General features: G+C 32.0%; 51 protein-coding genes and 6 pseudogenes (2 of these 57 running past the window's edge). 33 read left to right on the top strand and 24 right to left on the bottom strand.

Going from position 1 to position 57,671, the window contains the following annotated elements:
• Nucleotides 1-1,158, top strand: the 3' portion of a protein-coding gene (recQ, locus tag ACZZZT_RS15130) for a DNA helicase RecQ (RefSeq protein WP_463461004.1). The gene continues 951 nt to the left of window position 1, outside the view; only the last 1,158 of its 2,109 coding nucleotides appear in the window; the start codon falls outside the window, past its left edge; the stop codon is at nt 1,156-1,158.
• 94 nt (nt 1,159-1,252) lie between these two features.
• Here the strand turns inward: recQ and ACZZZT_RS15125 are convergent, their stop codons facing one another.
• The 4 genes from ACZZZT_RS15125 to ACZZZT_RS15110 form a co-directional block, all read right to left on the bottom strand.
• Nucleotides 1,253-1,768, bottom strand: a complete 516-nt coding sequence (locus ACZZZT_RS15125; protein ID WP_463461003.1) for a DinB family protein — start codon at nt 1,766-1,768, stop codon at nt 1,253-1,255.
• A 41-nt stretch (nt 1,769-1,809) separates the two neighbouring features.
• Nucleotides 1,810-4,395: a phosphoenolpyruvate carboxylase gene (locus tag ACZZZT_RS15120; protein ID WP_073398258.1), complete on the bottom strand. Its 2,586-nt coding sequence runs from the start codon at nt 4,393-4,395 to the stop codon at nt 1,810-1,812.
• Between the two features lie 90 nt (nt 4,396-4,485).
• Nucleotides 4,486-4,965, bottom strand: coding sequence for an Lrp/AsnC family transcriptional regulator (locus tag ACZZZT_RS15115; RefSeq protein ID WP_007805990.1), 480 nt, complete (start codon nt 4,963-4,965; stop codon nt 4,486-4,488).
• 77 nt (nt 4,966-5,042) lie between these two features.
• The gene (locus tag ACZZZT_RS15110; RefSeq protein ID WP_463461002.1) at nt 5,043-6,197 is read right to left on the bottom strand and encodes a M14 family metallopeptidase; all 1,155 of its coding nucleotides are present in this window, start codon (nt 6,195-6,197) and stop codon (nt 5,043-5,045) included.
• A 312-nt stretch (nt 6,198-6,509) separates the two neighbouring features.
• On the opposite strand from ACZZZT_RS15110, the gene ACZZZT_RS15105 reads away from it, so the two are divergent.
• Nucleotides 6,510-6,983: a helix-turn-helix transcriptional regulator gene (locus tag ACZZZT_RS15105; protein WP_042566944.1), complete on the top strand. Its 474-nt coding sequence runs from the start codon at nt 6,510-6,512 to the stop codon at nt 6,981-6,983.
• A gap of 82 nt (nt 6,984-7,065) precedes the next feature.
• Here the strand turns inward: ACZZZT_RS15105 and ACZZZT_RS15100 are convergent, their stop codons facing one another.
• Nucleotides 7,066-7,638: a 1-acyl-sn-glycerol-3-phosphate acyltransferase gene (locus ACZZZT_RS15100; protein WP_463461001.1), complete on the bottom strand. Its 573-nt coding sequence runs from the start codon at nt 7,636-7,638 to the stop codon at nt 7,066-7,068.
• A gap of 43 nt (nt 7,639-7,681) precedes the next feature.
• Here ACZZZT_RS15100 and ACZZZT_RS15095 point away from each other — a divergent pair.
• From ACZZZT_RS15095 to ACZZZT_RS15075, 5 genes and pseudogenes are all read left to right on the top strand, one after another.
• Nucleotides 7,682-8,345: pseudogene (locus ACZZZT_RS15095) on the top strand (spermidine synthase).
• A gap of 11 nt (nt 8,346-8,356) precedes the next feature.
• Complete coding sequence (locus ACZZZT_RS15090; protein WP_463461000.1) at nt 8,357-9,034, top strand: peptidoglycan DD-metalloendopeptidase family protein; 678 nt, start codon at nt 8,357-8,359, stop codon at nt 9,032-9,034.
• 6 nt (nt 9,035-9,040) lie between these two features.
• The gene (locus ACZZZT_RS15085) at nt 9,041-9,514 is read left to right on the top strand and encodes a hypothetical protein (RefSeq protein ID WP_463460999.1); all 474 of its coding nucleotides are present in this window, start codon (nt 9,041-9,043) and stop codon (nt 9,512-9,514) included.
• A gap of 10 nt (nt 9,515-9,524) precedes the next feature.
• Nucleotides 9,525-10,049, top strand: coding sequence for a hypothetical protein (locus ACZZZT_RS15080; RefSeq protein WP_463460998.1), 525 nt, complete (start codon nt 9,525-9,527; stop codon nt 10,047-10,049).
• A 48-nt stretch (nt 10,050-10,097) separates the two neighbouring features.
• Nucleotides 10,098-10,568 carry a nuclear transport factor 2 family protein gene (locus ACZZZT_RS15075; protein ID WP_463460997.1) on the top strand — a complete coding sequence of 157 codons (471 nt, stop codon included), beginning with the start codon at nt 10,098-10,100 and terminating at the stop codon, nt 10,566-10,568.
• A 395-nt stretch (nt 10,569-10,963) separates the two neighbouring features.
• Here the strand turns inward: ACZZZT_RS15075 and ACZZZT_RS15070 are convergent.
• Nucleotides 10,964-12,450 (bottom strand): annotated as a pseudogene (locus tag ACZZZT_RS15070) (aminotransferase class V-fold PLP-dependent enzyme).
• Nucleotides 12,451-12,631: 181 nt separating this feature from the next.
• On the opposite strand from ACZZZT_RS15070, the gene msrA reads away from it, so the two are divergent.
• Both msrA and ACZZZT_RS15060 read left to right on the top strand, forming a co-directional pair.
• Entirely contained in the window at nt 12,632-13,156 is a 525-nt protein-coding gene (msrA, locus tag ACZZZT_RS15065; protein WP_463460996.1) for a peptide-methionine (S)-S-oxide reductase MsrA, read from the top strand.
• Nucleotides 13,157-13,289: 133 nt separating this feature from the next.
• Nucleotides 13,290-14,857, top strand: a pseudogene (locus ACZZZT_RS15060) (protein adenylyltransferase SelO).
• A 144-nt stretch (nt 14,858-15,001) separates the two neighbouring features.
• Here the strand turns inward: ACZZZT_RS15060 and ACZZZT_RS15055 are convergent.
• Together ACZZZT_RS15055 and ACZZZT_RS15050 are read right to left on the bottom strand one after the other, a co-directional pair.
• A pseudogene (locus ACZZZT_RS15055) lies at nt 15,002-15,966 on the bottom strand (YpdA family putative bacillithiol disulfide reductase).
• A gap of 7 nt (nt 15,967-15,973) precedes the next feature.
• Nucleotides 15,974-16,447: a CYTH domain-containing protein gene (locus ACZZZT_RS15050; protein ID WP_073398249.1), complete on the bottom strand. Its 474-nt coding sequence runs from the start codon at nt 16,445-16,447 to the stop codon at nt 15,974-15,976.
• A 195-nt stretch (nt 16,448-16,642) separates the two neighbouring features.
• Between ACZZZT_RS15050 and ACZZZT_RS15045 the strand changes: the two genes are divergently transcribed.
• Together ACZZZT_RS15045 and ACZZZT_RS15040 are read left to right on the top strand one after the other, a co-directional pair.
• The gene (locus ACZZZT_RS15045; RefSeq protein WP_463460995.1) at nt 16,643-17,551 is read left to right on the top strand and encodes an OmpA family protein; all 909 of its coding nucleotides are present in this window, start codon (nt 16,643-16,645) and stop codon (nt 17,549-17,551) included.
• 19 nt (nt 17,552-17,570) lie between these two features.
• Complete coding sequence (locus tag ACZZZT_RS15040) at nt 17,571-18,122, top strand: hypothetical protein (RefSeq protein ID WP_463460994.1); 552 nt, start codon at nt 17,571-17,573, stop codon at nt 18,120-18,122.
• 49 nt (nt 18,123-18,171) lie between these two features.
• On the opposite strand, the gene ACZZZT_RS15035 is transcribed toward ACZZZT_RS15040, so the two are convergent.
• From ACZZZT_RS15035 to menD, 9 genes are all read right to left on the bottom strand, one after another.
• Nucleotides 18,172-19,218: an o-succinylbenzoate synthase gene (locus ACZZZT_RS15035; RefSeq protein WP_463460993.1), complete on the bottom strand. Its 1,047-nt coding sequence runs from the start codon at nt 19,216-19,218 to the stop codon at nt 18,172-18,174.
• 101 nt (nt 19,219-19,319) lie between these two features.
• A complete protein-coding gene (locus ACZZZT_RS15030) occupies nt 19,320-20,522 on the bottom strand; it encodes a tetratricopeptide repeat protein (protein ID WP_463460992.1) in 1,203 nt (400 codons plus the stop codon).
• A gap of 41 nt (nt 20,523-20,563) precedes the next feature.
• The gene (locus tag ACZZZT_RS15025; protein WP_463460991.1) at nt 20,564-21,073 is read right to left on the bottom strand and encodes a DUF2199 domain-containing protein; all 510 of its coding nucleotides are present in this window, start codon (nt 21,071-21,073) and stop codon (nt 20,564-20,566) included.
• Nucleotides 21,074-21,188: 115 nt separating this feature from the next.
• Nucleotides 21,189-21,866: a metal-dependent hydrolase gene (locus ACZZZT_RS15020; protein ID WP_073398244.1), complete on the bottom strand. Its 678-nt coding sequence runs from the start codon at nt 21,864-21,866 to the stop codon at nt 21,189-21,191.
• Between the two features lie 29 nt (nt 21,867-21,895).
• A complete protein-coding gene (gene menA, locus ACZZZT_RS15015; RefSeq protein WP_463460990.1) occupies nt 21,896-22,858 on the bottom strand; it encodes a 1,4-dihydroxy-2-naphthoate octaprenyltransferase in 963 nt (320 codons plus the stop codon).
• A gap of 97 nt (nt 22,859-22,955) precedes the next feature.
• On the bottom strand, nt 22,956-23,789 hold the full coding sequence (locus ACZZZT_RS15010; RefSeq protein WP_035681238.1) for a 1,4-dihydroxy-2-naphthoyl-CoA synthase: 834 nt from the start codon (nt 23,787-23,789) through the stop codon (nt 22,956-22,958).
• 906 nt (nt 23,790-24,695) lie between these two features.
• Nucleotides 24,696-25,553, bottom strand: a complete 858-nt coding sequence (locus ACZZZT_RS15005; protein ID WP_463460989.1) for a CvfB family protein — start codon at nt 25,551-25,553, stop codon at nt 24,696-24,698.
• A gap of 127 nt (nt 25,554-25,680) precedes the next feature.
• A complete protein-coding gene (locus tag ACZZZT_RS15000; RefSeq protein WP_463460988.1) occupies nt 25,681-26,076 on the bottom strand; it encodes a DUF2853 family protein in 396 nt (131 codons plus the stop codon).
• A gap of 97 nt (nt 26,077-26,173) precedes the next feature.
• The gene (menD, locus tag ACZZZT_RS14995) at nt 26,174-27,835 is read right to left on the bottom strand and encodes a 2-succinyl-5-enolpyruvyl-6-hydroxy-3-cyclohexene-1-carboxylic-acid synthase (protein ID WP_463460987.1); all 1,662 of its coding nucleotides are present in this window, start codon (nt 27,833-27,835) and stop codon (nt 26,174-26,176) included.
• A gap of 173 nt (nt 27,836-28,008) precedes the next feature.
• Between menD and ACZZZT_RS14990 the strand changes: the two genes are divergently transcribed.
• Together ACZZZT_RS14990 and ACZZZT_RS14985 are read left to right on the top strand one after the other, a co-directional pair.
• The gene (locus ACZZZT_RS14990; RefSeq protein ID WP_463460986.1) at nt 28,009-29,184 is read left to right on the top strand and encodes a thioredoxin family protein; all 1,176 of its coding nucleotides are present in this window, start codon (nt 28,009-28,011) and stop codon (nt 29,182-29,184) included.
• Nucleotides 29,185-29,224: 40 nt separating this feature from the next.
• Entirely contained in the window at nt 29,225-29,722 is a 498-nt protein-coding gene (locus tag ACZZZT_RS14985) for an N-acetyltransferase family protein (protein WP_463460985.1), read from the top strand.
• 420 nt (nt 29,723-30,142) lie between these two features.
• On the opposite strand, the gene ACZZZT_RS14980 is transcribed toward ACZZZT_RS14985, so the two are convergent.
• Complete coding sequence (locus tag ACZZZT_RS14980; RefSeq protein ID WP_463460984.1) at nt 30,143-30,730, bottom strand: glutathione peroxidase; 588 nt, start codon at nt 30,728-30,730, stop codon at nt 30,143-30,145.
• 866 nt (nt 30,731-31,596) lie between these two features.
• Here ACZZZT_RS14980 and ACZZZT_RS14975 point away from each other — a divergent pair.
• The 4 genes from ACZZZT_RS14975 (at nt 31,597) to ACZZZT_RS14960 (ending at nt 34,142) form a co-directional block, all read left to right on the top strand.
• Nucleotides 31,597-32,127 (top strand): RNA polymerase sigma factor, encoded by a 531-nt coding sequence (locus ACZZZT_RS14975; RefSeq protein ID WP_042566920.1) that lies wholly within the window; start codon nt 31,597-31,599, stop codon nt 32,125-32,127.
• Nucleotides 32,127-32,915: an anti-sigma factor gene (locus ACZZZT_RS14970; RefSeq protein WP_463460983.1), complete on the top strand. Its 789-nt coding sequence runs from the start codon at nt 32,127-32,129 to the stop codon at nt 32,913-32,915. The genes ACZZZT_RS14975 and ACZZZT_RS14970 overlap by 1 nt, the downstream gene beginning before the upstream one ends.
• A 94-nt stretch (nt 32,916-33,009) precedes the next feature.
• A complete protein-coding gene (locus tag ACZZZT_RS14965; RefSeq protein WP_463460982.1) occupies nt 33,010-33,387 on the top strand; it encodes a DoxX family protein in 378 nt (125 codons plus the stop codon).
• A gap of 20 nt (nt 33,388-33,407) precedes the next feature.
• On the top strand, nt 33,408-34,142 hold the full coding sequence (locus tag ACZZZT_RS14960) for a DUF3667 domain-containing protein (RefSeq protein WP_463460981.1): 735 nt from the start codon (nt 33,408-33,410) through the stop codon (nt 34,140-34,142).
• Nucleotides 34,143-34,359: 217 nt separating this feature from the next.
• Here ACZZZT_RS14960 and ACZZZT_RS14955 read toward each other — a convergent pair.
• Nucleotides 34,360-37,574 (bottom strand): annotated as a pseudogene (locus ACZZZT_RS14955) (cytochrome c biogenesis protein).
• Nucleotides 37,575-37,884: 310 nt separating this feature from the next.
• Between ACZZZT_RS14955 and ACZZZT_RS14950 the strand changes: the two are divergent.
• Nucleotides 37,885-39,573 (top strand): glycoside hydrolase family 28 protein, encoded by a 1,689-nt coding sequence (locus ACZZZT_RS14950; RefSeq protein ID WP_463460980.1) that lies wholly within the window; start codon nt 37,885-37,887, stop codon nt 39,571-39,573.
• 62 nt (nt 39,574-39,635) lie between these two features.
• Here ACZZZT_RS14950 and ACZZZT_RS14945 read toward each other — a convergent pair whose 3' ends face one another.
• Nucleotides 39,636-40,667, bottom strand: a complete 1,032-nt coding sequence (locus ACZZZT_RS14945) for a hypothetical protein (protein WP_463460979.1) — start codon at nt 40,665-40,667, stop codon at nt 39,636-39,638.
• 9 nt (nt 40,668-40,676) lie between these two features.
• Nucleotides 40,677-41,639: a hypothetical protein gene (locus ACZZZT_RS14940; RefSeq protein WP_463460978.1), complete on the bottom strand. Its 963-nt coding sequence runs from the start codon at nt 41,637-41,639 to the stop codon at nt 40,677-40,679.
• Between the two features lie 169 nt (nt 41,640-41,808).
• Between ACZZZT_RS14940 and ACZZZT_RS14935 the strand changes: the two are divergent.
• The 15 genes and pseudogenes from ACZZZT_RS14935 to ACZZZT_RS14865 all read left to right on the top strand — a co-directional run bounded on the left by ACZZZT_RS14935 (nt 41,809) and on the right by ACZZZT_RS14865 (nt 56,474).
• Nucleotides 41,809-42,569 (top strand): annotated as a pseudogene (locus tag ACZZZT_RS14935) (Rossmann-like and DUF2520 domain-containing protein).
• On the top strand, nt 42,553-43,080 hold the full coding sequence (locus tag ACZZZT_RS14930) for a KdsC family phosphatase (RefSeq protein WP_042566914.1): 528 nt from the start codon (nt 42,553-42,555) through the stop codon (nt 43,078-43,080). Before ACZZZT_RS14935 ends, ACZZZT_RS14930 begins: the two are co-directional and overlap by 17 nt.
• Nucleotides 43,081-43,163: 83 nt before the next feature.
• Nucleotides 43,164-44,090: a geranylgeranylglycerol-phosphate geranylgeranyltransferase gene (locus tag ACZZZT_RS14925; RefSeq protein ID WP_073398230.1), complete on the top strand. Its 927-nt coding sequence runs from the start codon at nt 43,164-43,166 to the stop codon at nt 44,088-44,090.
• The gene (locus tag ACZZZT_RS14920) at nt 44,083-44,667 is read left to right on the top strand and encodes a Maf-like protein (RefSeq protein WP_463460977.1); all 585 of its coding nucleotides are present in this window, start codon (nt 44,083-44,085) and stop codon (nt 44,665-44,667) included. The genes ACZZZT_RS14925 and ACZZZT_RS14920 overlap by 8 nt, the downstream gene beginning before the upstream one ends.
• A 10-nt stretch (nt 44,668-44,677) precedes the next feature.
• A complete protein-coding gene (locus ACZZZT_RS14915; protein WP_042566912.1) occupies nt 44,678-45,208 on the top strand; it encodes a mechanosensitive ion channel family protein in 531 nt (176 codons plus the stop codon).
• Nucleotides 45,209-45,324: 116 nt separating this feature from the next.
• Nucleotides 45,325-45,789, top strand: a complete 465-nt coding sequence (locus tag ACZZZT_RS14910) for an AI-2E family transporter (RefSeq protein ID WP_463460976.1) — start codon at nt 45,325-45,327, stop codon at nt 45,787-45,789.
• On the top strand, nt 45,753-46,427 hold the full coding sequence (locus ACZZZT_RS14905; RefSeq protein ID WP_463460975.1) for an AI-2E family transporter: 675 nt from the start codon (nt 45,753-45,755) through the stop codon (nt 46,425-46,427). Before ACZZZT_RS14910 ends, ACZZZT_RS14905 begins: the two co-directional genes overlap by 37 nt.
• A gap of 195 nt (nt 46,428-46,622) precedes the next feature.
• Nucleotides 46,623-48,344: a hypothetical protein gene (locus ACZZZT_RS14900; protein ID WP_371198254.1), complete on the top strand. Its 1,722-nt coding sequence runs from the start codon at nt 46,623-46,625 to the stop codon at nt 48,342-48,344.
• A gap of 218 nt (nt 48,345-48,562) precedes the next feature.
• A complete protein-coding gene (locus ACZZZT_RS14895; RefSeq protein ID WP_073398226.1) occupies nt 48,563-49,084 on the top strand; it encodes a hypothetical protein in 522 nt (173 codons plus the stop codon).
• Nucleotides 49,085-49,269: 185 nt separating this feature from the next.
• Entirely contained in the window at nt 49,270-51,801 is a 2,532-nt protein-coding gene (locus ACZZZT_RS14890; protein WP_463460974.1) for a PIG-L family deacetylase, read from the top strand.
• A gap of 124 nt (nt 51,802-51,925) precedes the next feature.
• Nucleotides 51,926-53,650 carry a sodium:solute symporter family protein gene (locus ACZZZT_RS14885; protein ID WP_463460973.1) on the top strand — a complete coding sequence of 575 codons (1,725 nt, stop codon included), beginning with the start codon at nt 51,926-51,928 and terminating at the stop codon, nt 53,648-53,650.
• 48 nt (nt 53,651-53,698) lie between these two features.
• Entirely contained in the window at nt 53,699-54,193 is a 495-nt protein-coding gene (locus tag ACZZZT_RS14880; protein WP_302096221.1) for a hypothetical protein, read from the top strand.
• A 95-nt stretch (nt 54,194-54,288) separates the two neighbouring features.
• Nucleotides 54,289-55,020: an alpha/beta hydrolase gene (locus tag ACZZZT_RS14875; protein ID WP_463460972.1), complete on the top strand. Its 732-nt coding sequence runs from the start codon at nt 54,289-54,291 to the stop codon at nt 55,018-55,020.
• 132 nt (nt 55,021-55,152) lie between these two features.
• Nucleotides 55,153-55,770 carry a hypothetical protein gene (locus ACZZZT_RS14870; protein ID WP_302096223.1) on the top strand — a complete coding sequence of 206 codons (618 nt, stop codon included), beginning with the start codon at nt 55,153-55,155 and terminating at the stop codon, nt 55,768-55,770.
• 74 nt (nt 55,771-55,844) lie between these two features.
• Nucleotides 55,845-56,474, top strand: a complete 630-nt coding sequence (locus ACZZZT_RS14865) for an MCP four helix bundle domain-containing protein (RefSeq protein WP_042566903.1) — start codon at nt 55,845-55,847, stop codon at nt 56,472-56,474.
• A 4-nt stretch (nt 56,475-56,478) separates the two neighbouring features.
• Here the strand turns inward: ACZZZT_RS14865 and ACZZZT_RS14860 are convergent, their stop codons facing one another.
• The 3 genes from ACZZZT_RS14860 to ACZZZT_RS14850 all read right to left on the bottom strand — a co-directional run.
• Nucleotides 56,479-56,892, bottom strand: a complete 414-nt coding sequence (locus tag ACZZZT_RS14860; protein WP_463460971.1) for a DUF1348 family protein — start codon at nt 56,890-56,892, stop codon at nt 56,479-56,481.
• A 2-nt stretch (nt 56,893-56,894) separates the two neighbouring features.
• Nucleotides 56,895-57,419: a TetR/AcrR family transcriptional regulator gene (locus ACZZZT_RS14855; RefSeq protein ID WP_463460970.1), complete on the bottom strand. Its 525-nt coding sequence runs from the start codon at nt 57,417-57,419 to the stop codon at nt 56,895-56,897.
• A gap of 221 nt (nt 57,420-57,640) precedes the next feature.
• Nucleotides 57,641-57,671, bottom strand: partial view of a DUF2911 domain-containing protein gene (locus ACZZZT_RS14850; protein ID WP_042566900.1) — the 3' end only. 812 nt of this gene lie beyond the right edge of the window; 31 of the gene's 843 nt are visible here — the last part of the coding sequence; its start codon lies beyond the right edge, outside the window; its stop codon occupies nt 57,641-57,643.

Here is a 57,671-nt window from a genome sequence, read left to right as displayed (position 1 = left end):
GCCGGTCGTGACGGACTGCCGGCAGAAACAGTTTTATTTGAAAGTTATGCCGATGTAATCCAACTTCAGAAATTTGCTTCAGAAGGATTAAATTCTGATGTTCAGCTGGCAAAACTGGAGAGAATGAAACAATATGCAGATGCTTTAAGCTGCAGAAGAAAAATTTTACTTTCCTATTTTGGTGAATTGGTTAATGAAAATTGTGGTAATTGTGACATTTGTAAAAAACCACCCGTATTTTTTGACGGGACTATTTTGGCTCAAAAAGCATTATCGGCCATTACTCGTTTGCAGGAATCTGAGCCTTTGGCAGTAATTGTAGACTTTTTAAGAGGCTCGAAAAACGCATATATCTACGAAAAAAATTATCAGAGCTTAAAAACGTACGGAATTGGCGCTGACATTTCGTGGTATGACTGGAATCAGTACCTTATTCAGTTGATTAATCTGGGATACCTTGAAATTGCCTTTCATCAGCACAATAAAATTTTGCTTACTCCTTTTGCCAAAAAAGTTTTATTTGAAGGTGAAAAAGTAAAATTGACGACGGTTGTTAAAAAAGTAATTGATAAAAACGAAATCAAAGAAACAAAAGCTAAAACTGCTAAAAATTCACTTTTTGAAATACTTCGAAAATTACGCTACGAAATTGCAAAGGACGAAGAAGTTCCTGCTTATGTAATTTTTAGTGATGCTGTATTAAGACAAATGGAAATTTTGCGCCCAATGAGCGATGAAGAATTTCTTGCCATTGATGGTGTTGGTAAGGCTAAACTTGAAAAATATGGTCAGGAATTTATAGATGCAATTGTTTATTATGAAAAAGTAAAAAAAGCAAACACTAAAGCTAAAAAAGAAGGCAACACTTATAAAACAACTTTAGAACTTTTCAAAAACGGAAACAGCGTTGAAGAAATTGCAGGAAAACGAAATTTAGGGCAAACAACGATTGTGTCGCATTTGGCAAAACTATATGTAGATGGAGAAGATATAGATTTAAGTTCATTTGTTACAGATAGCGAAGTTCAGCAATTACACAAGGCACAAGTTGAACTTGAATATCCAACAGCATTAAAGCCATATTATGATCACTTTGAAGAAAAATTATCTTATGATAAAATTCGTTTTGGTCTCGCTATTGTTGAAAGGAATAAATAATTGCGGGTAAAAGTCCTTGCGAGGAAATTCTAAAAAAACAAAAAATCCTGTGAAGTTTATTTCACAGGATTTTTTTATGCTAAATATTTGAACATTACAAATACCTTTCTTCAAAAACTTTTTGATGATGTTTTTGATGACCAATAATTACAAAACCTAAAGCACGCACTGAAATCTGAATGTTAGAAGCAGTTCCAATACGTTTAAGTTGTTCTTCAGATAAACTTTTGTAAAATAATAAATTTGAATGCCTTAGCGCAGATAATTCTGTTAGTAAATCCTGAATACTTCTCCCATTTGCATTGGTATTGTTTGCATAATCATCTTCTTCAAAACTTGCCAAAGCAGTTTTGTCATTTCTTGAAAAACGTAAAGCACGATAGGCAAAAATACGCTCGCAATCTATTAGATGCTGAATAATATCTTTAATTGTCCATTTTCCTTCTGCGTAGCGATAATCAAATTTATCCATTGGGATATTTTGAACAAACCGGATAAAATCATGCAGAGAAATCTCTAATTCTTCTATTAGGTTTACCTCTCCGGCTTCACGAATATATGTTGCAAATCCGCCTGAATATTCATTTTCTAATAATTGGTTTGAATTCATTTCTATTACTTTTTGTTATAAAATAAATTAAAATTCTAGTCTTAGGCTGAGTTTCTACTCGCGTTTGTATTTCCGAAAAGAGATCTTGTTACGATTTTTTCGTAAACTTTAATCAACTCTTCATTATTGCCATTTTCTTTGTTTAGCTCATTAATTCTCAACAAAGCATATTGCTGTATTGTCAACAATGGCATAACGATACGTTCTCTTATTTGAATAGAAGCTATACCATCAGGATAATTTTCCATCAATGTTTTATGACCTGCAATTTTAAGCAAAAGACGTTTTGTTTCTAGAAACTCGTCGTAAATAATTTGCCAGAATTCACCAAATTCAGGGTCTTTTTTCATGTAAGCTGTTAGAGGAAAAAATGATTTTGCCAATGACATCATACTATTTTCAAGCAATGTTCTAAAGAATAATGAATTATGATACAAATCACTTACTTTATCCCATTGATTATTGTCTTCAAAATATTTCAACGCAGTTCCTACTCCAAAAAATCCCGGTACATTTTGTTTCAATTGACTCCAAGAACCTACAAAAGGAATTGCTCTTAAATCAGCAAAATCCAATTGTTCAGATTTACTTCTTTTAGAAGGACGGCTTCCAATATTTGTTTTAGAATAATACTTTAACGTACTCATCTTTTCTAAATACGGAATAAACTTTGGATGATTTTTAAAACTTAGGTATTTATCATATCCTAAACCAGCCAATTGAGTTAAAATCTCAGTTTCTGTAGCAGTTAACTCGTTTTTCTCTTTGCTAAAAACCTGATTCGTTACACCGGCACTCAATAAGTTTTCGATGTTATAACGACAAGAATCCAGAGTTCCGAAATTTGAACTAATCGTTTGTCCCTGAACTGTAATCTGAATTTCGTTATTTTCAATTTTTGGCCCTAAAGACGCATAAAATTTATGTGTTTTTCCACCACCACGAGCAGGAGGTCCACCACGGCCATCAAAAAAAATAGCTTTAATGCCATATTTTCTTGAAATTTCCGTCAATGCAATTTTAGCCTGGTAAATACTCCAGTTTGCCATTAAATAACCACCATCTTTAGTTCCGTCAGAGAAACCAAGCATAATAGTTTGTTTATTGCCTCTCGCTTGTAGATGTTTAGAATATTCAGGATTTGTATACAACTGCTCCATTATTTCATGTGCATTCTGTAAATCATCAACTGATTCAAAAAGCGGAATAATATCAACGGTAGGATTTTCCCAATTGTTCAAACGAATCATGGCAAAAGTTTCCATAACATTCAGCGCACTTTCGTTATTACTAATAATATAACGGTTAGCACCAAATTCTCCATTATTTTGCTGAATCGTTTTTATAGCCTGAACAGATTCTAAAGTAGATCTGGTAATTTCATCTTCAAAATGTTCAGGATTCAATTCTCCTTTTACTTTTGATAAAACAACCAGTTTTTCTTCTTCGGATAATTCATAATAGTTTTCAGGGAAAATTTTCGAACCTGAATTCAAATAATAATTTACAACATCTTTGAAAACGGCGTTGTGAATTTTACTATTCTGGCGAATATCCAAAGTCGCAAAATGGAATCCGAATAAATTAATTTTTACTAAAAAGGCATCCAATTCATCTAAATACAATGATTGGTGTTTTTCAATAATAATGTTTCGAATTGCATTAAGCTGAGATAATAATTCGTCTAAAGTAATATAGATTTCTCCTTTTGAATAAAAAACAGAACGATAAAGTTTTTGTTCAAGATCTGATACTAAAGTATCTACCCCTGAGAAAGTTAGCTTTCTTTTTAAACTTCTCATTTCAACATAATAACACTTCAAAATCGAAGTACGCAAACGTTCAGCAACTTTCAAAGTAATTTCAGTTGTCACAAAAGGATTTCCGTCACGGTCTCCTCCCGGCCAAAAACCAAGCTTGATTAATTGGTTTTGAATAGCATTTCCGTGAAGGATATTTTTTTGCAGATAATGTACAATTTCTCCGGATGTTGCATAGAAAACATTCTCCAGATACCAAATCAAACTTACCGCTTCATCGTAAGGATTTGGTTTTTCATTTTGAATAAATGGAGTTTTACCCAGCTGAGCCAGTAATTGTTTAATCTGCAATAGATTATTCAATCGAATTGCTTCGGTTAAATCATTTATAATTCCAAGTACCGGACCTGGATAAAATTGAGTAGGATGCGCCGTTAATACCGTTCTTACATTGAAATTTTCAAGAAATTCAATAAGATCGTCGTCTTTTTCCTTTGCATCTGATTTTTCTTTGATATCACGAAGAGAACCACGCCCTTCCATATTGTTTACAACCGGAAAAGCAGCATCTTCAATGGCATCAAATAACACAATCTGACGTTCTATGTATTGAATAAATCGAAACATTAAATCGATTTTTTCAGTTTCAGTTGCGTTATTTAAAAATTTATTAGAAAAGAAATCAAAAATTTCTTTTGGTGTTTCCTGTTTTTTAAAGCCCGTTTCGCAAGTTTCTGTAAATAAAGGAAGTAAAACTCCCGTATTATCTATAGAATCAAAAGGTAATGTTATAAAAACACTATTATAAATGTGGTATTTTGAGAGAACATCTTGATTAAAGCGCTCAATTTTGGGTAACGTATACATAATCGTGTTATAGTTGGTTGGTTAATTGGTCATAAAAAAACCCCAAGAATAAACTTGAGGTTATATTTTAATATAGCATTCAAGAAAATATTACATATTTTTAAATATAGTATGCATCAAACGCTTCTTATCGTTTATACTTTCTTCTAATGAAATCATTGTTTCTGTTCTGTAAACGCCTTCGATATCGTCGATCATGAAAATAACTTCCTTCGCGTGTTTCGTATCTTTCGCTCTGATTTTACAGAAAATATTGAATTTCCCGGTAGTTACAGAAGCCACAGTTACGAAAGGAATTTGGTTTATTCGCTCTAATACAAATTTAGTTTGAGAGGTATTATTAAGAAACACACCTACATAAGCAATAAATGAATACCCTAATTTATCGTAATCTAAGGCTAATGAAGATCCCATTATAATTCCTGCGTCTTCCATTTTTTTTACTCTAACATGTACTGTTCCAGCAGATATCAATAATTTTTTTGCAATGTCAGTAAACGGAACTCTCGTATTGTCTATTAACATATCTAAAATCTGGTGATCTACTTCATCTAAACGAAATTTACTCATAATTCTTTAATTAATATTACTAATTGCTATAACAAAGTATAAAAATATGTATAAAAAATAACAAATTCACATAAAAATTAACTTTTTGTCAATCCGTTAACAAATTTAACATTTTTATTTAAATAAAAATTTGCTTTTTGATTCAATTTCGGAATGTTATTAAAGTCATCTGTATAATCTGCACCTTGAGCATCATATTCATAATGACCAAAATAATTTTCCAAGTCGCCTACTTCAACTATGTAAGCGTTAAACTGAATCTTATTTTCAATCAATTCTTCTTTGTATTGTGCGACAAAATTCGTAATAATTTCGATACCATCATAATTTATTTTGATGTTTTTATACATAAAATCATAAAAAACGACTTTATTTTGTGAAATATTCAAATAATCATTAATTCGATTGTCAACTAAATCGTTTTCGGAAAGAAGTTTAAAACTCGAAATTAGTGAGAAAAATAGGATTTTTCGGGTAATTTCTCTTTGATAATCGTTCGGAAAATGACCAGCTTCAAATAAAATAGTTGGAACTCCTAAGAACTGAAAGGTATCTCCAATACAATTAATATTGAATGAATCATCAAAACGTCCCACCTGTCCCGGAATATACTCCTGTAATACATCATTAAGGCCTGCAATAAGGTTTATGGCTTTTAATCTGTTATCATTTATATCACGAGCTTCATTATAAGATGGTGCCAAAAAAGAAACAGTTGCCGGTTTACCGCTATCTCCCGCGCCAAAAATTGTGCGCTGATCATGAAGATTAAAACAATAATGAGGTTTAAAATCTTCAAATACTTTCCTTAAAATAATACTCTCTGGCTGAGTCAGATTCTGCGAATCTCGGTTTAAGTCAATTTTATTGGCATTTTCACGAGTATAAAGCGCCGCCCCGTCAGGATTTAGAATTGGAATAGTGTAAAAAGTAAACGTTTTTAGCATTTTATCTGCAAAATCCGACTTGCCGTTTAATACATTAATAAAATCAAAAAGCGCTTTGGTTGTAGTGCTTTCATTTCCGTGCATTTGAGACCATAAATAAATACGAGATTCTCCTGTACCAATTTCATAACTATATATAGGTTTGTTTAAAACCGAATGTCCAATAATTTTTACCTGATTATTAGTATTTAGTTTATCTAATAATGGCTGAATATGATCTAAAGTTAGATAACGTCCCGCAATAGATTGCTCTTTGTATTGATTAAATAATTCTTCTAAATTCATTGTAATTTGATTAGTTTACAAAAGTAAACATCTTTATTTTTACAATTGTAAACATCGGGAATTTGAAATTATTTAGAAATGTAAACAGTTTTTAAGCTCTGAGAATTGTTTTTTAAGACTTCGTTGTTAACATTTGTTACTTCTGTTAATAAAACGTATTATATTATTGAATTTCAATTAATTAAATACTATTACTTACAGTAAAATCGAATGTTTTTTGATCTTAACTATCTGATTTACTATTGTAAAATTGCTTATTTCATTTATTATGATTACATTTGTAAACATTACTTTTTAAATATAGAATTTACAATGGTAAACATCGATGATTTTGTAAAAAGGCTCGAAATAATACTTGATTATTATGCTTTAAACGCCTCTTCTTTTGCTGATAAAATTGGTGTGCAGCGATCTAGTATGTCTCACCTGCTTTCTGGTAGAAACAAACCAAGTCTTGATTTTGTTCTTAAAATTTTGGATGTTTTTCCAGATGTAGACTTGTATTGGATTTTAAATGGCAAAGGAAGTTTTCCTAAAAATGAGGAAGAAACTGTAAATTCTAAAATTGAAAATACCGTTGAAACAGAAAAACCTTCTGCCCCTATTCCATATAATGAAAATGAAGTTTCGAAAGATTTATTTTCAGGAATGAATAAAAAAGAGGAAAGTCAGGAAAAAAGATATTTTTCAGAATCTAAAAACTCAAATCTAAATTTAGAAGAAGGTGAAATCGAAAAAATTGTATTTTTTTATAAAAACGGAACATTTAAGGTATATAACCCATAATCTAAATTTTCGCGTATTTTAAAAATTTTTAATTTTTTTTCAAATAAGGGATTCTCACGGAATCAAAAAAACAAACTAAAATTTAGATTTGAACACCATTCTCCGGAATTTTTCCTAAGACTCCTGTAAAATGTAATTTCAAAATTTCAAGATCGGCTTCATAATTCCCAGTTGGCTGAAGAGGTTTTCCAAAATTCACTTCTTTCTTTCCCCAGTTAAAAGTTACCGGAACAATGGGTACATTTGCTTTAAGAGCAATATAGTAAAATCCGGTTTTAATTTCCTTCACTCCTTTTCGGGTTCCCTCTGGAGCAACAGCAAGACGAAAAACTTCTTTTCTGTTAAAAATAGCAGCAATAGAATCCACCTTATTTAAACCACCGGTGCGATCTAAAGGTTCTCCACCCATATATTTAAAATAATAACCAAACGGAAAAGTAAACAATTCCTTCTTTCCTACCCAGTTCATTTGCAGTCCGGAGATTCCGCGGGTTAAAACTCCCAAATAAAAATCATGATTGCTTGTATGAGGCATAACCATCAAGACACATTTTTTTACTTCAGCATTTTCGATACCCACTATTTTCCAGCCCATTAGCTTAAAAAAAGGAATTTGTATAATTTTTTCTTCATTAAAGTCAATTATTTCGTGCAAATTAAAAGATTTTAATGGTAAATTTGAGTTAAAGCGCAATAAAATGATTCAAAAAATATTCAGTTATCTTATCCCTATAAAAATATTCAAAAAAATCAGCCAGAAGCAAAGTGATCGAAGTTACCTGGGCAAATGGCGAATTAGTTTTAGATTCTGAAAACACCAATTATTCTTATGGAAGTCTGCAGCGTATATTAAGGTACGGATTACGAAATATTGGTTATGAAACCATTCTTAAGATGGAACATATTTTGCTGTTGGGCGTTGCCGGCGGAAGTGTTATAAAAACTCTCGTAGACGAAGTTGAATATAAAGGTAAAATTACCGGAGTCGAAATTGACCCTGATATGATTCAGATCGCCAATCAATATTTTAATCTTGACCAAATCAAACAACTCGAAATTATTATCGACGATGCTTTTGAATTTGTTTTAAAAACCAAAGACAAATATGACTTGATTATTATTGATGTTTTTGAAGATATAAAAATGCCCAATTTTTTATTTGAAAGTTTTTTTGCAAACCGTGTTTTTTCATTATTAAAAAACAAAGGAGTTGTCCTTTTTAACACCATGATTTTGGATGAAGCACATAATGTTAGAAATAGAAAGTATATTTCAGAAATAAATAGTAAATTGTTTTCCTCAAAAATGTTGCCTCGTGTGGAGGTTCATAACGAATTAATTATCATCGAAAAAGTCGCCTAATTTGCTATTTTATGAAGACCTTAGTTTCTATTTTAAAATCCTTGCCGCCTACTAAAGTTATTGATTCAAGTATAGATTTCTCAAAATATGTAGCATTAGATTTATCAGTTACCAACAAAGGACTAGTCGAAAGTAAACCTTTGACTGCCGCTGATTTTGAAAATTTTATAACCAATTATTTAAAAAAGAATAATGCCGAAATAGCTTTTGGCGGTTATATTGAAGGACGGAACTTATATCAAAGAAGTACTATTTTTAAAAATGAAAATCTTCCCGAACGTAATATCCATATAGGTTTGGATTTATGGGGGAAAGTTGGAACATCCATTCTGGCTCCGCTTGATGGTAAAATTCACAGTTTTAAAAATAATGAAGGTTTTGGTGATTATGGCCCCACTATTATTTTGGAACATGAAATTGAAAATGAAAAATTTTATACTTTATATGGACATTTATCGTTAGAAAGTATAGAAAACATTACCGTTGGGACAGTTTTTAAAAAAGGAGATCGTTTGGCAACCTTTGGAAATTCTACAGTTAATGGAGATTATGCACCTCATTTGCATTTTCAGATTATAAATAATATTGAAAATTATTACGGTGATTATCCAGGAGTTTGTAATATAAACGACTTAAACTTTTATATTGAAAACTGTCCCGACCCTAACTTATTATTAAAAATAACATAAATAGTTATGAAGAAAGCAGGATTGATTATATGTTTGTTATTGCTAATTGGTTGTAAATCGAAAACCATAAGCAGAGACACCGAAGATTTAAAAATTAAAAAAGTTGTTTCGGCTGAAATTAGTTCGGCACAGCAACAAAAAGCGTATGATTTGGGTAAACGGGTTTTAGAAACCTGCAACACATCAAAATTTAAACCTTTTAACGAAACCGAAGTCACACAATCTGTAATGGAAAACACGACAGAAGAACGTTTGACAAAAACCTGCCAAAAGTTTCGACAATATTATGGCAGTTTTATTGATTTGAAATTGGATGGTGTTTACAAAACAAAACAAGAAACAATTTATCGCTATCATGCATTATACACCAAAAAAGTGGCAAACAAAGAATTGCGTGTTTTTGTAAATGAAGATAATTTAGTTTCTGCTATAAAATCAATGGATTGGGATGAAAAATTCGAATCTCAAATAACAGACTAAAAATTAACTTATGAATTTAAAATTCCCTCTTTTTGTGTTATTGTTTCTTTCGACTTTGGTCAATGCTCAGGAAACCATGATTGTAAATGGCTCTAAACCTTTTTCGGCAACACAAAATTATACTTTTATCTGCGAAAAATACGCCTACACCGGAGAAGCCAATGTTCAGATTGCAAAAACAGAAAAAGGAGGAATTTTAAAATTAACAATTGCTACAGCAAACGACAAGGCCCGAATTGCCGGAGGAGTTTATGTAGATTTGGCAAACGCCGATGTAATAGCCTGTGTTGACAAAAATGTAAAAGAATATGCCGATGGCAAAACGATTTCCTATTATTATTTTACACCGGCAGAAATGAACAAGCTTAAAAATACTGATATAAAAGGAATTAGGTTTATCATTACCGGAAACTCAAATACCTTTGGCAATCAAACCGGATATTTTACAGCGGTAAACAAAACCAATTATTTTTCTACAGCTTTCGACCAATCAAAAAAAACATTCAATACAGCAAAAGAAATTAGCGTTTTATAAAGATTTTTTCTTCTAATAAATCTTATATTTATGCCCTAAATGAATTTTATGAACCCAAACGAAAACTTAATCACCAAATTCTACACAGCTTTTGCCAACGCCGATTATAAAACAATGAGTGAATGCTATCATCCAAAAATTCATTTCATTGACCCCGCTTTTGGCTTACTAAAAGAAGAGCAGGTTTCTTCCATGTGGCAAATGTTACTTTTAAAAAGTAAAGGCAATTTAAAAATTGAGTTCTCAAATGTTAAGGCTGATGATTTTACAGGATCGGCAAATTGGGTTGCAACTTACAATTTTAGTAAAACCAACCGAAATGTTATTAATAAAATTTCTGCCGAATTTATTTTTCAAGATGGTTTGATTATTAAACACACAGATAATTTTGATGTTTGGAAATGGTCAAAACAAGCTTTCGGAATTAAAGGACTTTTACTGGGCTGGACAGGTTTTTTTCAGGATAAAGTAAAAGAGCAAGCCTTATTATCACTCAAAAAATTTCAGCAGGCAAAATAATTTTGATAATATTATTTAATATAAAAACCCGACTTGTTTTGAAAAACTTGTCGGGTTTGTTTTTTTAGAAGCAGAAATATCAAATTTTCAAGACTACCTGTCCCGCTTTCGCCTATATCTTTGTTCGTTCCTCTCAAAGGATACCGGCTCTATCGGGGCTAGATTAGAAATTTTGTAATTCATTAGAAATTTATTTTAAAAAAATCCCTACACATTATTTCATTTATAAATCTTCACAACATTTATCGAAATATTTACCGCAATATTTTATTGGCAACGTATATCGTAGAGACGCACAGCAGTGCGTCTAACACATTGTTCTGGTCAATTAAATATAGTAAATTGAAACGTACACGCACTACTGTGCGTCTCTATGGTAAATCTTTGCAAAAAAATTATGATTTAAACCACTTTTCTACCAATTCATCTTCAAATGAATTTGCATTTTTATGGATAAATTCGTTTGAATTTTTTCATAAGAATAATCTAAAGCCCAGGTTTCATGGTTTTCAGCCAATTCTTTTATGCTATCACAAACAAATTTAATTTCTTCATCAGTAGTAGTTGGGTGAATAGACATTCTGATCCATCCCGGTTTTTTGATCAAATCACCAATCGTAATTTCGTTCACCAATTTATTTGAAGTTTCCTGATCTACGTGAAGTAAAAAGTGACCGTAAGTTCCGGCACAGCTGCATCCTCCTCTGGTTTGAATTCCGAATTTGTCATTCAATAATTTTACACCTAAATTAAAATGTAAATTTTCAATAAAAAAAGAAACAACACCCAAACGATTTTTATGTTGGCCAGCCAGAATTTTGATATTTTCAACAGATCCTAATTCGCTAAAAACATAATCAACAATTTCATGTTCACGCTGTAAAATGTTTTCAATTCCCATTTCTTCCTTCAGCTCAATTGCCAAAGCAGTTTTTATAACCTGCAAGAAACCCGGAGTTCCGCCATCTTCACGATCTTCAATATTGTCAACATATTTATGTTCGCCCCATGGATTTGTCCAGCTTACAGTTCCCCCACCCGGACAATCGGGAATCATGTTATTGTATAATTTTTTATTAAAAATCAAAACACCCGAAGTTCCCGGTCCACCTAAAAATTTATGTGGCGAAAAGAAAATCGCGTCTAGATAAGCTTCAGGATCAGCAGGATGCATATCAATTTCTACATAAGGTCCTGAACAGGCAAAATCTACAAAACAAACTCCATTATGTTTATGCATCAATTTTGCCGCTTCATGAAAAGGAGTTTTCAAACCTGTAACATTTGAGCATGAAGTAATCGAAGCGATTTTAATTGTTCTATCAGTATATTTTTCTAACAATTGCTCAAGATTATCCAGGCAAAAAAGTCCTTTTTCGCAAGAAGGAATAATTTCAACATCTGCAATTGTCTCTAACCATGATGTTTGATTAGAATGATGCTCCATATGTGAAATGAAAACAACAGGTTTTTTTTCGGCAGGAACTGTAATAAAATCCTTTAAGTTTTCTGGAATTTTTAAACCCAGAATACGCTGGAATTTATTGATAACGCCCGTCATTCCTGTTCCATCCGTAATCAAAACATCATCCTGATTTGCATTAGTATGACGCTTGATAATATGTCTGGCATGATGATACGCTTTTGTCATGGCAGTACCTGACACAGTAGTTTCTGTATGTGTGTTTGCTACAAAAGGCCCGAATTCATTAAGAAGTTTCTCTTCAATTGGGCGATATAATCTTCCACTTGCAGTCCAATCAGTATAAATAATCTGTTTTTTACCGTATGGAGACATAAATTCCTGATTTATTCCAACAATATTTTTTCTAAAATCCTGAAAATATGTTTCTAAGCTGATGGTATTATTTTTGCTATTCATTATTTTGCCTGAGTTTGATTGCAAATATATTGCTTTTTTATAGAATTGTGAATTTATCAATTATAAACTTCAAACATTAAATAACCTTTTAGTATCTTTAATTAAATAGTCTTTTTTTGAATAAATTATCATAATATTCTATCGGATTAATAGGGCATATAAAACTTTAACTATAACATTTATGGGAAATTTATCAGTAGCCACTTTTGGTGGAGGATGTTTTTGGTGTATAGAAGCTGTGATTCAGCGTTTAAAAGGAATAGAATCTTTAAAATCGGGATATTCAGGAGGATTTATTAAAAATCCGCCATATCGAGAAGTTTGTACTGGCAGAACCGGTCATGCCGAAGTCATACAAGTTACATTTGATCCTGACATAATTTCATATCATGATTTGATTTTTATATTTATGACAAGTCATGATCCAACAACATTGAACCGTCAGGGAGCAGATGTTGGTACACAATACCGTTCTGTAATTTTGTATCATGATGCAGAACAAAAAGCAATTGCCGAACAGGTTTTTGAAGAAGTAAAAGGCTTTTATGATGATCCAATTGTATCGCAATTAGTTGAATTTGAGGTTTTTTACGAAGCCGAAGAAGATCATCAAAATTATTACAATAACAATCAGGATGCACGTTACTGCCAAATAGTAATTGATCCGAAAATACAAAAACTAAAAAAATGTACGCTAAACAATTAGCAGACTAAATAAAAGTTTTGTAAAAAAATTAAATGATTAAAACATTTAATTTTAGAATTAACCATTAAGAAATTAAGAAAAATTAAGTCATACTCTTAATATAACTTAATCTCTTAATGGTAAAAAAACGCAAATGAAAAATTTAAAAATAAATAATCGGTTTACAGATGAATTACCCGCAGATCCGGATGAAACAAATGAAATTCGCCAGGTTAAAAATGCGTTATTCTCATACGTAAATCCAACAAAACCTACTGAACCAAAACTAATTCATGCCTCTGAAGAAGTTGCTGAATTGGTTGGAATTTCTGTAGATGAAATTCTGTCAGAAGCCTTTTTGAATGCATTTTCAGGAAAAGAAATTTTGCCGGAAACAAAACCTTACGCCATGTGTTATGCCGGACATCAATTCGGGAACTGGGCTGGACAATTGGGTGATGGACGTGCGATTAATCTAACTGAAGTTGAACATAATAACGAGTTTTTTACCCTTCAGTTAAAAGGTGCAGGAAAAACTCCATATTCCAGAACCGCTGATGGTTTGGCTGTTTTACGCTCTTCGATAAGAGAATATTTATGTGCCGAAGCCATGCATTATTTGGGAGTTCCCACTACCCGATCACTATCGCTAATGTTGTCTGGAGATCAGGTTTTGCGTGATATATTATACAACGGAAACCCTGCTTACGAAAAAGGTGCCATTGTTTGTCGTGTTGCTCCGTCTTTTATTCGTTTTGGAAGTTTTGAAATGCTTACAGCCCGAAATGAACTTAAAAATTTAAAGCAATTTGTTGAATATAATATCAAACATTATTTTCCGGAAATTACAGGCGAGCCAAAGGAACAATATTTACAATTTTTCAAAAAAGTTGCAGATACCACCCGTGAAATGATTTTGCATTGGCAGCGTGTTGGTTTTGTGCATGGTGTAATGAATACCGATAATATGTCAATTCACGGAATCACAATTGATTACGGCCCGTATGGCTGGCTAGAAAATTATGATCCAAACTGGACACCAAATACAACTGATAGTCAAAACAGAAGATATCGTTTTGGCAATCAGCCTCAGGTTGCTCAATGGAATTTGTATCAATTGGCTAATGCACTTTATCCTTTAATCAATGAAGCAGAACCTTTAGAAAAGATTTTAGAAACATACATAAATGATTTTGAATCTGATTATAAAACAATGTTTTTAAGTAAATTAGGAATCTTTACTTCAACTGAAACTGGCGATAAATTAGTTACCGCTTTAGAAACTGTTTTACAATTATCTGAAACTGATATGACGATCTTTTTAGAAATTTAAATAAAATTAAAAAAGAAGATTCTGTAGAAAATGCTATTGAAAAAATTCAGGATGCTTTTTACATTCCTGAAGAAATTTCAGCAGACATTTTAGAATCCTGGAAAAAATGGTTTTCAGTTTACCTCGAAAGATTAAACAGTGAAACATTATCTGATCAAGATCGTGCACAAAAAATGAATACAATTAATCCAAAATATGTACTGCGAAATTATATGGCACAATTGGCCATCGATGCTGCAGATCAGGAAGATTATTCGTTGATAAATGAATTGTACTTGCTATTGCAAAAACCATATGATGAACAGCCGGAATTAGAAAAGTGGTTCGCAAAACGACCAGATTGGGCACGCTCAAAAGTGGGTTGTTCTATGCTTTCTTGTAGTTCTTAAAAGTTTTTTGCCACAGATTAAAAAGATTTAGATTTAAAAAATAGCCACGAATTCACGAATGATTGCGTTTAATATTTCAAACAAATTTGTGAATTCATGGCGAAAAAATAATCCTTAGAATCTTTTAATCTGTGGTAACTTTTTTTACTTCGAAGTAATATAATCCACAATCATATTCGCATGAATGCGGGAGTTTTCGATAAACCATTTATGCGTCTGCATTCCACCGCAAACTACTCCTGCCAAAAATAAACCTTCAACATTTGTTTCCATAGTTTCGGGATTATAAGTTGGTATTTTTAGCTCATCATTAGAAAGCTGAATACCCATTTTTTCAAGAAAAGTCAAATCTGGTTTATATCCCGTTAAAGCAAGAACAAAATCATTTTCAATAGTAACTTTACCGTTTGGAGTTTCTATTTCAACTTCATTTTTCCTGATTTCAGTAATATTCGATTGAAAATAGGCTTTTATACTTCCTTCATCAATTCGATTTTCGATATCTGGTTTTACCCAATATTTTACACGATTATTGATTTCATTTTTGCGAATCACCATCGTTACATTAGCTCCTTTTCGCCAACATTCTAAAGCAGCATCAACAGATGAATTATTGGCGCCAACAACCAGAATATTTCTAAAAGCATATTCGTGAGCTTCCTTATAATAATGTCTAACTTTGGACAATTCCTCGCCTTTTACTTTCATTTCTATCGGAATATCGTAAAAACCTGTAGCGATAACAACATTCTTGGCTTCATAGGATTTTTTGTCAGAAGTTATTTTGAAAACCGAATTCTCTTGTTTTTCAACACTAATTACTTCTTCAAACAAATTAATGGAAAAATTAAAATAGCGATGAATGTTTCGATAATATTCTAAAGCTTCCTGACGACCGGGTTTTGGTGCAAGGCAATTAAAAGGGATATTTCCAATTTCAAGTCGCTCGGCCGTTGAAAAAAAGTCATGTACAACGGATAATTGAAAATACTATTTACAATTGCACCCTTTTCAATAATTAAATAACGTAAGTTTTTCTTTTGAGCTTCAATTGCGCAGGCTAATCCAATTGGGCCGCCTCCAACAATTATCAAATCGTATTCTGTCATAAATCTATTATTTTTCCCAATCTTTAAAGGGATTTTTGCTCAAATAAGCATTGTAATATCTTTTATCATTAGTAACTTCTTCTCCAAGCCACTCCGGTTTTTCAAAAGATTCTGTTTCTGATTCCAATTCAATTTCAGCCATTACCAAACCTTCATTTTCTCCATAAAATTCATCTACTTCAAAAACATGTTTTCCGGCTTTTATTTCAAAACGTGTCTTTTCGATTTTACCTTTTTCGCATAATTTTAGGAGTTCCAGCGCTTCATCAAGCGGAATTTCATTTTCCCACTCAAAGCGCGACATTCCACCGTGATGCCCAATTCCTTTTATTGTAATAAATCCCTTAGCTCCCTTTATTCGCACGCGCACCGTTCTTTCGGGAAGTGAACTCAAATAACCTTGTGCAATTTTATTTTGAGTAAAAGCCTGTTCTTTAAAATCATTTGATTTTACAAGAAACTTTCTTTCTATTTCAATCATTTTAACTCCAAATTAAATTTTTACTGCAAGTTACTCATTTTAATTCAGTTTGAAATTGCATTTTATCAATACATTCTAATCAATTTAATCCTGTAATCATCTCAAAAATAGAATGTTATATTTTAAATAACTGATTACTAAAGCATTTTGTATTTATTTTTTTGTTAATTTTGATAGGATCTAAACTTCATTACTATGTCTAAAAAAGCACTTTATCTATTAGGCATTGCTATAACAATTATTTTAGGCACTTTTTTATACCTTAAATTTTGTTGCAATTGCAGTATGAAAACGCCAACTGTTGCTGTCGAAAAAACACCCGTAGCCGCCAATGATACTACTATGGTTCGTTTTATTCTTAATGGTTCCGGAATTGATTTTCGCACCGGTGATAACCTTAAATTCCTTAAAAACAGTGCTGCATTAATCACTCCCGTTAGTGATTCTATTGGAATTGGAATTGAAAATCTTAAAACATTTTTAGCTTCAAATTCAAAACAAAAAGTAATAATTACAGGTTATGCTATTTCTGATGAAACCAACAACTCCACTTTTGAAAATCTCGGGCTCGCAAGAGCAAATGAGGTTAAAAATTATTTTGTTTCTAAAGGTTTAACGGCAAGTCAGTTTGATACAAAAGGGGAAATTATTAAGAATTGGAAAATGATTTCTGATACTCTTATTGGTCCTGTAGAATATAATTTTCCTGCTTTAGATACCACTACGGTTGTTAATAATGAATGGAATACTTTAAAAGAAAAAATCAATTCTGATCCTTTGATTCTACATTTCAACACCAATAAAGCAAGTGATAATTTAAACGCGGTTGAAAAACAAAAAGTAACTGATATTTTGAAATACCTGAAAAATGTTAAAGACGCTACGGTTTTAATTGTGGGGCATTCTGATAATGTTGGAAACCGTGATGCAAATGTAATTTTGGGACAAAAACGTGCTGATTTTTCTAAAAATTATCTGGTAAAAAATGGAATTGATGCCGAACGCATTACAACCGAATCGAAAGGTCCTGATGAGCCAATTGGAGAAAATACAACTGCCGAAGGCAAAGCCAATAACAGAAGAACTGTAATAACGATCAAATAATAATCAAAAATATACTATTATGAATATACCTTGTATTTTAATACCTGTGCTAGTGGGATTAATCTGTGGAATTTTAGGTTACTTACTAGGGAAAATGAATTCAAAAGGAGATGGTTCTCTTGCAGCTGATTTACAAGCCGATTTGGATGCATGCAAAGCACATACAAAAAGCCTGAATACCAGAATTTCAGCTCTGGAAGCCGATTTGGCGGTAAAACTATCCACATCACAAACAACTCAATCATTTGCAGCCAGTACAACTCCGGTTTTTCTTTTTGATCAGGATTTGGCGGCATCGGTTTGCAATAAAAAAATAGAAGAGAATGATTTGAAAATTGTAGAAGGAATCGGACCAAAAATTGAAACTCTTATGAATGCCGCCGGAATCAATACATGGCAAGAATTATCAGAAGCATCTACCGAAAAACTACAGGCAATTCTAGATGCAGGAGGAGAAAATTATGCGATTCACAATCCTAGTACGTGGGCAAAACAAGCTTTACTTGCCTATGAAGGGAAATGGCAGGATCTGAAAGATTTACAGGAAAACCTAATGGGAGGAAAAGAATAAAAACCAAATATTGATTAAACCTTAAAAACTGGTCAAAAGCCAGTTTTTTTTATGCTTTCTCAAGAAAACCAGAATCCCAGTTTTTAGCCTTATTATACCATAATTGACCATTAGAAACTTCAAGCGGGCAATCAATATTATTATTGTAAAGTGCGCCTGTTCCTAAACCTTGCGGCATTTTTGAATTTTGCAGAAAAGTCCATTGTGCAATGGCGTTTAACCCAATGTTACTTTCTAATGCTGATGTAATCCACCAACCAATATTATATTTATCTGCTAATGTTATCCATTCTTGTGTTCCTCTAAAACCTCCAACAAAACTTGGTTTTAGAATGATATATTGCGGTTTAATTTCCTGCAGTAATTTTTCTTTTTCTTCGAATGAAAAAACGCCTATTAATTCTTCGTCTAATGCAATTGGAAAAGGTGTTGTTTCACACAAGTCTTTCATCGCTTTAATATTGCCTTTTTTTATAGGCTGTTCAATACTATGTAGTTGAAATTGATTTAGTTGATTTAATTTATTTAAAGCTTCATTTAAAGCAAAAGCTCCATTGGCATCAACACGAATTTCTATTTGTTCTGCAGAAAAATGACTTCTTATAAACTGTAATAATCCCAACTCTTTCTGAAAATCGATTGCTCCAATTTTCAATTTTATACAATTAAAACCATCTGCTAATTTCTCTTCAATTTGCTCTTTCATGAAAGAAGCCTCTCCCATCCAAACCAATCCGTTTATGGTAATTGATTGAGTAGTATTGGTAAAATCTGAAGGAAATAATAAATACGGATTTTCACTTTTAAGGGATAAAAAAGCCATTTCAATTCCAAATTGTATAGACGGAAATTCTAATAAAGCTTCCCAAAGTGCCGTTTCTCCTAAATGAACATTCTGGCATGCCCAATTTAGTTTTTCTTCATAATCATCACGATCATCAGCACTTAAACCGCGCAAAATACCACACTCGCCTATTCCTTTTTTACCGTCTTTTTCAAGAACAATAAACCAGGTTTCTTTTTCTGTCATAATGCCACGCGACGTTCCCGACGGGCGTTTGAATTCGAGCATGTATTTGTGGTAAGTTGCTTTCAAGTTGGTATGTTTTTAAACCATATAAGTTATATAAGTTCATTTAAATATTGCGTAGTGGCTAACTTAAATTTACTTATATAACTTATATGATGGAAAAATTTTTAATTATAAAGTTTTAAAACTTTATCAAAATCTTTTGATGGTAAACCTGCTTTTTGGAAAGCGGCAAAATCCAATTTTGTTTTTTCTGTCCAGCTTAAACTGTCAGTAACATTTTGAGTCTGATATTTTTTATAAATCGCTTTTGCTTCGCTATAATCATCACTAACCAAATAAACATGCGCCAGGTTTAATTTGACTAATAGTTCTGTATCGTCTAACTTCTCACCTTCTTTTAATGATTTTATGGCTTTTGCATATTGCTTAGTCAAAATATAACAATAGCCTATAGAACTGTAGTCCAGTGCAGTTGCTTTTCCGTCATTAATTATGGTATTTAATTTAGGAATTGCTTCATTGTATTTTTGTTGCTTTATTAAAACCGAAGCCTGAGTTCTCAAATCATTATAAACATTTTTTGAAATGTCAGCATCTTTGTAGCAAGCGTTACCAAAATCTTTATAAACTTTGTTTTTTTCGATTGGCAATAACTTTTGAAACTCTGAATAACGATATTGTTTTGTTATTTTATCCATAATGCAAACACAAAAATCATCAGAATTGGCCATTTTTTGGGCCATTGTAGATGTTTTGCATAAGCTTATAATTTCGTTTTTATTGTCCTGATTCCAACCTCGATTTAGTTTTGTATCCACCCACGGCACAACTTCCAAAACTATTTTTTGATTTAAAACCCAGTTTTTACTGTGAAAACCAAACCATATTGTGTTTACGTTTTGTCCCAAACAAGAGGATTTATCTAGCGATAATCTTTTCGCATCTTTGCTTACAGCATCAACCTGAGCGTAACAAGCCTTGTCTGTTTTACCGTCTTCAATATATTTTTTTGCATTTTCACCCGAAGTAAATAATGCGTAAGTACAAGTATCGTCTCCGGAAATTTTTGACATTAAAAAAACTGCTCCGGCAGAACCCTGACTTATTCCTGTAGGATCCGGAATTGCTTTTAATACTGAAACTAAACTATTTGCCATTTGTTGGTTTTCGTCCAGAAGAGTAATTCTGTACACAATTTCGGTTGTTCCAACAGGTAAATCTTCAGTTGTCAGCGTGATTCGGTCACGTGCATAAACAATAATTTCTTTTGTCGTGGCGCGTTCTTTGTCCCAATAACCATCTTTTTGTGCAAAAGAGTTATAAGAAACTGTCATTAAAAGAAATAGGGCTATTTGTTTTAAATTCATTTTAGAAAATTTAGTTTAAATATTTCATGCAAATTTCAAGCCTAATTTTTTAGCATTCCCTGAATTCTTTTTTCAGCTTCTTCTTTTGTAATTCCTTCATAATAATCTTTTACAAAAGGATGGTCAAAATCCTGATGAGGAAAAATTTCCGGTCTGTCATTACCACTTTTGGTTACAACGGTTGTAGGAACGCTATTTGAAAATTTATATTGTGGAATATAATTGCAAAGCCATCCAAAATATTGTGTTTCATGATTTTCGTTATCAAAATTTTCGAGATAATCTTTAAAACTTTTTTCGCTTAAAGAAACCCAAAAACCATATTCAAGATCTTCACAATGGTCATTAACTTTTTGAATAAGAACACATCTGACAAATCGATCTACATGATCCGGATATTTAATTACACAAAAATCCTGATCTATCACAGCTATTTCTTCCTGTTCCTGAGGTGAAAGATTGTAAAAACTGCTAGGGGAATTATAGGTTAGTGCAGGCCAACTCTCATGTTCTTTCCCACAGCATTCACAAATAAATTTAATATTATCCATATTTGATTAACGAAAAAAATCTTTTTTAAACTTTGATAAAACATGTTCTTTTGTGGTCCCGGATATTTCGGGAACCACAAAAAAACATAGCTAATAGTTTGGAATCAGTTATTAATTACAATTCAATAGATTCTCCAATCTCTAAAAGCATTAAATCTTTTCCTTTATCGAAAAATTTGCGAATAGATTCTTCTTTGTTGATTTCGATATAACCAAAAGTATCAAAATGATAACCTAAGATTTTATCACATTCTACAAAATCAGAAGCAATTATGGCATCTTCAACATCCATTGTAAAATTATTTCCAATTGGAAGAATTGCCAAATCTAATTTTGTTCTTAATGGAATCAGTTTCATATCCATTGTAAGCGCTGTATCTCCGGCAATGTATATGTTTTTATGTTCACCTTCTATTACGAAACCACCAGGATTTCCTCCGTAACTTCCGTCAGGAAAAGAACTTGAGTGAATTGCGTTTACATATTTTACTTTTCCGAAATCAAAATTCCAGCTTCCGCCGTGATTCATCGGATGTGCATTAAGCCCTTGTTTTGCGTAATAACTTGTGATTTCTGCATTAGAAACAATTACTGCATTGGTACGATTTGCAATAGCTTCAACGTCAAGAACGTGATCGCCATGTGCATGCGTTAATAAAATATAATCCGCTTTTAATGTGTTTATATCGATTGCTGCCGCTTGTGGATTTCCTGTAATAAAAGGATCAACAATTATGTGTTTTCCTCCCACTTCGATACCTAAAGAAGCATGTCCGTAAAATGTAATTTTCATTTGATGAGTTTTTAAAATTGAACTTTATTTTATCTTCCGCCTAAGAAGAGATTAACGATGATGTCTGAAATCAGCGAAATCATACATACCGTTAATAATATAGAAAGTAAGAATGTACTAAGTGCGAGTTTTTTTAATTCCGGATCTAATAACTTAGGATTCTGGTTTTTATAAACAGTAATTAAATGTTTGGTTAAAGGTATATAAGCCAATAAAAACAAATATTGATCAAAACGATAATCACTCAATATCGCAAAAACCACAACCAAAAGCATAGCTGTTATAATCAAAGCAAAATGATAAATTTTTGCTTTTGCTCCACCCATTTGAACTACAATTGTATTTTTTCCAGATTTTTTGTCTGATTCTTCATCACGCATATTATTGAGGTTTAAAACTCCAACGCTTAATAAACCAATTGAAACTGCAGGTAAAATTAAAATAGGATCTACTTCTTTCGAATATAAAAAATTTACTCCCAAAGTACTTACAAGTCCGAAGAATACAAAAACAAAAATATCTCCAAAACCTTTGTATCCGTAAGCAGAATTACCAACTGTGTAACGAATTGCAGAAGCAATTGCAGCAATTCCTAATAGTAGAAAAAATATAGAATATCCGAAATTACTTTCTCCAAAAGCAAAATATATTAAAATAATTGCTGATAAAAAGGTCAATATCGAAGTAATTATGATGGCTTTTTTCATTGCCTGCGGAGTAATTACTCCACTTTGTATGGCACGTTGCGGACCAACTCTGTCAGCATTATCAGTCCCTTTTACACCATCTCCATAATCATTTGCAAAATTGGATAAAACCTGCAAACCAAGTGTCGTTAAAAGTGAAAAACCAAAAATTTTCCAGCTAAAAACTTCAGTTGGTGTATTGATAGTTTCGGTTGGGTTTGATAGGGCATAAATACTTCCTACTATTATTCCGGAAACTGATAAAGACAATGTGCGCAGTCTGGCGGCTTCAATCCAATGTTTCATTTATAATTTGTTTTGTTTAATTTTTGTTTCAGGTTTCAGGTTTCAAGTTTTGGATTTCGCAACTTGAAACCTGAAACTTGAAACAATTTTTAACTTCTTATGGCAACCATTTATTTTCTCCGAAATTTGGTTTTCTTTTTTCTAAAAACGCATTTCTACCTTCTTTTGCTTCTTCGGTCATATAGGCCAAACGTGTTGCTTCCCCTGCAAATACCTGCTGACCAACCATTCCGTCATCGGTTAAATTCATTGCAAATTTTAGCATTTTTATAGAAGTTGGTGATTTTTGAAGAATCTCCTGAGCCCACTCATATGCAGTATCTTCAAGCTCATCATGCGGAATTACGGCATTTACCATTCCCATATCCATTGCTTCCTGAGCAGAATAGTTTCTTCCTAAAAAGAAAATCTCACGTGCTTTTTTCTGTCCGACCATTTTGGCCAGATAGGCAGATCCGTAACCACCATCAAAACTAGTCACATCAGCATCAGTTTGTTTAAAAATAGCATGTTCTTTACTAGCCAAAGTCATGTCGCAAACCACATGTAAACTATGTCCGCCGCCAACTGCCCAACCAGGAACAACGGCAATAACCACTTTAGGCATAAAACGAATTAAACGCTGCACTTCGAGGATATTTAAACGGTGCTGGCCATCTTCGCCAACATAACCCTGATGTCCACGCGCATTTTGATCCCCTCCGCTGCAAAAAGAATAAACGCCATCTTTTGTTGATGGTCCTTCTGCAGAAAGCAAAACTACACCAATCGAAGTATCTTCTTGTGCATCGTAAAAAGCCTGGTATAATTCTGAAGTTGTTTTTGGGCGAAAAGCATTTCTAACATTTGGTCTGTTAAAAGCAATTCTTGCAACTCCATTACATTTTTTATAAGTTATATCTTCAAATTCTCTGGCAGTAATCCAATCCATTTCTATTTGTATCTTTTAAATAATTATAGTGTAAAAATAAACCATTTTTACATTTTTACCTACTCAATTTACTTTAAGTCTTTACTAAATTGTGGCTGAATGTTAACAAATAGTATTTACTTACAAAAAATAACATTATTTAACATTCGTTTTAAAAAAAGAAGTAATTTTACGCCCTAGAAATCAATTAGATACATTTATTTCATTGATTTCAGATTGATTTTCTTTCACTGATTTATTAACCTAAAAAATGATTTTTTTGAGAAAATTTAAAAAATTTGTCGCTCATTTTTTTGGGGTTTTGAATACTAAGACTTTAATTGATGGGCAAATGGTTTATGCATTTGTAAAAACTCAAAGGAGAGATAGTAACACCTAAGGTTAAAAAATAGAATTGTTTGCTCAATTTGTCTAACAAGGATTACGATAATGGGGACTTAATTAAAATTGAAGAACTTTCTATAAATATAAATATCAAACAAACCAAATGGTTCTGCCGTGAAATTGATTTTTTGCTTTTGATGCGAATGTTATAAGCTATTTAAAGACATACCAATCACGAAGATGATTTCTAAAATTTTTAAAGTCATTATCTTAATGATTGATTCGAATAATTTTATTTCTGTTTTTTTTTAATTACAATTTTTTTAAAACTAGAATAAAAAGGGAAAGGCTACTTGTAATGAGTAGCCTTTCTTGTTATAAATGGTTAAAATTCCAAAAAATAAATTCCAAATTCCAATGCAAACCGGATAATTTAACCGCAAAGTTCGCAAAAGCTTTTTATTGTAAGATTTTATAAAAAAGTTCGCAAAGCTATATGTGAACTTCGTTTTAATCTTAAGCTTCAATTATGCGATGCTACATTGGAATTTGGAATTTTATTTTTTTGGAATTTTAAAGAATCTATTCTTCTTTTACAAGATAAATCCCGTCTTCTTTAATTTCGATGAGTTTGTCTTTATATAAAGCTCCTACAGCCTTTTTAAAGGTTTTTTTGCTCATTTTCAAGACTGTTTTAATATCTTCGGGATGAGAATTATCATTTAAACGTAAAAAGCCTCTGTTGGCACGCAATTCATCTAAAATTTTCTCTGCATTTGGCTCAATACTTTGATATCCCTGCACTTGCAAGGCAACATCTATTTTATTGTCAGGACGAATGTTTTTAATATATCCGCGCATTCTGTCGCCGGTTCTAATCGCGTCGTCATACACTTCATCTTTATATAACAAACCTTTATGTTGCTCATTGATGATTACATTTATTCCTAATTCGGTAATATGTGAAACAATCAAATCAACTTCTTCTCCTTTTTCAACTGTAAGCTGATCGTTCGACAAAAATTGGTTCAATTTACTTGAAGCTACCAAACGATTTGTTTTTTCGTCCATATAAAGGTAAACCAGGTAACGTTTTCCTTTTTCCATTGGACGCGCCTGTTCTTTAAACGGAACCAGAATGTCTTTTTCCATTCCCCAATCCATAAAAGCACCAACCTGATTGATATAATTTACTCGCAAAAGAGCAAATTCATTCAATAATATATAAGGCTCCAGAGTTGTTGCAACCGGACGCTGTTCATGGTCTAAATAAACAAAAACAATAAGTTCTTCGCCTATTTCAAATTCATTGGGAACGTATTTATTGGGTAATAAAATGTCGTGAATTCCTTCGGGATCTTTTTCAGGATTCCCTAAAAACAAACCAACTTTGGTATCACGTAATATAGTTAGTGTATTGTATTTTCCTATTTCAATCATATTCTAAGTTTCTAAGCTGATAAGCAACTAAGTTTCTAAGCCGCAAATGTACGAAGTTTGAAAATGGTTCACAGAAAAATATTCCAGATAAAAAGGAAAAAGCGTTATTTGCTTCATAAATTTTGTTTTATAAAAAGAAAAAGCACCAAATTAATGGTGCTTTTGTATTTAATCGTTTTAATTTATTTGTAAACACTTTCTTTTTGAAGTGTACTGTCAATAGATAATAAACTACTGCTCTGTATTTATGTTTGTTTGCTTTGCCATACTTTTCTAAAACTGCATGAATTGCAGTATCTAATTCAGGACCGTTTGGTAAACCTAATTTTTTTATTAAGAAATTTTTCTTAACCGTATCTAATTCTGATTGTTGGCTTCCGGCAACTGTAGATGCGTCTGAGTTGTATATAGACGGTCCGCAACCTATTGTTACTTTAGTCAATAAATCCATATTTGGCGTTACACCACATTTTTCCTTTAAATCTTCTGCATACTTTTTAATTAATTCTTCTCTTGCACTCATAATAAATAGTTATTGATTGTTATTTTTAAAAATCAAACTTACATATTTATTATACAATTACAAAAAATTTAACCCAATTTAACTTACATTTTATAAATTAGATTAATTCCTTAAAAAATTGATTCAAAATGACATTGTTTTCAAAAGTGGGTGTGAAAATTTCCAGAATACTCGCAGCATTATTTTGATTGTATAATGAATGAATATTCTCGTTTAAAGAGTTCAAATCAGTTGCTGTCAAGTAATTCATTTTATACATCTTAGCCAAATGTTCAGCCGTTAATTGATGTGATGTTTCAAAATAAGTATTAAAAACAGGTTTTTCTTCATGACCCGGCAAAATCCTGAATATTCCTCCTCCTCCATTATTAATCAATATAATTTTGAAGTTATTTGGAATATTAGAATTCCACAAAGCATTACTGTCATACAAAAAGCTTATATCGCCGGTTATAAAAACATTTTGCTTTTTACTCCCTACCGAAGCTCCAATTGCAGTTGATGTACTTCCATCAATTCCGCTTGTGCCACGATTACAAAATACTTCGATAGAACTATCAATATCAATTAATTGTGCGTATCGAATTGCAGAGCTATTGCTTATTTGCAATTGACTGTTTTTTGGTAAGGTTTCAATTATTTTTTCAAAAACCTGAAAATCAGAAAATGGTATTTTACTTAGATATTCTTGTTTTCTTACCTTTCGCAAATCGTAAATCTTATCGATTTTAGAAAAATAATCACTTTCAACAAATGCTGTTTTCGAAAGCAAATCGGTAAAAAAATCATTTGGCTGCATTACAATATGTTTTGTTTTTGCATCAAATGTATCGTAGGCCCGCAAAGTATCTATGTGCCAATGTTGTTTTGGTTTGTATTTTCGTAAAAAAGCCTTAATTCTTTTCGAAACTATCATTCCTCCAAAAGTTATTAAAATTTCTGGTTGAAAGTCTTCAAAATCAACATTTTCAAATGGAGTAATTAAAGTATCGATACTATTAATAAAACTTGGATGATGAAGATTAGAAGTCGTTTCTGTCAGCACTACGACCGAAGGATCGTTTGCCAAATTTTGAACAATTTTATCATCAATAGTATTGGCTTCGTTAACACCAACCATAATTAATTTTCGCTTGGCAGAGTTCCAGACTGAAACTAATTCTTCGCTGTTTTCTATTGTTTTTGTTCCGATAATTTCTTCGGAAACGGTAATTTTTGGATGGATCGAAAGTGTATCTACGGTTTGATAAAGCGGTTCTTCAAACGGAGCATTGATATGAACAGGACCTTTTTGAAGAATCGCCGTTTCAATCGCTTTATTGATTTTTAAATCATTTTCTTCTGAAGCTTCTTCAGTTAAATTAGCATTAAAAACAGAATGATTCTGAAAAACATTTTCCTGACGAATCGTTTGTCCGTCACCAATATCAATTTTACTTTGCGGGCGATCTGCTGAAATAACGATTAAAGGAATCTGGCTGTAAAATGCTTCGGCAAAAGCGGGATAATAATTTAATAATGCTGATCCTGAAGTACATATAACAGCTGTTGGCTGTTTAATTTGCTGGGCTATTCCCAATGCAAAAAAAGCGGCACTACGCTCGTCTGCAATACTGTAACAGGTAAAATTAGGATTTTGGGCAAAACCTATTGTTAAAGGTGCGTTTCTTGATCCCGGAGAAATTATAATATTGGTGATTCCTTTTGCTAAACAAATTTCGATAATGCTTTGTGCAAGCGGTATTTTGGGGTAAATCATTCTTATAATGTATTATTTTTATAAAGAAAATCTTTAAGAGTAAGATTAACTTTTGATGTTACAAAGTTACAAACTTCGTACTGGATTTAACTTATAAATTAGGAAGATATTAAGACAGCTTTTGTAAAAAGAGGATATATTTGTGAAACGAAATTCCTAGTAAAAATTATAACATGCGTTTCTTATATATACTTTTTATATTCATTTCAATTCAAACAGTTAAATCTCAAAATCAGTTTATTCCTGATGATGTTCCTTATAAAACAGCTTTAGAAACTGCAAAAAATACAGGAAAACCACTTTTTATAATGCTTTATGCCGATTGGTGCCCGCATTGCAATCAAATGAAAAATGAAGTTTTTAGCGATGCAGCCGTAATGGATTTTCTGAAGAAAAATTATGTCTGCGTTTGGAAAAATATTGAAAAGGAAGAAGGTATTGCGCTAAAAGACAAATTCAATACTAAATCATTACCCACTTTTTTATTTTTGGATGATAATGAAACGCTTTTGTATGCTTTAAAAGGCGAAATGAAAAAAGGTGATTTTATGAGCGAGGCCAATTTTGCTTTGAATCCTAAAATGCAATTGCCTTATCTGGAAAAAGAGTTTTTAGCCGATAAAAGCAATTCAACTAAGTTTTTTGCTTATTTAAATACTTTAAAAAAAGGAAAAGACCGAACTGAATTATCGATTCCGACACATATTTATCTTGAAATGCAATCAGATGCTCAACTAGTTAGCGAAACAAACTGGCGCATTATTGCCAATGGTGTTACTGATATTAATTCGAGGGAATTTCAATATGTTTTAAAACACCAAAAAGAGTTTGCCGCCGTAGCTTCGCAAAATCGTGTTGATCGAAAAATAGAAAGTATTGTAACAGAGTTATTGCGCCCTTATGTAGATAATTTGGATACGATAAACTATTATAAACAAAGAGAAATTGCAAAGTCAATTCGTTTGCAAAAAACAGATTCACTCGTTTTTAAATTTGATTTAACTCTGGCCGAAAGAACCGAAAAATGGCAGTTTTATAAAAAAGTTACACTTGAGGATACTCAAAAATTAGTTTGGAGTGATGCCAGCTTCCTAAAAGATATTGGACAAACTTATCTGAAACATATTACTGACGAGGAAAGCCTTAAAAAATCAATTTCGTGGGTAAAACATTCTTTGGAATTAAATGATTCTTATGATGGTAATTTACTGACAGCAAGGTTGTATAATAAAATAAAAGATAAAAAATCAGCTTTAAAATACGCCAAAGATGCCAAAACAATTGCAAAGGAAATGAATTGGAATTCTAAAGATGTTGATGTTTTACTGGCAGAATTAAATAACAAATAAAATTCCAAAATATAAATTCCAAATTCCAATTATAAACATCATGAACATAATACTCAGATCCGCAACTACAGACGACTTAGATAAAATTCTTGAAATTGTAAATCATTCTATTTTACATACAACGGCAAATTATAGTTATGATATTCAGACTCTTGAAGTACAGACAAAATGGTTTGAAGATAAAAAAGCTAAAAACCTGCCTGTTGTTGTGGCCGATTTAGATGGCGAAGTAGTTGGTTTTGGCAGTTACGGACAGTTTCGCGAAAAAATTGGTTATCAATATACTGTTGAACATTCTGTTTATGTTGTAGATCATGTAATAGGAAAAGGTATTGGTTCTAAATTACTGACAGAATTAATTCGTTTAGCAAAAGAACAAGGCTACCATGTAATGATTGGCGCCATTGATGCTGATAATGCCGGAAGTATTGCTTTTCATGAAAAATTTGGTTTTGTGGCTACGGGAACGATTCGTGAAGTGGGTTATAAATTTGGTCACTGGCTTGACTTGGTATTTATGCAGTTGATATTAGTTTAAACCGCAAAGCTTTTTACTAATGTAATTTTGAACGCGGATGACGCGGATTCGCAAGCGAAGACGCAGATGTTCGCGGATTTTTCTCATAGTTTCTCAAATTTCTACGAAAGAGAATCACATCCAGAGAATGACATACTTTATGTTCATTTATATGATTCTCTTTTGTCAAAATAGCGTGCTTTTGAAAACATCTTTCAACATACTATTGCTATTATTTACTCTACCAGAAAAAAATCCGTACTAATCCGTGTTTTCGCTTGCGAATCCGTGTCATCCGCGTTCAATATCTCTCCAATATAAACTTTTGTAGATGTCGCAAGTGAGATTGCTTCGTTCCTCTCAAAGACGTTTTTGTCGTAAAAAAATCCACAAACTTGAGAAATTCAAATTTGCGGACTTTTAGGTTTGATAGTTTTCTAATTAACTTTTTATCCAGTTGATAACTTCAGGATCTGTTGGTAAAGTTCTAGGTTTGATAACTTTAGCCAATTCGCCTTTTTCGTTGATTAAATATTTTTGAAAATTCCATTCTACTTCAGAATCCTGTAAACCATTTTTAGATTTCTGAGTAAGGAATTTATATACTTCGCACATATCATCCCCTTTTACAGAAACCTTGTCCATCATCGGAAAAGTTACTCCATAATTTTGTTGGCAAAAAGCACCAATTTCTTCATTTGTACCTGGTTCCTGAGACGCAAAATTGTTTGCCGGAAAACCTACAATTACAAAACCTTTATCCTTATATTCTTTGTAAATTGCTTCAAGATCTTTGTATTGAGGCGTTAATCCGCACTTTGAAGCGGTATTTACAATCATTACTTTTTTACCTTTTAAAGAAGCAAAATCAAATGAATTTCCTGATAAATCTTCAACTTTAAATTGATAAATAGTTTCTTTTGTCATGACTTTATCCGTTTTAGGCGTTTTTGTTTTATTAGTTTGCGCTTGGTTTTGGCAACTAAATAAAAGTAGTGCGCCATACGCCATTATTATAATTTTTTTCATGTTTAGATTTTTTATAAAATTAATCAAAATCAGTTTCTTAAAGAGATTTTGGTTGCTTATTTTTTCTTAATCATAAGTTAAATAAAAAAATGAAGCCTAACGTTAATCACTCGTTAGGCTTCTCCCCATACAAACAAATCAAACCATGAAATTAATTTTATATATCTTTTTTATTTAAATTATAGCTGATGCACTGCGGTTATGATGAAAATTCTTTGTTCCTGAATTGTTAAACTTCCAAATACTTTCTGATTGGTGTTTACAATTTTTCAAATGGCTTATTTTCCTGGTTGTTTTATAATTCAGGAAAATTTTCAGTCTGGAAGTCCGAGTAGCATCAACTATAAAATTTTATAAATCCTGACTTATAACTTTCTTATAAGAACTGTTATTTTCTAAATTATCTATTTGATGTATTGTTGAAGAACTATGTCTAACAATACCTTTACGAAGAATAGTATCTGTGGAATTTGAATACTGCAAAACACTAGTTAAGGCAATGATCAATATTTTTAATTTATTTATGTTACTCATGATATTTTTTTTGATTATTAAATTTCTTTTTAATACTCTTAAAAGGCTCATACTAATCTTATATAAATCAAATTTTTAACCGGCTTTTATCTTTAATATTTTAATATGTATTATTTCACTTACTTTTATAATGGTATATACGAAACAGATTAAATTTTGGTTTTAAAAAAGTAAAAAAAAGTAAAAAAAATCGTTATTATTTTTAAAAGCCTTATTTTTAAAGGGTTGAGAACAATAAAAAAAAGTATTTTTTTCAAAAAAAATAAATTATCTTTATGTCATTGTAATAAAATATTTCCTAAAATTTTGTTTAAGCTTAAAAACCAAAATGTATGAGTCAAGAAGAATTATTAGTTTTAATTTACAAAAAAGACGAAAGAGCTTTTACCCATTTGTATGATATGTATTCTAAGAGTTTGTTTTCGGTCATCAATGTTCTCATAAAAAACCGTGAAGAAGCTGAAGATGTTTTGCAGGAAGTTTTTGTAAAAATCTGGAAAAATATAGATTCGTATAACGAAAGTAAAGGTCGTTTTTATACCTGGATCCTTAATATAGCTCGTAATACGAGCATAGATAAGTTAAGATCTAAAAATTTTAATAATAGCCAAAAAAACCTTTCTTCGGATAATTTCGTAAATCTGTTAGATGACAGTAATAAACTCACTAATAAAATTGACACCATTGGAATTCAGGAATTTGTAAAAAAATTGAAACCAAAGTGTATTGAAATTATTGACTTATTATTTTTTAAAGGATATACACAACAAGAGGCGTCAGAAGAACTGGCAATTCCGTTGGGGACTATCAAAACGCAAAACAGAAACTGTATTAACGATTTACGTAATTATTTAAAAATATAATGGAAGCACAAGAGTATATAGAATCAGGAATTTTAGAACTTTATGTTTACGGTTTATTAACCGAAACAGAAAATCTGGAGATAGCCGAAATGGCAAAGAAAAATCCCGAGGTTGAACAGGAGATCCTTGAGATAGAAAGAGCTATTATAGCTTTATCATCAAGTTTTTCACCTTTTCATTCTGTAGCTAATTTCGAAAAGATAAAAGCACGCCTAGAGCTGAAACATGGCAAAGTAGTAGATATGAAACCGGCATCAAACTGGTCTCAATATGTGGGCTGGGCTGCTGCAGTTTTAATGCTTTTGGGGCTTGGATATCAAACTTTAGAATTAACAAAAACCAAAGAAGCTATTGCAACTGTTGGTAACGAAAAGAATAAAATTCAGAGAGAGTTTGCTTATTTAGATCAGCAAAATAAAGAAACAGAGAAAAACCTAACCATTGTTAGAGATATCAAAAATACTGGTGTAACACTTGGCGGTCAGGCGGTTTCTCCAACATCTTTTGCCAAAGTATATTGGAACAAAGACACCAAAACGACTTATATTGATGCTGCAGGTTTGCCAAAACCTCCAAAAGGCATGGTTTATCAGGTATGGTCTTTAAAATTAAGTCCGGTTCTTACACCTACAAGTATTGGTTTACTGGATAATTTTGAAGAAAATGATCAAAAAATCTTTGCTGTAGAGCAAACAGATTCTGCTGAAGCTTTTGGAATTACGCTTGAACCTGACGGAGGAAGCGCAACGCCTACAATGGAACAATTGTATACTTTAGGAAAAGTATAAGATATAATTTTAAACAAAATTTAAAACGCATATTAATTTATTTTAATGTGCGTTTTTTTATTATTTTTAATTCAAAACACTAACAATCAAATATATGAACGGAAATTTACTTTTAAGAATCGCAACTGCAATCATACTTCTCTCCCACTCTGTTTTTGGAATTTTCAATAATGGTATAAACGATTTTGGAAATCTATATCTTAATCAGATTGGCTTTGCGCCGTTTGGTATTTTTCTGGCATGGTCAATAAAAATTTCGCACATCATTGCTGCTATATTGTTATTAATAAACAAATATGTTAAGCCTGCAGGTTTTGTAACTATTTTTATTTTGATAATGGGGATAATTTTAGTTCATTTTAAGGAAGGTTGGTTTGTTGTTGGCGGTGGAAGAAATGGTGTAGAATATAACTTTTTGCTGATTTTCGTTTTATTAGCCATTATGTATCCAAACGGTTTTAAGAAATCTTAATAATTTAAAAGTTTTAGAATATGGAAATAACCTGTAAAAATTGTAATCAGACTTTTAAAGGACATTACTGCAACAATTGCGGACAACCTGCTGATACGCACAGAATAAATGCACATTTTTTATGGCATGATATTCAACACGGATTATTGCATTTTGATAATGGGATTCCTTATTCAATTAAACAATTGTTTCTAAGACCAGGACATTCAATTCGGGAATTTATAGAAGGAAAACGAATAAGGCATTTTAAACCTTTGTCTTTAGTTGCCGTTTTGGGAGCGCTTTATGGTTTTTTGTATCATTATTTTCATATCAATTTATTTCAGGCTTCTGCAGATTTAGAGATTGATTTTAATGATTATAATGAGTGGATGGCTACTCATTTTGCCTGGGTTACGATTGCTACAATACCTATTTATACTATTGGAACTTATATTGTTTTTAGAAAACAAGGCTATAATTTTGTCGAATTATTTGTATTGAACACTTTTAAAGCTTCACAAAGACTTTCTGTGCAAATTTTGACATTTCCCATTCTGCTATATTTAAATAATATACATCATGCTGAGAGGTTTTCGACTATAACTTATCTTCTTGGTGTTATATTAATATTTTGGACAAACATTCAGTTTTTTAATAAAATGTCAAGAACAAGAGCTTTCTTTTTGACGATATTGAGTCACGTAATTTTTTGGGTTGTTTTTATAATAATACTACTTATAATTCTTGCCATGCTTGGAAAACTTCCCAAATAATTAATTACAAATGATTACTATTTGAATGTTCTAATGAAACCAAGTGCCTAGCCCTGATGGGAGGGAAAATCCTTTTATGCCGGCCCCGAGGCTTCGGGGGCACAAAAGATTTGGAAGGACAGCAGGAAACAGCTCCTTATTGAACTACTGATCAAAAAAAGGTTCAACTTTACGCTGAACCTTTTAGGAGAATTAATAATTTGCTTTCTGAAATTATTTATTTTTTTGCTTTTACAGCTTTTTTGCTTTTATAATACTTATTGTATTTTGGATATGTTATAAGTGCAATTAAGGAAATAGTCCCTAGTGAATAATAAACCCAGCTTAATGAATGTGCTTCTCCACTTGCGTAAGAGTGCAGACCAACCAAATGGAAATTTACGCCATAATACGTAAACAAAATCGATACAAAGGCGTACATACTCATTACGTTGAAAAACCATTTACTACGAAGCGATGGTACAAAACGAGCGTGAATTACGAATGCATATATCATGATTGAAATTAATGCCCAGGTTTCTTTTGGATCCCATCCCCAGTAACGTCCCCAGCTTTCGTTGGCCCATTGTCCTCCAAGAAAGTTTCCTATTGTTAACATAATCAAACCAATAGTCAAAGCCATTTCGTTGATATAAGTGATTTCTTTGATATTCAATTCCATTTTGGTTTTGTTTTTCTCATTAGTAAAGAAAATCAATATCAGGGCTACAAAACCTAAAATCATTCCAAGTGCGGTAGGGCCGTAACTTGCCACAATAACTGCAACGTGAATCATTAACCAATATGAATTCAAAACAGGTTGTAAATTGGCAATTTCAGGATCAATCCAATTGGCGTTTGATGCCATAAAAATCATCGCTGTTACAAACGCTGCAGATGCCACAGTAAGTTTCGATTTTCTGTCAAAAGCCAATCCAAAAAACATTGTTGACCAAGCTACATACACAATGGCTTCATAAGCATTACTCCACGGTGCGTGACCCGAAATATACCAACGGGCAATTAATGCGACTGTGTGAAGTGCAAAGATTAACCCAATTAATATATGAAAACCATTTACAGTGATTCGTAACCATTTTTTATCGAAAAAGATACTGAAAAGTGTAAAAATCAACATGAAGATTCCTGAAAGAGAATACCAGTAAAACATTTTTGGTAAAATATTATAAGTATTGTACGCGATTTCAAGGTCAATTTTTTGTTCGCTTGGGCGTACTTTACTTCCAAATTTCTTCTGGAAACCATTAATACTTTCAACCAACTGATCGGCAGTACCAAAATTTTTAGAAATAGAACCGTTGTTTAATGCACTAAAATACATTGGAAGAATTTGTTTTACATATGTAGAATCCATTCCTTTTAAGCCTGCATTATTCAATTCTAAATAAGAGATCCATTTATTGTTTGGGTCATTAGGAATAGGAAATATTCTTAAAATACTTCCGCTTAATGCCGATTCCATTAAATTTACTTTTTTATCCGCTTCGATAAAATCTTTCTCAAAACTATTTGGATTTCCTGCTTTGTAAGCAGCATCTAAATAAGGTGCAAGCTTATAATTTCCGTTTTCGTCAAAAAACTTTACAAACGGAGCTAATTTTGCTTTTCTGTCAACACCAATAATTTTACGAATACTATCATCTTTTGTATTCAGGTAAATAATAGGAACCTGAATCCAAACCTGGGCGTATTGCGTCATAGACAAAAATACCTGATCAGAATTCATTCCATTATAGGTATCGCTCTGACTTACTTTTCTCAATAATTCAGATGAAAAAGTATTGATAGGTTTCATTCTACCTCCTGCATCCTGAATAATCAAACGTCCAAATTTTGCAGCATGTTCTTTAGGAGCTTTATATATTGTCAATAAAGAGTCAATTTGTTTTTGACTTGGCGGAGCTGTAACGTGATTGGCGTGATCGTTTGGATCTTCGTTATGCGAATGATTATGTTCATGAACATGAGGCGCTTGCGCAAAGCCATTCAAACTAAATAATAAAACAAAAATGGTAATTAGTTTTTCTTTTTTCTTTTTCACTGCTTCTAATTTGCGTTTCAAATCTGCAAAACGAGAATGTTTGGTAAACATAATAGCCATCAAACCGAAGAACAACATAAAATATCCTAAATAAGTAATTGAAGTTCCCCAGAAATCGTGGTTTACAGACAATACAGTTCCTTTTTCGTCGGGATCAAATGATGATTGAAAGAATCTGTATCCTTTATAATCTAAAACGTGGTTCATATAAATATCAGCATCAAAAGTTTCTGTAGAATCCTGAACGGTTACTTTACTTTCAAAAGAAGAATAACTTTTCTCAGTTCCAGGATATTTGGTTGCTATAAAATCGTTTAATTTTACTTTAAATGGCAAAACATAGGCTTTACTTCCGTAGAATAAAGTGTATTCAATTTTTCCTATTTTAACTGTTTGCGGTTCACCAATACTACCTTTAGAACCTAAAAGTCTTACTTGTTTTTCTTCACCATCAGCTTTAACTTTTACAATTAAAGCATCGTTATGAGATTTTGCTTTATAGTCATTATTTGACTCATAATCAACGATTCCTCTAACAGCAGGATCTGGAAAAACGATTCTAATATCACCAATACTATATAAAGATCGCATCATTAACGGCTGTACATTATCTTTCGTAACATCACCTTCAAGCTTATCAGCCATTCTCATAAAACGTCCTTCAAAAGGAGTTTGAATGGTGTATTTTTCGCCAGTTGTATTGATATTTATGGCACCATCTGTTGGTTTATTTAAAGCAAATAAAACATTATGAATGTTTTGAACTTCACCTTCTTTCAGGAAATGTTCTTCACGTCCGCCTGCTCCTGCTTCTACCAATTTAAGGTATAAAGTTCCATTTGCACTTGGTTTTATAGTTTCTTTAGCGCCCATGATATATTTGTCAAAAGTCACTTCAAAAGGAGTTTCATCAAATTTTCCTGAAATACTAAAATCATTATTGGTAACGGGTGATAACAAAAGGCTTTTTCAAAAACCCTGCGTTTCATTTCGCCTTTATATTCACCATCAGCAAGAATGGTTATGAATGTTTTATCAGAATAAATTTGGTTTTCGGCAGCGCCTTCGCGAATTGGCATCATACCTTCGTAACTAATATAACGTGTAATAAAAGCTCCTAAAAGAATAAAAATAAAAGCAATATGAAGTAATAAAGTTGCCCACTTTTCTTTTTTTAATAATTGATAACGTTTGATGTTTCCGAAGAAATTGATCAGGAAGAAAACCATTATGGCTTCAAACCACCAGGTATTGTAAATTAAAATTCTGGCTGTATCGGTATTGTATTTACTTTCGATAAAAGTTCCAACACCCATTGCTATTGCAAATGTTAAAAAAAGAACGGCCATTAATCGTGTAGAAAACAAAAAAGAGAATATTTTTTTATCCATTTTTGAGGAATTACATTGTATAAAAGTGCCACAAAAGTACTTAAAAATGTTGAGTATCGATATTTGCCATTTGTTAATTAAAACCAAAAATAGGCTTAATTTAATTTGATGTTTTCATCTTAAACAAGTTAAATACTACAATTAATCTATTTTAGAATTTCTTTGAAAATGAAAAAATTTCATTAGATTTGTGTAATCGATTACATTTTTAATTTATATTTGAAAACCAAGATTTATTTCAGAATTAATAAAAATCAAGATTCAAAATAAGAATTACAGCTATTAATAACCACACTCATATAATTTCGAAATGAAAACTAACTCAACTAACTTATTGTGCATTCTCGCAGCTTTTTTAGCGACTTGTTTTTCAGGAAGTATTCAGGCTCAAAAATCAAAAACAACTGATGTTTATCCTGGCATTGAATTTAAAATGTCGAAAGTTCAGGAACCAAAAATCCCTAATAACTCCGTCAATATAAAAGATTTTGGAGCTGTAAACGGCGGTTACACTCTTAATACAAAGGCTTTCGCCGATGCTATAGAAGCTGTTTCAAAAAAAGGAGGCGGAAAAGTTGTTATTCCGCCCGGAATATGGCTTACAGGACCAATTATTCTGAAAAGTAATATTGAATTGCATGCAGAAACCGGAGCATTAATCAAATTTTCGACCGATAAAAGTCTATATCCTATCATAGAAACCAGTTTTGAAGGTTTAAATACATGGCGATGCATCTCTCCTATTTATGGTAAAAATCTTGAAAACGTTGCTTTTACAGGAAATGGTGTTTGGGATGGTTCAGGTGAAGTTTGGAGACAAGTTAAAAAAAGCAAACTAACAGAAAGCCAATGGAAAAAAGTCATTGCTTCTGGAGGAGTTTTAAATGAGAAAAAAGAAAGCTGGTATCCATCAGAAACTTTTATGAAAGCTTCTATTGGTGCCGATCAAAATGTGCGCCTTGATTTAAAAACAAAAGAACAATTTGAAGCTATTCATGATTTTCTTCGTCCGGTAATGGTAAGTATTCAAAACAGTAAACGAGTGCTGTTTGACGGACCGGTTTTTCAAAATTCCCCGGCATGGAATATTCATCCTTTAATGGTTGAAGATTTAATTGTTAGAAACGTAACCGTTCGCAACCCATGGTATTCTCAAAACGGAGACGGTCTTGATGTTGAATCCTGTAAAAATGTATTGATCGAAAATTCCAGTTTTGATGTTGGTGATGATGCTATTTGTATTAAATCAGGAAAAGATAAGGATGGTCGCGATCGTGGCGTTCCCTGCGAAAATATCATCGTAAGAAATAATATCGTATATCACGGACATGGCGGCGTAACAGTTGGAAGTGAAATGTCTGGTGGTGTAAAAAACCTTCACGTATCTAACTGTACTTTTATGGGAACTGATGTTGGATTGCGTTTTAAAAGCACACGCGGACGTGGCGGAATTGTTGAGAATATCTATATTTCAGATATTTTTATGACCGATATTCCATCGCAGGCAATTTCTTTTGACCTTTATTATGGAGGAAAATCTATCGCAGAAACTTTGGCCGAAGGTGGAAATAAAATTAATACAAAAGCGATTCCCGTAAATGAAGAAACGCCTCAATTCAAAAATATTTCGATTAAAAACATAACGATTTCAGGAGCTTATCAGGCTGTATTTTTACAGGGTTTGCCTGAAATGAATCTTGAAAATATTGAGATTTCAAATCTAACTGCAAAAGCAGAAAAAGGTTTTTCTATTATAGATGCAAACGGAATTAAAATAACAAATGCCAAATTAGACATCAAGAGTCCAACCATTTTTGAAATCTATAACGGAAAAAACATGTCATTAAAAAATGTTGAATTCAACTCGACTTCTGCAAAAGCCGTTACTATAGATGGCGCCGCAAGTGAGAAAATTGAATTGGTTTCTTCTAAAGATGTAAATTATTCTAAAACAACAACTATTGGTGAAACTGTTTCTAAAGGAGCGGTGAAAATGTAAAAGAACAAAAAAATATAACCCAGCTTATTAATACTAATTTACGCTGGGTTATATCTTTAAAATTATTTAGATAATGTGTTTTTCTTCAAAGCCATTATTTCTTCATTTTGCTTTTTATTTTCTTCTATCAAACTTTGAATATTCTTGTTTTGATCAATCATATAAAGTGTCAATTCCTCTATTTTCTGCAAAAGCTTGGCATTCATTTCGCCTAGATTAATACCGTTTTTAAGCACTTCTTCTTCATTTGGAATATTTTCTAAATGTCCTTTTTCATTAATATGTTTTTCAACTTCTGCAAGCGTTGGCAAATTGTATTCCTTTTTAAAAACAAAGTCAGACCAGCCAAGCAAATCTACTTTCACTTCTTTGGAATGAATTGTGCCGTTTACGTCTAGTTTATTACTTGGGTTTATTTTTCCAATACCAACGTTGCCATAATGATCAATTCTCATTTGCTCTTGGTTGTCATTAGTATTAAAAGATATCCCTCCTCCACTAGTACCGCTACCTCTAAAAAAATTAATAGAACTATTTGTAATATTATAAAAACTATGTTCTATTGAGAAAGATTTACCGTTTACAATTGAAGTATTATATCCTCGTACTCCTAGAAAAGTCCCATCACCAACAGAATCACCTTCTGGCAATCTGGCAAATACTGCTGATAAAATACCATTTCCAGTATTTTTTGCTACATCTAAAACGGCTCTTGGAGTATTAGTTCCAATACCTACATTTCCATCATAGTTCCATGTCATAACGTGTTGATCTGGTATTGAATTTGTATTTGCATTTCCATTAATATACAAATCAAGCTTACTTCCATACAATCCACTTCCACCATGTCCTATACGAAATTCAGCATTTTCATTATATGAATAATTTACCGTACCATTTCTAGAAAGTTTTAAAATTGATTGAGTTGGGGAGATTTGTCCTGCTGGTACACTTGTATTTACAGTTTCTCTTATTTCTAAATTACTAGTTGGGTTTAAGGTTCCTATACCAACATTACCTCCATCAGTTGGGAAAAAATTTTGAGCAAAACTTATTTGAGATAAGACTAATGTAAGTAGTAATATTTTTTTCATTATCTTGATTTATTTTTTAAGTTCCTTAACTATATTTTCCAATTCTAATTGTCTCATTTTTACTTCAGCATTCTCTTTCTTCATTTCAATATTCTCTTTTTTCATTTCAATCATGTAAAGCGTCAATTCCTCTATTTTCTGCAAAAGCTTAGCATTCATTTCTCCCAAATTAATACCATTTTTAAGCACTTCTTCTTCGCTTGGGATATTTTTAAGATGTCCTTTTTCATTAATATGTTTTTCAACTTCTGCAAGAGTGGGCAAATTATACTCTTTTTTGAAAACAAAATCAGACCAGCCAAGCAAATCTACTTTTACTTCTTGTGAATGAATGGTACCTTTTACATCTAGTTTATTGGTTGGGTTTGCTTTTCCAATACCAACGTTACCATCTATTAGAAAAAGTTCATCCATATATCCTTTTGAATAAGAACTTAATACTAATCCCATTCGTGAATCATTTCCAGAAGCAAAAGTTAAATAACTTCTTATTTGAGGTCCTTGTAAGTCATTCCCGTAAGCAGTGAAAATAATTTTATTACCCTTTCCTGCAATGTTTTCATAATTTTTTAAGATTAAATCTTTATTAATCCCTAGATTACCATTAATACTTTGATCTCCAGTGAAAGTATTAGTTCCTCTAGTTGCAAATTCTATCCAGGACGAGCCATGGGAAGACAAATTAGCTGAAACAATTTTTCTAAAAAATAATCTGTCATTTTCAGAAAATGAAGATGATATTTGCATTTGATAATTGTTTTCCGGATTCGTGTGTCGGGTTACTAATAAATGTTGCCAACCATCGTATGAACCATCAGGAGTAATTCCTATTGGATTGTAACCATTGTATAAACCTGATTTAAGAGGAACATTAAAATCATTAATTTGAAGTGCATGTCCGTCTCCAATTTGTTGAGAAAATGATATTTGTATAACACAGAATATTGCCAAAAATGTAATTGTACTTTTCATTTATATTTTTTTAAATTATTAGAGCCAAAAATAAGTAAAGAAAATATTTATCTAAACTTATTAAAAATATTTTTCTTACTATTTTTAAGATAATAAAGAGATGATTTTAATTTTATGTGTGTTGATTAATAGGTTATATCCATTCAAAAAATAATGCTAATTTTGCGTTATGATTAAAATAACGTTAATTGGTTCCGGAAATGTTGCGCAGCATTTGATAAAAGCTTTCGCTAAAAGTGAGCTTGTTGAAATTGCACAGGTTTTTTCCAGAAAAAAGAAACTCTAGCTTCTTTGATTGAATTTGATAAAATTGTAGACGATTTTCAGGATTTAAAAGAAGCAGATCTATATATTATCGCTGTTACAGATAACGCAATTTCTGAAGTTTCAGCACAATTACCTTTTAACAATCAGCTTGTTGTTCATACTTCAGGAACTGCATCAATTGATACTTTAGACGCTAAAAATCGTAAAGGCGTTTTCTATCCCTTACAAACTTTTTCTAAAAATAAAGAAGTTGATTTTTCGGTGATTCCGATTTGTCTGGAAGCTGAAAACACATTTGACTTTCGTGTTTTAGACACCGTAGCAAAAAGTATTTCAAAAGCTGTTTTCCCTATAAATTCAGAGCAGCGTAAGGCACTTCATGTTGCTGCCGTTTTTGTGAATAATTTCACCAATCATTTATATCAGATTGGTCAGGAAATTTGTGAAGAGAATAAAGTTCCTTTTGAAATATTGAAACCTTTAATTCAGGAAACGGCTGATAAAATTAATACTTTAAATCCAACTGAGGCTCAAACCGGACCTGCAAAACGCAATGATTCGACTACAATTGAAGCGCATTTGGAATATTTGACAAATGAAAATCAAAAGAATATTTATAAAATACTAACACAATCTATACAAAATAATGGCAAAGAGTTATAAAGAAATAATGAACGATATTACAACATTTGTTTTTGATGTTGATGGCGTACTTACAGACAGTTCCGTTTTTGTAACCAGCGAAGGCGAAATTCTTCGCACGATGAATATTCGTGATGGTTTTGCCATGAAAGCAGCTGTAGAAAGTGGCTATCATGTTTGTGTTATTTCTGGCGGAAGCAATGAAGGTGTTCGTGTTAGACTTCAAAATTTAGGTATTAAAGACATTCATTTGGGAACTCCTAACAAGGTTGAAACCTTTAAGGAATACACTGATACTTATAATATTAAACCGGAACAAGTTTTGTATATGGGCGATGATATTCCTGATTTTCATGTTATGAAATTAGTAGGATTACCAACTTGTCCGCAAGATGCAAGTCCTGAAATCAAAAATATCTCCCGTTATATCTCTCACGTAAAAGGCGGACGAGGTGCTGCACGTGATGTAATCGAGCAAGTGATGAAAGTACAGGGAAAATGGATGGAGTATTTTAATGGTCAGCACGACTAATAATTATAAACTATTAATGATTTTCGTTGTGGTAAAAAGCCTTTGAACCTTTGTCCCTCAGAACCTTAGAACCTTCAAAAAAAATGAAATACCTTAAACTCATTCGTTACCAAAACCTGTTAATGCTGGCTTTTATGCAGCTTTTATTTCGTTATGCTTTTTTAAAACAGCAGGATATTCCTTTGGCTTTGGCCGACTGGCAATATGGGTTATTGGTTTTAAGTACCGTTTTATTAGCGGCAGCGGGATATGTAATTAACAATATTCTTGACGTTGCAACAGATAGAATTAATAAACCAAATGACGTAGTAATTGGCAAAGGCATTTCTGAAACCCGCGGTTACAATATTTACATTGGGTTAAATATTACAGGTGTTGCCATAGGCTGTTATTTATCAAATGTGATCATGAGACCAACTTTTGCCGTGATTTTTATATTGATTGCTTCGGTACTTTATTTTTATTCTACAAGCTTAAAACAAATTATGGTTTTAGGAAATTTTGTAGTAGCCGCTGTATTGTCATTTAGCGTTATAATTATTGGTGTTTTTGATCTTTTTCCGGCTACAAATGCTGAAAATCAGGCACAAATGGCGAGTATGTTTTCTATATTAATTGATTATGCCTTGTTTGCATTTATGATTAATTTTATTCGCGAAATAGTAAAAGATATCGAAGATGTAAATGGTGATTATAATCAGGGAATGAACACTTTACCAATTGCAATTGGAAATAGCAGAGCTGCAAAAATAGCCTTAGGATTTGCTATTATTCCTTTCATATTGTGTTTACTTTACATTAATAAATACTTTTTAGAAAACAATTTATATATCGTTACTCTGTATGCTTTTGCTTTTGTTTTAGCACCGCTTTTATACTTTATAGTAAAAACATTTGGTGCAAAATCACAAAAAGAATTCCATCATTTAAGTAATGTTTTAAAACTGATTTTGCTTTTCGGAATTTTATCAATTTTGGTTATTACCTTAAATATCAAGTACAATGCTTAAAGAAAAATTAAAAAAATATACTTTAATCCTGGCTTCGGGATCACCACGCAGACAGCAGTTTTTTAAAGATTTAGACCTTGATTTCGAAATCAGGTTAAAAGATATCGAAGAGATTTATCCACCGGAATTAAAAGCTGTTGAAATAACCGATTATTTGGCTGAATTAAAAGCCAGCGCATTTGAAGGTGAACTAAAACCAAACGAAATTTTAGTAACCAGCGACACCATTGTCTGGCATCAAAATAAAGCTTTAGGAAAACCTAAAAGTGCCGAAGAAGCTTTTGAAATGATCAAATCAATGTCGAATACTACACACGAAGTATTTACATCGGTTTGTTTTAAAACCAACTCTGCTTCTACCCTAATTAATGATGTAACAAAAGTAACCTTCAAAGATTTGTCTGACGAAGCTATTTTATATTATATAGAAAACTACAAACCTTATGATAAAGCCGGAGCTTATGGCATTCAGGAATGGTTTGGTTTTATGGCAGTTGCAAAAGTTGAAGGCTCTTATACCAATGTTATGGGCTTGCCAACAGCTAAAGTTTACGAATATTTGAGTACTTTAGTGTAAAAATTTATTTATGTTTTCTTTCAAAGAATATAGCCAGGAGATCTTAACCACCGTCATTCTACTTTTAGCCTTAATGGCATTACGCGTTATTATTGCAAAATTAATTCGTCGTTATGCACATTCAAGTCAATTATTAGAACATCGAACTAATTTGGTCATAAAGTATATTCACATATTAATGAATATATTAGTAACAATTAGTTTAATTGTTATTTGGGGTGTTGATACCAAAGATATTTTTATTACCGTTTCTTCAATTGCTACCGTTATTGGCGTTGCTATGTTTGCGCAATGGTCTATTTTGAGTAATATAACTTCAGGAATGATTTTGTTCTTTTCATTTCCCTTCAGAATTGGCGATACTATTAAAATTCATGATAAAGATTTTCCCATCGAGGCAGAAATAGAAGACATTAGTGCTTTTCATGTTAATCTTCGAACAAGAGACGGCGAAAGAATCATTTTCCCCAACAATCTACTGCTTCAAAAAGGGATTTCAATCATGCCAAGCCATTATGAAGATAAAGAGTTTTTTGACTAAAATTTATAATGGGAATCTTGTAAAGTAATATAAAAAACGTACAACACAATTTTGTGAGAAATTAAGGAATTTTGTTTAGATCAATTTTCGATCCATGTAACTTAATTTCTATACCAATGATTCGAACAATAAAATTGCCATTTTACGCTAAACTTTCCTTCATTCTTATAACTTTAATTTGTTTTGCATTTATATTTTGTGTCGGAAAAGATATCATTACACCCGTATTGATGGCCTTTTTATTTGCCGTTTTATTACTGCCTATTTTTACTCTTTTAAACGTAAGACTTAAATTTCCCAGACATCTTGCCGCAATACTTTGTGTTTTAATATTTGCTGCATTTATTGTGGGCATATTAGTTTTTATATCTTATCAGGTCAAAGATATCGCCAACGATTTTGATGCTATAAAGAAAAACGTTAATGTCTTTATAATTGAGGTACATAAGTTTGTAAAAGACAATTTTCATATTAGTATTGGTGAACAAAAAAATACCTTGATACAGTCACCAAAGATTCCGTTAAAAACGGAGGTGTCGTTACTTTGGGTTCTGCAATACTATCTATCACCGATCTTTTAATAGATTGTACTATTATTCCAATTTATACGTTTTTGTTCTTGCTGTACAAAGATCATTTTATTCTTTTTCTGGCAAAATTAGTCAACAAAGAAGACCATTCTGCTTTAAAAGATATATTAGGGCAAATACGGGTTTCTATAAATAATTATATTGTTAGTTTATTGTTAGAAATGATTGTAGTTTCCATTTTGACTGGTTTAGGGCTTTGGATTGTAGGCGTCAAATATTTTATTCTATTAGGATTAATAACCGGAATTTTAAACCTAATTCCTTATATAGGTATTACAATTGCGGGTATAATAACTCTTTTGGCATCTTTATCCGGAACGCCCGAAACATCTGTGTTTTTAAGTATTCTGTTGGTAAATCTCGTTGTTCAGTTAATCGATAATAATTTACTTGTGCCTTTAATTATTAATTCTAAAGTAGAAATTAATGCTTTTGTATCTATTTTGGGAATCATTGTTGGAGGAGCCGCTGCCGGAATTTCAGGAATGTTTTTGGCGATTCCGCTTTTAGCTATTTTGAAGATTATTTTTGAAAGAATCGAATCGTTGGAACCATGGGGATATTTAATGGGAAATCATATGCCGAGAAAATTTACATGGAGAATCAGAAAACTCAAAATTGAAAATTAAATAATAAATGGTTCTTTTAAAAAATATGAGGTTTATTTATCTTATATTCATGTAAAAATTATCTGTAAAAAGCCCACTATACTTAATGTTCCGAAACTTTAAAATAATACTTTCTATTTCACTATGCTTTTTTTGCAGAGCATTTGTGCGCAGGTAGATAAGCCTAAACCGGAAACAAAAAAAGATAGTGCGGCAATGTATAAAAAAATCCAAAACTATTCTAAAAAACACAAGTTTACCAAGACTTTGCACAAATTACTTTTTAGAGCCAATAAACCTAAAAAGAAAGAAGCTGAAATTATAGAAAAAGATACGGCCAATTACGATGGTAAAATTATTAGAAATATAACTGTAGTAACCTTAGATCCATTTGGTCATTCGATAGCAGATACTACGGCAAGACCTCGAAATTGGGGAGAACGAACTGGTAATAAACTTCATCTTAAAACTAAAAAAATAGCGATTTACAATTTATTGCTATTTAAAAGAAATGTTCCGTACGATTCTTATAAAGTGCAGGAATCTGAGCGTCTTATACGTGCGCAGCGATATGTAACAGCAGTTCGAATTACAAAGCAATTAGCGAGTCCGGCATCAGATTCTGTAGATGTTACCATTCGCGTTTTAGATTCCTGGAGTACCATTCCAAAATTCTCCATATCAAGCAGCCGGGTTTCTGTGGGATTTAAGGAAAAAGATTTTTTTGGTTCAGGCCAGGAACTTGAATATCGCTTTACCAATCGTTTTGATGACGGCCAAAATGCCAATGACGTTATCTACACAATACCAAATATCAAAAACACCTATATTAGTACCAAACTAAGATACAATATGGATTTGGATAATAATTATTCTAAAAGTATTGATATTGAACGTGATTTCTACTCGCCATTGACCAAATGGGCAGGCGGAATGTTTTTTGCACAAAATTTTAGAAGAGATACGCTTCAGGCGCCTTTACCTGATACCACATATGCTTTTCAGCCTTTTAAAAATAATGTACAGGATTTCTGGGTGGGAAAAGCATCAAAAGTTTTTGAAGATGATAATAATGGCGTTACCAATTTAATTGTATCTGCCCGTTTTCTGAATGTTGATTATACGGAAACGCCATCCGATTTATATGATCCAACACATTTTTATTCAGATGAAAAACTGCTTTTAAGCGGTATCGGAATCAATACCAGAAAATTCGTCAAGGACAGTTATATTTTTAGGAACGGAGTAACAGAGGACGTTCCTATTGGTAGAATTTATGGCATTACGCTTGGTTATCAGTATAAAAATAAATATTGGCGGCCCTATGTAGGAGCTCAGTTTTCTTTTGGAAATTACTATGACTGGGGATTTTTAAGTACCAATTTTGAAGCCGGAACTTTTTTTCATCAATCAAAAACGTATCAGACTTCGTTTTTATTTGAATCGAATTATTTTACCAAATTATATAGTATAGGAAATTGGAAATTAAGACAATTCGTAAATCCAAAACTGGTTTTGGGTGTAAATCGTGAGGAAATTATTGGAGACGAACTTAATTTAAATGAGCAAAATGGTCTTGCCGGATTTAATGCTGCATTATACGGAACCAGTAAAGCGGTTTTGTCATTGCAAACACAAACTTATTCTCCGCATGCAATATGGGGATTTCGTATGAATCCGTTTTTTAATTACTCCATCGCCGTGTTAGGAAGTCCGAATGATGCCATGTTCAACAACAAAGCTTATCAAAAAGTAACAATTGGCTTATTGATCAGTAATGACTATTTAGTTTTCAGTTCCTTTCAATTATCCCTGTCATACTATCCAAGTATACCGTTACAGGGTGATAATGTATTCAAAACCAATACTTTTGAAACTACAGATTTTGGTTTACAGAATTTTGAGCTTGCAAAACCAAGAATTGTTGAATATAAATAATCGATTTTATCTTCTTGTTTTTTGTAAAAAAAATGAAAAAAAAGTACTTTTTTAAAATTTCAGTAACTTTTTAAAAATCAATACATTCCCAGTACCGTAGCGGTTTTACATCGACGAAACGTGTATTTTATTCGTCAAAATACAAGCTGTTTTCATTTTTGGCACAGTATATGAATATCGTTAAATAACATTACGATTAATATAAAAAACTAAACAAAATGAAAACAATTAAAATAGCAATCGCGGGATTATTTCTTTTGGTTGCAAATGCCACACAAGCCCAGGTATCAGTTAATGTAAATATAGGATCGCCTCCAGCTTGGGGACCATCGGGTTATTCTGAAATGGAATATTATTATTTGCCGGATGTTGAAGCGTATTATGATGTTAGAGCTTCACAATTTATTTATTTTGGAGGAGGAAGATGGGTTAGAGCAACTCGTTTACCAAGACAATATCGTAATTATGATTTGTACGGAGGATATAAAGTAGTTTTAAATGATTATCATGGAAGAACGCCTTATACGTATTTTGACAGACACAGAGTAAAATATTACAAAGGATATCATGGTGCACCACAAAGACCATACAGACCAAGACCGGTTTATGGTTACAATGATCGTCATGACCACAGAGATGACAGACGCCACGATAACAGACATCATGATAAACATGATAGACACGATAAGCACGACAGACACGATCACGATGATCACGATGATCACCGTGGAAGAAGATAATTAATAGCCAATTTTTTTAAAGGAGAGTATCAAAATAATGATACTCTCCTTTTTATTTTTGTTTTTTTCTATATTTTCATCTTAAAAATCGGATCGATTTTTGAGCATTAACATTTCATTTAAATACTGTTCCATAAAATAATTAGTATTTTTGAAGCTATTTCAAAAAACAATCAAATCACACCATGCGAAAAATACAGGTTCAATTAATTCTTTTATTTTTTATAGGTTTTCAAATCTCTTTTGCACAACAACCTCAAAAACCAAGTTCTGTAGAAATTTACAATCAAATTAAAAAACTAAACTTTTTAGGTTCTGTATTATATATTGCTGCACATCCGGATGATGAGAATACCCGTTTAATCTCTTATATGGCAAATGAAATGAATGCCAGAACAGGATATTTATCATTAACTCGAGGCGATGGAGGACAAAACCTAATTGGACCGCAATTGCGTGAATTATTAGGCGTAATAAGGACTCAGGAATTAATCGAAGCAAGAAAAATTGATGGTGGAGAACAGTTTTTTTCACGTGCCAATGATTTTGGTTTTTCTAAAAACCCAGACGAAACTTTACAGATTTGGGATAAAGATAAAGTCCTTGCAGATGTTGTCTGGACAATCAGAAAATTTCAGCCAGACGTCATCATTAATAGATTTGATCATCGTTCGCCGGGAACTACTCACGGGCATCACACATCATCAGCAATGCTGAGCATTGAAAGTTATAAACTAACAAATGATCCTAAAATATATCCGGAGCAATTAAAATATGTTAAACCATGGCAGGTAAAACGACAGTTTTTTAATCCTTCGTGGTGGTTTTACGGAAGTCAGGAAAAATTTGATGCCGCTAATAAATCGAAGTTTACCAAACTGGAAACAGGTGTTTATTATACCGGAATTGGAAAATCGAATCAGGAAATTGCCGCTTTAAGCCGCAGCCGTCACCAATCGCAAGGTTTTGGAAGCACAGGTGTTCGTGGAAACGAAACCGAATATCTGGAACTTATAAATGGAGAAAATCCAAAAGATCGTGATAATTTATTCGACGGAATCGACACAACATGGAACCGTGTTAAAGGAGGTAAACCTGTTGGAGAATTAATTTCTAAAATTATTTCAAACTATAACTTTAGTAACCCATCTGCCAGTATTCCCGATCTGGTAAAAGCCTATTCGATGATTCAGTCTTTAGAAGATGATCATTGGAAAGAACTAAAAACTAATGCAATAAAAAACATTATTGCCTCTTGTTCCGGACTTTATCTGGAAGCTGTTGCCAGCGAACAGGAAGCAAGTCCGGGAAGCACTGTTAAATTAAGTCTCGAAGCCATAAACAGATGTTCTGTTTCAATGGAATTAACAAGCGTAACAACTTTGCCGGACAATAAAACTACAGTTCAAAACAGTATTTTACAAAACAACAACGATCAGAAAATCAACCTTCAGATTCAGCTTCCCAATACAATTGAATACACGCAGCCCTATTGGCTAAAAGAAAAAGCAAGCATAGGAATGTACACGGTCTCTAATCAGGAAAATATTGGAATTCCTGATATTATCAGAGAAGTAAAAGTTGTTTTTAATGTAAAAATTAATGGCGTTGAAATTCCGTTTGAGCGCATTGTTGTTTACAAATACAACGATGGTGTAAAAGGTGAAATGTATAATTTTCTGGATATAGTTCCAGAAGTTACGACTTCAATTTTAGAAAAAGTTTTACTTTTTGGAAGTACAAAAAGCAAAATGATTCCTGTAAAAGTTCGTGCAGGAAAAGACGATATCAAAGGAAATCTGAAGCTTGAATTACCAAAAAGCTGGGCAGTTTCTCCAAAAGAAATTCCGTTTACATTAGCAAAAAAAGGAACAGAACAAACTTTCTATTTTGAAGTTACACCGCCAACACTGCCGGAAGAAGCTGTTGCAAAAAGTGTTGTAACCGTTGACAACAAACGTTTTGACAAAGATGAAATTGTCATTGATTTTAATCACATTACCAAACAAATGGTTTTAAAATCTGCCGAATCAAAATGTATTCGAATTGATTTAAAAACTTCAGGAGATGCCATTGCCTATATTATGGGTGCAGGTGACGAAGTTCCGGAAAGTTTGACACAAATGGGTTATAAAGTTACGATTGTAAAACCGGAAGAAATTACGCCTGAAAAATTAGATTCATTTAGTACCGTTATTACCGGAATCCGCGCTTACAATACCGTAAATGCATTAGCAAACAAACAAAAAATACTTTTTGATTTTGTAAAAAGCGGTAAAAACATGATTGTTCAGTACAATACTTTTGGCAGAACTGTAACCGATCAGATTGCGCCATATCCCTTAAAAATATCAAATGATCGTGTTACCGAAGAAAATGCAAAAGTTACTTTTTTGGCACCAAATCACCCTGTATTAAATACACCAAACAAAATTACGTCAAAAGATTTTGAAGGCTGGACACAAGAACAAGGTTTGTATTATCCTAATGATTATGATGCTGCCTTCACTCCTATTTTATCATCGCATGATAAAGGCGAATCTGCTAAAGATGGCGCTTTATTAGTAGCACCGTATGGAAAAGGATATTACATTTACACAGGTTTAAGCTTTTTTAGAGAATTGCCGGAGGGTGTGGCCGGAGCTTACAGGTTATTGTCGAATATTATTTCGCTGAAACAGCCAATCGAAGCGCCTAAACAAGAACTAAAAAAATAGAGATTTCAAGAATATGGAAGCTAAAAAAACAAAAAAATGGAAAAAAAGCTACACCTACGTTTTGGTAGCCAACGCAATTTATATTGTGATTTTTTTCTTAATCATGCAATTATACTCATAACCTATGCAATTATTTGATTGGATCGTACTGATCGTTACGCTTTTATTTATTGTTGGTTATGGATCCTGGAAAACCAAAGGAAGTAAAAACGTCGAAGATTTTATTTTAGGAAACAATGAAACTCCCTGGTATACAGTTGGTCTTTCGGTAATGGCGACACAAGCCAGCGCTATTACCTTTTTATCAACTCCCGGGCAAGCCTATCACGACGGAATGGGTTTTGTGCAATTCTATTTTGGATTGCCAATTGCTATGATTGTAATTTGTTTGACATTTATTCCGCTTTATCATAAAAATAAAGTTTTTACAGCCTATGAATTTCTAGAAAAGCGATTCGATTTAAAAACGCGTTCTCTTGCTGCTATTCTTTTTTTAGTACAAAGAGGTTTAGGAACAGGTCTTACCATTTATGCTCCTGCAATTATTTTATCGGCTCTTTTGGGTTGGAATTTAACTTTTATGAACATCATGATTGGTGTTCTTGTAATTATTTATACATTTTCGGGAGGAACAAAAGCTGTAAACGTAACCCAGAAACAGCAAATGTTTGTAATTATGTCCGGAATGTTTATCACGTTTTTCCTGATTTTGCATTATTTGCCAAACGATATGACTTTTAACAGTGCAATGCATATTGCCGGTGCAAATGATAAAATGAATATTGTAGACTTCTCTTTTGATCCCGAAGAAAAATATACATTTTGGAGCGGTATAACAGGCGGATTTTTCTTAGCCCTTGCCTATTTTGGAACAGATCAATCGCAGGTTGGTCGTTATTTATCAGGAAAATCGATTCGCGAAAGCCAAATGGGATTAATAATGAACGGACTTTTAAAAGTTCCCATGCAATTCTTTATTCTGTTAACCGGAGTTATGGTTTTCGTGTTTTTTCAATTCAATCCGGTTCCGTTAAATTTTAATCCGAATAACAAAATTGTCATTGAAAAATCGGCTTTTAAAGAAGAATATCATGCCTTAGAAAAGAAATTAAGTAAACTTTCTGAAGATAAAAAAGTAATCAATTTATTGTATATTGATCAGTTGAATCAGGATTATGACAATCCAATTTTACGTAAAGAGTTAGTTGCTTTATCCAATAAAGAAAAAGATTTACGCGACCGTGCCAAAGAAATTATTTCAAAAGCCGATAGTAATAGTGAAACCAATGATAAAGATTATGTGTTTTTTCATTTCATTTTACATTATTTACCAAAAGGTTTAATTGGTTTATTATTAGCTGTAATTCTTTCGGCAGCAATGTCATCAACGGCCTCAGGTTTAAATGCATTGGCTTCTACAACAGCAATTGACATTTACAAACGAAATCTGAAAACCGAAAAATCAGAGAAACATTATTTGAATGCAACCAAATTCTTTACCCTTTTCTGGGGAATTGTAGCCATACTTTTTGCCTGTGTGGGAACTTTGTTTGAGAATTTAATTCAGCTTGTAAATATTATTGGTTCAATCTTTTACGGAACTGTTTTAGGAATCTTTTTGGTTGGATTTTATTTGCGCCGTGTACGAGCAAAAGCTATGTTTTGTAGTGCTGTAATAAGCCAGACCACCATTTTTGTTATTTATTATTTCCTGATTTACCGTCAGGAAAAATTAGGTTATTTATGGCTGAATTTTATTGGGGCGATTTTGACGATATTACTGGCATTGCTGCTGCAGTTTTTGCTTTTTAGAGACAAACCGGATGCTGAGGAAGTGGTTTTGGAGTAAATACAATTATCAAATTACACAATTTCGAGATATTGAAAATATTGTTAAATGACAAAAGAAGATTTTTTATTCCGTTTAAAAGATGCCAGTTTAATTGCTTTCGAATTTGCTGAACGTTATATTAAAGATAAACTGACTACTGATTTTAAGTATAATATAATTTTTACTCCAGCAAATACTAACGGAGACATTAGTCAATTTGATATTTATCCAGAAGACGAAGGAATAATAAAATTAAATTTAACTGATTATGAAGTTGTGGATTTACTTTACAGAAAAAATAAAATTCCAATATGGATTGACATAAACGTTCTTAAATCAAATAGGAAAAGTACAACCTTTAACCTTTTCTGCGCCGGAAGATATAGTGAGAATGAAGATGAACTTTATTATAACGATGCCAGATCTGCACCATTTGGTATTAAAAGCCCAACATTTCCTTTTGGTTATAAAGAAGGTGAAAAGTTTAAATTGCAACAAAAAAATAGTTTTAGAAAATTATACTTTAAACTTTACTGTATAAGAAGAAGATTATTTTATTAAAATTTAATTTAATTTCTTTAATTTGGTTCAGAACTTCCATTAAAATTGGGATAGTCTAAAACATAACAAAATGTTTCTCTAAATCATTTCCTTAAATGAAGAATAAAAGACAAATCCTAAAAATATTAAAAAGAGTATGGTTTACCATTGCTATTTTGTTTACGATTTGGTTGTTTTATTCTTATCAGGCTAAAGATGTTCCAGATTCCTATTTCGAAAGCAGTTCTAAAATATCAGTAAAAGACAGCGATGATTATTTTCTGTTTGAACCAAAGCAGAAATTTGATAAAATCTTTATTTTCTATCCCGGCGCAATGGTCGATCCAAAAGCGTATGTGCCATTATGCAGAAAAATTTCAGAAAACGGAATCAAAGTTTATCTGATAAAAATGCCCTGGAGATTAGCTACGAAAGGTTATGAAATTCCAAAACAGCTTGATTTATTTGCCGATAAAACCAAAACCTATATTTTATCGGGACATTCGCAAGGCGGAAAGATGGCTGCTCAGTTTGTAAGAGAAAATCCGGATTTAATTCAAAAACTGATTTTGATTGGAACAACACATCCGCGAGATATTTCATTGGCAGAAAGTAAAATTCCCATATTGAAGATATACGGTTCAAATGACGGTGTTGCCGATGAAAAAACAATTTTTAAGAATAAATCTAAACTTCCTGCAAATACAAAATTTGTAAAAATTAAAGGTGCCAATCACGGACAATTTGGCTATTATGATTTTCAATTGGGAGATGATTCTGCAACAATTTCCCGTGAAAAACAACAGGAAGAAACACTCCGTCATATACTTAATTTTATAAGTAAATAATTGTATCATAATTGTAATAAAAAGACTATTTTAGTATTTCCAAAATCTAGCCCTTAAACAAATAAAGAGTTTAAAATACTGATTATCAATTCAAAATTAGTTACTAGAGTAATTTAACTATAAAATTAGTAAATGAAATTTTCAGATGATATAGAGAAATTACTTCCGCTAGGTTATATCTTCCTTGTAATAATGGGGATATTGAAGGACAGTTTTTTTTATTATCAATTAGGAATAAACATTTTAAAATATTCTACAATAATGGATATTTTAATGAGTCCAATTGCTGAATTTACTTCAAATCCTATAATCTTAACCGCCATAATTCTATTATTTGGTTTGCATTATTATTTGCCCTCACTATTATTAAAATATAATAATATTAGATTCGTACAAAAAGCATTTGAATTAAAATCTACAGAAGGTTTGTCAATAAATGAAACTAAAAGTTATTTCAATAGTATCGCAATAAAATCTCTGGCAATTTTTTTATGCTCTTTTTTTCTTGGTTATGGGGTTGCGGGAGGATATTTTACATCAAAAAAAATTAAAAATGATAAGATAAAATACAACTATAAATTAAACTATAACAGCGGAGAATCGGAGGAAATTTATTTGATAAATACAAACTCATTATATTATTTCTACATAAGCAAAGGAAGTAAAACCATAGAAATAGCTCCATTGGCATCTATTAAAAATATAGAGTTAACAGATAACAAAATGCTTGGATTAAATTCTATAAAATAATTCGGATTTTACATGCTGTTATATTTTAAAAAAATACATAGAATTAAATATTTATAAATCAAACCTTAAACAAAATGAAAGACCTACATAAAATCAGCAATAAAACCAAAGCTGCTTTCATTTTGCTGATTGTGATGCTGATTATTATTTTAAGCAATTTCAATACGCTGCAAAACTCTAAAAAGGTAAATGAAAATATCAATGGGATTTATAAAGATCGTTTGGTGGTGGCACATTATATTTTTCAATATTCAAAAGAACTTCATTTTATAAAAGCCGAAGCAGAGAAATTGAACCTGAGCGATACTATTAAAACAGATGAAATTATTAGCACATTAAAAGTAATTCATTCGATAGACCAATTATACGAAAAAACAGTTTTGACACCAACAGAAAGAATATTTTTCCAAAATTTTCTAAATTCTTGTAATACAATTAATAAGCAAACCCAAAATAAAAATTGGGATCAAATTGCAAAATCAAGCGAAAAAGCTTTAAAAACTTTAGAACAATTATCCCAAATTCAAATTACAGAAGGAAAAGTAAAATTAGCCAGCGCAAATGCTATGTATAATGACAATAACAGTCTAGGCCAGCTTGAGATCGCTTTGCTTATTGTTTTGGGCGGAATTACTTTTTATTTATTAATTGTCAAAAAAACGAAGCGAACTATCAAGATTCCGGAACCACCGAGCATGAATTAGTTTATTATTTCAGTTTTCTGTCTTCTTCTTTAATAGCAAGATCGTTTATACTGGCAAATCTTTTTTGCATTAATCCGTTTGAATCAAATTCCCAATTTTCATTTCCGTATGCTCTAAACCAATTTCCGTCAAGATTTTGGTATTCGTACTCAAAACGAACCGCAATTCGATTTTCTGTATGTGCCCAATATTCTTTTTTTAGTTTATAGTTTCTTTCTTTATTCCATTTTTGAGTCAGAAAGGAAACGATTTCCTCTCTCCCATTTACAAACTGGTCTCTGTTTCGCCACTCACTATCAATAGTATAAGCTTTTGAAACACGTTCCGGATCCTGGCTATTCCAGGCATCTTCCGCCAATTGAATTTTTTCTAATGCCGTTTCGTATGTGAAAGGTGGCAATGGTAGTTTCTGTTCCATTTTTATAAAATTAAAGTTTTAATTATTTTTTTAGATTGTTCTATAAGATCGTTTGATTTAAATAACTGACTTTCGATAATACAGCTTTCAAAAAGCAAATAAACATGGTCTGCAATAAGATCGTTATGGATAAGATTCTTAAAATAATTCCGCAAGTCTGATTTATGACTTTGAATTACATTGAGCACTTTTGTATTATCAGAAGGAATTTCAGAAAGCAGGTTTAAAAAACTACAGCCTCTAAAATTTTCTTTCTTATTCATATAAATCAAAAAACCAAACGAAGCCTGAATTTTTAATTTTGGATCTTCTGTGTTTAAGGTGAAATTTTCCAATTCATTAAACCAGTATTCATGACGCTGATTTAAAAAAGCAACACACAAATCTTCTTTTGATTTAAAGTGTTGATAGAAGCTTGCTTTTGCCACTTTCGCCTCTTCAATAATCTGATTGATACCAGTGGCATTATATCCTTGTTTGTGAAATAAAACAAAAGCTTTGTCTAAAATTCGTTCTTTGGGTAACATTTGTGTGATGAATTAGAAATACAAATGTATGGAAAATTCAATACAAACAGACAAGTCTGTCTATTTATTTTTAAATAGATTAATACTGTCATTTCGAACGAAATGACAAAAAAAGAACGTTTTCTAATTAAAAAAAGACGCAAAAAAATCCCAAATTCCAAAGTCAAAGCTTTTGGAATTTGGGATTTATCCCGAAACTTCGGGATTGGAATTTTAAAGCATTATCTGCTCCACTCCGCAATACTATCTTTA

It is taken from the genome of Flavobacterium sp. AC274 (assembly GCF_979258275.1).
This window is presented reverse-complemented; position numbering and strand designations above follow the sequence as displayed.

Bases quoted from the DNA above. Each gene is read 5' to 3' on its own strand.
- ACZZZT_RS15040 (WP_463460994.1), top strand. From the start codon at position 17,571: ATGAATATACCTTGTATTTTAATACCTGTGCTAGTGGGATTAATCTGT.
- ACZZZT_RS14895 (WP_073398226.1), top strand. From the start codon at position 48,563: ATGAAAACAATTAAAATAGCAATCGCGGGATTATTTCTTTTGGTTGCA.
- ACZZZT_RS14880 (WP_302096221.1), top strand. From the start codon at position 53,699: ATGACAAAAGAAGATTTTTTATTCCGTTTAAAAGATGCCAGTTTAATT.
- ACZZZT_RS14915 (WP_042566912.1), top strand. From the start codon at position 44,678: ATGTTTTCTTTCAAAGAATATAGCCAGGAGATCTTAACCACCGTCATT.
- ACZZZT_RS15110 (WP_463461002.1), bottom strand. From the start codon at position 6,197: ATGAATTTAGAAGAATTATTTAATCAATACAAAGAGCAATCTATTGCG.
- ACZZZT_RS14930 (WP_042566914.1), top strand. From the start codon at position 42,553: ATGGCAAAGAGTTATAAAGAAATAATGAACGATATTACAACATTTGTT.
- msrA (WP_463460996.1), top strand. From the start codon at position 12,632: ATGGGAAATTTATCAGTAGCCACTTTTGGTGGAGGATGTTTTTGGTGT.
- ACZZZT_RS14990 (WP_463460986.1), top strand. From the start codon at position 28,009: ATGCGTTTCTTATATATACTTTTTATATTCATTTCAATTCAAACAGTT.
- ACZZZT_RS14860 (WP_463460971.1), bottom strand. From the start codon at position 56,892: ATGGAACAGAAACTACCATTGCCACCTTTCACATACGAAACGGCATTA.
- ACZZZT_RS14960 (WP_463460981.1), top strand. From the start codon at position 33,408: ATGGAAATAACCTGTAAAAATTGTAATCAGACTTTTAAAGGACATTAC.
- ACZZZT_RS15005 (WP_463460989.1), bottom strand. From the start codon at position 25,553: ATGATTGAAATAGGAAAATACAATACACTAACTATATTACGTGATACC.
- ACZZZT_RS14980 (WP_463460984.1), bottom strand. From the start codon at position 30,730: ATGAAAAAAATTATAATAATGGCGTATGGCGCACTACTTTTATTTAGT.
- ACZZZT_RS14985 (WP_463460985.1), top strand. From the start codon at position 29,225: ATGAACATAATACTCAGATCCGCAACTACAGACGACTTAGATAAAATT.
- ACZZZT_RS15125 (WP_463461003.1), bottom strand. From the start codon at position 1,768: ATGAATTCAAACCAATTATTAGAAAATGAATATTCAGGCGGATTTGCA.
- ACZZZT_RS15075 (WP_463460997.1), top strand. From the start codon at position 10,098: ATGAACCCAAACGAAAACTTAATCACCAAATTCTACACAGCTTTTGCC.
- ACZZZT_RS15090 (WP_463461000.1), top strand. From the start codon at position 8,357: ATGAAGACCTTAGTTTCTATTTTAAAATCCTTGCCGCCTACTAAAGTT.
- ACZZZT_RS15105 (WP_042566944.1), top strand. From the start codon at position 6,510: ATGGTAAACATCGATGATTTTGTAAAAAGGCTCGAAATAATACTTGAT.
- ACZZZT_RS15120 (WP_073398258.1), bottom strand. From the start codon at position 4,395: ATGTATACGTTACCCAAAATTGAGCGCTTTAATCAAGATGTTCTCTCA.
- ACZZZT_RS15050 (WP_073398249.1), bottom strand. From the start codon at position 16,447: ATGATTGAAATAGAAAGAAAGTTTCTTGTAAAATCAAATGATTTTAAA.
- ACZZZT_RS15080 (WP_463460998.1), top strand. From the start codon at position 9,525: ATGAATTTAAAATTCCCTCTTTTTGTGTTATTGTTTCTTTCGACTTTG.
- ACZZZT_RS14865 (WP_042566903.1), top strand. From the start codon at position 55,845: ATGAAAGACCTACATAAAATCAGCAATAAAACCAAAGCTGCTTTCATT.
- ACZZZT_RS14950 (WP_463460980.1), top strand. From the start codon at position 37,885: ATGAAAACTAACTCAACTAACTTATTGTGCATTCTCGCAGCTTTTTTA.
- ACZZZT_RS14875 (WP_463460972.1), top strand. From the start codon at position 54,289: ATGAAGAATAAAAGACAAATCCTAAAAATATTAAAAAGAGTATGGTTT.
- ACZZZT_RS14925 (WP_073398230.1), top strand. From the start codon at position 43,164: ATGAAATACCTTAAACTCATTCGTTACCAAAACCTGTTAATGCTGGCT.
- ACZZZT_RS15000 (WP_463460988.1), bottom strand. From the start codon at position 26,076: ATGAGTGCAAGAGAAGAATTAATTAAAAAGTATGCAGAAGATTTAAAG.
- ACZZZT_RS14855 (WP_463460970.1), bottom strand. From the start codon at position 57,419: ATGTTACCCAAAGAACGAATTTTAGACAAAGCTTTTGTTTTATTTCAC.
- ACZZZT_RS14965 (WP_463460982.1), top strand. From the start codon at position 33,010: ATGAACGGAAATTTACTTTTAAGAATCGCAACTGCAATCATACTTCTC.
- ACZZZT_RS15020 (WP_073398244.1), bottom strand. From the start codon at position 21,866: ATGAAAATTACATTTTACGGACATGCTTCTTTAGGTATCGAAGTGGGA.
- ACZZZT_RS14975 (WP_042566920.1), top strand. From the start codon at position 31,597: ATGAGTCAAGAAGAATTATTAGTTTTAATTTACAAAAAAGACGAAAGA.
- ACZZZT_RS15115 (WP_007805990.1), bottom strand. From the start codon at position 4,965: ATGAGTAAATTTCGTTTAGATGAAGTAGATCACCAGATTTTAGATATG.
- ACZZZT_RS14945 (WP_463460979.1), bottom strand. From the start codon at position 40,667: ATGAAAAAAATATTACTACTTACATTAGTCTTATCTCAAATAAGTTTT.
- ACZZZT_RS15025 (WP_463460991.1), bottom strand. From the start codon at position 21,073: ATGGATAATATTAAATTTATTTGTGAATGCTGTGGGAAAGAACATGAG.
- ACZZZT_RS14885 (WP_463460973.1), top strand. From the start codon at position 51,926: ATGCAATTATTTGATTGGATCGTACTGATCGTTACGCTTTTATTTATT.
- ACZZZT_RS14910 (WP_463460976.1), top strand. From the start codon at position 45,325: ATGATTCGAACAATAAAATTGCCATTTTACGCTAAACTTTCCTTCATT.
- ACZZZT_RS15045 (WP_463460995.1), top strand. From the start codon at position 16,643: ATGTCTAAAAAAGCACTTTATCTATTAGGCATTGCTATAACAATTATT.
- ACZZZT_RS14870 (WP_302096223.1), top strand. From the start codon at position 55,153: ATGAAATTTTCAGATGATATAGAGAAATTACTTCCGCTAGGTTATATC.
- ACZZZT_RS14920 (WP_463460977.1), top strand. From the start codon at position 44,083: ATGCTTAAAGAAAAATTAAAAAAATATACTTTAATCCTGGCTTCGGGA.
- menD (WP_463460987.1), bottom strand. From the start codon at position 27,835: ATGATTTACCCCAAAATACCGCTTGCACAAAGCATTATCGAAATTTGT.
- ACZZZT_RS14890 (WP_463460974.1), top strand. From the start codon at position 49,270: ATGCGAAAAATACAGGTTCAATTAATTCTTTTATTTTTTATAGGTTTT.
- menA (WP_463460990.1), bottom strand. From the start codon at position 22,858: ATGAAACATTGGATTGAAGCCGCCAGACTGCGCACATTGTCTTTATCA.
- ACZZZT_RS15030 (WP_463460992.1), bottom strand. From the start codon at position 20,522: ATGAATTTAAAACAAATAGCCCTATTTCTTTTAATGACAGTTTCTTAT.
- ACZZZT_RS14940 (WP_463460978.1), bottom strand. From the start codon at position 41,639: ATGAAAAGTACAATTACATTTTTGGCAATATTCTGTGTTATACAAATA.
- ACZZZT_RS15085 (WP_463460999.1), top strand. From the start codon at position 9,041: ATGAAGAAAGCAGGATTGATTATATGTTTGTTATTGCTAATTGGTTGT.
- ACZZZT_RS15010 (WP_035681238.1), bottom strand. From the start codon at position 23,789: ATGGATTGGATTACTGCCAGAGAATTTGAAGATATAACTTATAAAAAA.
- ACZZZT_RS14900 (WP_371198254.1), top strand. From the start codon at position 46,623: ATGTATAAAAAAATCCAAAACTATTCTAAAAAACACAAGTTTACCAAG.
- ACZZZT_RS14970 (WP_463460983.1), top strand. From the start codon at position 32,127: ATGGAAGCACAAGAGTATATAGAATCAGGAATTTTAGAACTTTATGTT.